Below are 54,785 nucleotides of genomic sequence, written 5' to 3'. Positions count from 1 at the left end.
CTATTTGCGGGAGACAATGCCTCACATGTTATCGGGGCATTTTCAAGGAAGAGTGCTCTCTTTGTTGTCTCATTTGGTTCGACCGAAACGCGTTTTGGAGATTGGTACCTTCACAGGTTATGCCACCTTATGCTTGGCCGAAGGTCTTGCCGAAGGAGGAGAAGTTCACACGATAGATATTAACGAGGAACAGCAGGAACGCGTACAGAGCTATTTTGATGCCTCGCCATATGGTAATGCAATAAACTATCATATTGGTGATGCAGCGGACATCATCGGACGGATTCCAGGTGAATTTGATCTTGTATTTATCGATGCCGATAAAAAAAGAAACTTGTATTACTTTCAGCAACTGATAGAAAGAACGGTTACAGGAGGGTTAATACTTATCGACAATGTGCTATGGAAGGGAAAGGTTTTATTAGATAACCCGGATAACCAAACAAAAGCGATACTGGAACTTAATCAAACACTGGCAAACGATGGTCGGATAGAAAAACTGATCTTGCCGATTAGAGACGGGCTTTTTGTGATACGCAAAAAGTAATTGTTGAACTAAAAGGAAGAATATGCATAAGAAAGCACAAGGGTGGTTTTTTGCCACACTGTTGATTTTTTTATTGAACGTTACGTCAACGTACGCACAAAAATTTTCACCAAGTAGTTATATTGCTGAGCATAAGGATATGGCACAGCAACTGATGATAGAAACAGGAGTACCCGCTTCTGTTATTTTAGGAGTCGCCTTTCATGAAAGTGCGTATGGAAACAGCAGACTCGCCAAGCATTTGAACAATCATTTCGGTATCAAAGGAAAAAACAATAGTAAGAAGATCCGTTCGGCTTATAAAGGTTACGGTTCATCGGATGATTCTTACGAGGATTTTGTCGGTTTATTGCAGCGACGTAAAGCAACAGCTAAGCTTTTTGATACGAAAAAGAAAGGCGATTATAAAGGTTGGATCGCTGGAATTGCCCGCTCCGGCTATTCGGAGTCAGGGACCTGGTCAAGAAAGGTAATTCAGATTATCGATCGTTACGACCTAGACAAATATGATAATGTCGCGAGCAAACAAGAGTTGGCGGAGCAGGTGGTGGCATCCAACGGCCCTGCGCCAACTGAAGACATACTTCTGCGTTCTATGGAATCTAAAGATTCCAGACTGAACTTAAACCAAACCAACTCGCACGTGGTACGAAAGGGCGATACTCTTTCTGCGCTCGCTAAACGCTATGGGACCACAGTGCAGAAGCTTAAAAACCAGAACAACCTTCGGTCTGCCAACCTATCGATCGGACAACGTTTAATGCTTTAAATGAGACGAAATACTGTATTTCTATTGCTCGGGGTGTTGTTATTGGGAGTAACGTCATGCGCATCACGAAAATCAACTGTGTTGCGGTCTGGAAAAGAGACAAGTTCCTCCCGATCAACGACAGCTTCTAGAGGAGCCACCTCGATTTCAGGACTGAGCTATATCGATCGTTATAAGGATATTGCTGTTGCTGAAATGAATCGATATGGCATCCCTGCCAGCATTAAACTAGCGCAAGCACTACTCGAATCCGGTAGTGGAAACAGTTATCTTGCCAAAAAAGCGAACAATCACTTCGGCATAAAATGCGGCGGAACATGGAACGGAAAGTCGGTTAACCGTCCTGATGATCGTGCTAACGATTGTTTTCGTGTATATACAAGCCCAGAACAGTCATTTGAAGATCATAGTCAATTTCTATTACGTAAGCGTTATGAAAAGCTCTTTAGATTGGATAAAGATGACTATAAAGGTTGGGCTCGAGGGCTTAAAGATGCGGGGTATGCTACCAATCCTCGCTATCCTCAACTTCTGATCGACTTGATTGAACGCTATGAGCTCTACAAATATGACCGTCTAGAATCGTCTTATGTGGCCAAGGAGGTTCGCGAAGAAAAGGTGGAAGAGATTATCCATATAAAAGAAGTTGATGAACCGCAAGAGGAGCCGGAAGAAATTAAGAGTGCCGTAGCGATGATTATCCATGAAGTAAAAAGTTCAGATACTTTATTTGGCATAGCAAAAGAGTATGGAGTTTCTGTCGAGCAAATCAAAACTCTTAATTCCTTGTCCTCTGAGAACCTTTCTCTCGGCCAAATGCTCGTGATCACGAAATAAAAGACTAAAAGGTGTTAAAATTTGGATAATTTAACGTCTTTGCTGTAGTTTTATAACCGTGAAGTTTTTACATCATTTATATCTATTCAGTTTATTATTTATTAGTCATCTGACGCTAAATGCGCAGACCGGTGGAATTCAAGGCATAGTCTTTGATAAAGGTACCGGCCAGCGCGTTGGTAGTGTATTTGTCAAGAACGTTAAATCAAAAGAAAACACCTATAATAATGCGCGAGGCGAGTTTGAAATAAATGTAGCGGCCGGCGATACGGTTATTGCCTCAAAAGACGGATTTCACGCCGACACGATAGTTTACAAGGATCAAAAGGTGCTCCTAGTTTATTTGAGACGAAGCTCGATACATATTGCGCAAATTGATGTCTTTGCACGAAAATCTCCGGAGCAGGTTTTAGCACAACGGAGGGAAGAGTTTAATAAGGCATATAAAATGGCGGACCCTGGATCAATATTTAGCGTTGGGCCAACAGGTGCCGGGATTAGCATTGGCTCGATCTTTAACATGCTAAGTAAGGAAGGAAAAAATGCGCGAAGGCTTACGAAGGTCATTCAACGCGAGTATGAGGACAATGTGGTGGACTCGAAGTTTACTCCTGATTTGGTTCAGCATACGACGGGGTTGACAGGCGATCAGCTTCGAATTTTCATGAACAATTTCCGACCGAGTTATGCCTTCGTGATGTTGGCGACTCCGTATGAGTTATCGTCATACATAAGAAGTAAATATGAAATATTTAAATTAAATCCTAACTTGCGCTATTTACCGAAATTGCCGGATTTAGATTTAGAAGTTAATAATTAAAAAACATGACGTTTAGTAGGCTAATTGTATTTTTTGCACTTTACGCAACGCTTAGCGTAGGAGTTGCTTATGCACAGATTGATCTTAAGGAATTGCGCGCAAGGCCCGACACGACAATAGTCGAGAAGCCTGAAGCCCCAGTAAAACAGCTAAATAATATCATTGTTCCTATCCCCAACCTAGATCTGGAGGTGGATTACTGGAAACATTGGACCAAATTTGGCATAAACGCGAATCAAGCTTCGTTCAGTAGTAACTGGAACGCGGGGGGAGTTAACTCTGTTGCTGCGGGTCTTTTAGGGTGGCATAAGTCAGAATACAATAAAAATAATTTTCAGTTTACCACTGAAATTGATCTGAAGTATGGAATTGTGAGAAACGAAGGACAGCTCGCGAAAAAAAATAACGACCGTATTTTCTGGGATAATAAACTTGCCTATAAATTATCCAAAACATGGGCGCTCTATTTCTCGTTTACTTATGAATCGCAATTCGACGTAGGTTATAAATATGAATTTAACGAAGAGCTCGGGCGCGAGTTAGTGGCGGACACCGTATCTGCTTTCATGGCCCCGGGATATTTTACGGAATCATTCGGTTTGGAGTATAAACCCGATGAAACATTTTCTGTTCGTTTTGGTACAGGTACTGCGCGGCAGACGCTCCTAATAAATCGAGAACGAATTGGTCCAGCTCCAGATTATGGCGTAGAACCAGGAAAAGAGTTTAAAAATGACCTGGCTTTTCAGCTAACGGCCAACCTAGATCGTAATTTATCTAAGAACCTGAATATTAAATCACGTTATAATCTGTTTGCCGATTATAACGATATTAGTGATCCTGATCACCGTCTGGATGTCACATTATCAGCGAAAGTGACTAGCCTTGTCAACGTATCGTTAGGAGGTATTGTCGTCTATAATTCTGATGAAGCCCCGGACATACAATATAGCCAGGCGCTCGCTTTAGGAGTTACCTATACATTACCAAGGTAGATCGTGTGCGTTTGAGAGATTTGGGGTTTATTTTGAGTTTTGTATTGCTTGTCGGATGTGCGACAAAGCAGAAGACATTGGTGGGTAATACAGCTCGTCCAGTGATTAAAATTGACACCACGAAGATCAACGTTGACTCCGTTCGGATCCCCTCTATTAGCGATACATTTGCGGAGAATACAACGCTTATAATACCAGATATTAATTCGCCGGAAGATAAAGTTCGGGCTATGATGCGTGAAGGCGTTAATAAAAATACGGATTGGTCAGAAGCGATACACTATGATGTCCGAAAACCGAATTACGTAATTATACATCATACTGCTCAGCGTAGCATCAATCAAACAATACGTACTTTTCAGCTTGAACACACCGAAGTGTCAGCCCACTACGTCATCGGTCGAGACGGAAGGGTTGTACAGATGCTTAATGACTATTTGCGATCTTGGCATGCCGGCCGGTCTAAATGGGGGACGATTACCGATATGAATTCTGTCTCTCTGGGTATTGAGCTCGATAATAACGGGCGCGAAGCTTTCCCTGAAGCGCAAATACAGTCTTTGATAACTCTACTTGACACGTTGAAAACCAGGTATAGGATACCTTTTACCAACATCATTGGTCATGCCGACGTAGCCCCAACGAGAAAGGACGACCCTAGTGTGTTTTTTCCGTGGAAGCGACTAGCTGAACGTGGTTTTGGAGTTTGGTATGACGAGCGTAATTTACAACCCGTCCCCAGCGATTTTAATTACGTTGACGCCCTACGTATCATCGGTTACGATGTCTCCAATTTGAACGCAACAATCAGGGCATTTAAAAGGAAATTTATTCCGCAGGATCCCAGCGAAACGCTCTCGGAGTATGATAAACGTGTTTTATATAATTTGTATCGCCGATATTTCTAAAAAGTTGTTGCCTTTCAGACAGAATGTTTCACGTAAAACATTGGAGGGGAAAAAAGCAATTCTTTTAATTTTCAATTGTGAACCCTTTGGTTCGGAAGATCTGTTGCAAGATAAGTCCTAACACGATTACACATACACACCCCACCAGATTTAGCCATAAATAGGCCATTATATCGGTAGACCAAATAATAAAGACTATTATTTCCGTTAGAATCGCTGCCCAAAAGACGGCCTTCCCCCCGATCTGTTTTACATAAAATGCAACTAGGAAAACCCCAAGGATTGTTCCATAGAATAACGATCCTAATATATTCACCGCCTCGAGTAGATTTCCGAGCTGACTGGCATATAGTGCCACACAGAGGGTTATTATACCCCAAAACAACGTGAATATACGTGATGCATTTAAATACCCCTGATCAGAGGCACCCCTATTTATAAACCGCTTATAAATATCGACAACAGTTGTAGAAGACAAGGAATTTATTGCGCTGGCCGTTGCTCCCATAGACGCTAAGAAAATTATTGCTATCAGTAGCCCTATAAATCCTTTAGGAAATGTGCTGGTAACAAAGGAAAGGAAAATGTAGTTATTGTCGTTTAATTCTGCGGACGGATCATTTTTGAGAAGAAGTTCTTCAACTTGCTTTCGTAGAGCTTTATCCTGTTTATTTTTAGCGTTTAATGCTTCTCTACTTTGGTCGATTAATACTTCATCGTCGGTTTTTAGGCCCCTGGTGAGCTGCTGGACAAGTAGTGTTTTTTCTTTGCTTAGCAGTTCGTGCTGACTCATAATTTGGCTGTACTCTGCTTTATACTCACTGTTTTCGATTTTTTTTACCTCTACTTGGTTGAAAAATAAAGGTGCCGTATTGAATTGATAATAAGCAAATACAAGGATCCCGATAAGGAGTATAAAAAACTGCATGGGTACTTTTAAAAGGCCATTCATCAATAGGCCCATACGAGAGTCTCGGATGGATGATCCAGTAAGATATCGCCCTACCTGGCTTTGGTCAGTACCGAAATAGGAAAGTTGCAAAAAGAATCCACCGATCAAGCCCGTCCACACCGTATATTCATTGTTAAGATCAAAACTCCAATCTATTGCATTGGTCTTACCAGATTTTCCTGCAATATGCAAGGCTTCTTTAAAGCCGATGTCTTCGGGTAAAAGATGTACGACCATGAATCCTGCCGCAAGAAGCGCGGTAAATATTATCGCCATCTGTAAGAGCTGCGTGTAGGAGACCGCTTTGGTCCCGCCCCATACTGTGTACAGGATAACAATTGAACCGATAATTAGCGTTGTATAGGTCACATCAAGACCTAAAATACTTGATAAAATAATAGACGGAGCGAAAATTGTGATACCAGTAGATATTCCGCGCTGAATAAGAAATAAGATAGCAGTCAGTGCTCTAGTGTGTACGTTAAAACGTTTTTCTAGAAATTCGTAAGCGGTATATACTTTTAATCGATGAAAAATAGGGACAAACGTTACGCAAAGAACGATCATCGCCAGAGGCAGTCCAAAGTAAAACTGTACGAAGCTCATTCCCGAGGAATAGGCTAAACCTGGGGCGGAAAGGAATGTAATGGCACTCGCTTGCGTGGCCATAACAGATAGGCCTACATTATACCATGGGAGCTGCCGATCACCGACAATATAGCCATCGATATTTTTGATACCTCGGCTCTTGTACATGCCATATGCGACAATGAGCAGAAGTGTAAAAAAGAGTACTACCCAATCAATAGTACTCATGAGAAATACTTAGTAAACCAGGACATAAGAAAAATACAGGCAGCGAGCCATATACATATCAGTATATAGAATCTACTCCAGCTTTTTTCTAAAGGCGGAAACTTCCTATCTGTCATGTGGTTTATGTGGAAGGAATGCGCTAATAAAGAAAATAGCGAAAATTAATCCGATAGCAGCACCGATGATAAAACCTAAAATTGTACCGGTGGTTACAATAGATATTAAGGCTCCAAATACAGTTCCAATCACAAGGATAAGACCTTTGTCGTTTAATTGTTCGTTGTTTTCTACTTGATTTTCCATTAGATATTTATGTCTTATTTTTATTTCGTTAACAAATTTACAAATAATCTATTAGCTCCGGGAACTCCGGCGGGTAATTGTCTGAAAAAAGATAACGAAGTATATACAAATTTTCCTTTTCCTAGTTTTAAAATAAGTAATGACCCATTGTGGGCGTCCTCTCCTGTATCAGACATTACTAAGGGCGTCGTATATGCAGGGTCGATGTCTTGCGCAAAGTATAAGCCTCTTTCTTGTACCCAACCATCGAAGTCTTTTGATGTTATTTGATTCGGATAGTTCCATACTCTGTCAGATGGGTTGAGGAATTTGACTTTCGCATCCTCTTCAGTTACCCGGGCACGGCTAATAGTAAATGGTTTTGGTCCGAAGTTATCCTTTTGTAATCGGCTATTTACATTGTATTGCATCAGAACGACGCCACCTTGTTCCACATATTCATATACAATTGGAAGCTTCGATGCAATATGAGGGTTGACATTCATAGCTCGGACCCCAAAAATTAGCGCTTGGTAATTTTTAAGTTGCTCGAGCGAGAGTTTCTTTACATCGATGATGTCTACATGGGTTCCTATGTTGCGGAGGGCGTCGGGAACCAGGTCGCCGGCACCAGCAATATAAGCAACGCGTTCCACCGGATTTATAAGTTCAATTGGACGTAATGTCGCAAAAGTGGGAGGAAACCACACCTGTGGTGCGATATGGTCATAACGGATCTGATGGAGATCCTTTATTTCGTCTCCTTGATAGCTTAGGCTAAGTGTAGCATTACCTATGTTTTCACTCGCAAGGCTCTCGACCTGTATTTTTTCGGATACGACGGGGTTTGTTCCGTCGAAGTTTAATGTTATTTCATTTGGAGTAGCTTTCCATTCCTTTGCTGATAATTTAACTGCAATCGTCGCCTGTTTGGCTGCAGAAGTGTTGTTTGTAAATTGGATGTCGACGGTCTTGGGGGTACCTTTTTTTACTAGGTGATTGCTTGTTAAAGAGGCCGTTATTTGCGGGACGACTTCCAGAAAAGAATAGACCTCCCCTCGAACAGGATCTACCTTTCTATATTGGATTGGCGTGTTGACCGTCAAAGAAATACCCTCAATTAAAAGGGTCACATCACTGCTGGGTAGGTCCGGATTCATTGGAAATCCGACCTTCGTAGGTTCAACCTCAAATTTTCCTTTTCCTACCGGTTTTTCGAGCCAGTAGGGTTGTGTAATATTATTTGCAGTGTAGCTTGCTTCAAGCTTTAGTGTCTCATTAAAAGGGATTTCCTTTTCTAACACTTTTTTGTTGATAGCCTTAAGGGTGACTGCTACCGATGGACTACGGACTATAATCTCTGTGTTGAAGGAGACACTTTCTCCTTGGGCGACTCGGTGCTGGTCAGCTATTGACTCAATTTTTATTCCGGCGCACGCAAGAAGTAACTTTTCCACTTCCTGGGTCTTGCGGACTTTCCAATAACCATCCTGTAGCTTTTGTAGTGCCTTCCATAGTTCTGCTAAGCGGGGTATCGATTTTTGCGGGCTATTTGCGGCATAGTTTTTTATCAATTGGTCGACAAGAAGCTGTAGGTTTTCTGAATTAGGAACCCTGCGCCACGATAAATCCACCGCGTCAAACAAATCGTCGGTAGCACGCTGCCCGTCAACATGTTCAAAAGACTCCACAGAGAGCCCGTTCGTAGCACCGGATCCGAATCCCTGACTTTTGTGTTGCGATCTACTGATTGCAGATATTTCCCCGTACGATTTTCCAATTAAAGGATTAAACGCTCCAATATCGATTTTTAGTTGCCCGTCGCTGCCCTGCATACGCATAAAGTTCGCGGTATTCCAGACTAGTCTAGTTGCCTTCCAGGGGGAAACTAGATTCAATTGATCGGGAAACATTTTTGGATCGGCCGCTGCCGAATAAGCAAGTTGCGCCAGTATGGCTGAAGCCTGATGATGCCCATGCCCCCCTCTTTCATCTGGTGGAAAACGCGTTATAATTATATCGGGCTGTAATTTTCGTATCAACCAAACGGCTTCGCGTAATACTTCTTGTTTTTGCCAGAAGCGGAAAGTTTCGTCGTGCGTTTTTGAAAAGCCAAAATCGTATGCTGAGGAAAAATACTGTTCACCACCATCTACCCCGCGAGCTTGTAAAAGCTCTTGCGTACGGATTAAACCAAGTTCTACGCCCTGCTCCGTGCCGATAAGATTTTGTCCTCCATCACCCCTAGTCAGGGAAAGGTAGGCGGTTCGGACTTTTCGCTCTGAAGCGAGATAAGCAATTAGTTTTGTATTCTCATCATCTGGATGCGCGGCAAAATAAAGAGCTGTGCCAAGTACATTCAGTCGTTCCATCTTGAGTAAGATTTCAGAGGAATTAAGTGGAATCGCTGATTGAGCGAATACAAAGTTGGCAACGAAAAAGGATGCGAGTAGGGAAAAAAAGTTTCTGCACATAGCCCTAAAAATAGGAATTATTTTTAATGACGCAGCGGTGGTTTTTGTGAATTGTTTTTTTTGACTGATTGAGGGATGATTTTTTCTGAGGAGTTAAAAAAATAAAAGGAATCAAATCGCCATTTGATTCCTTTTACCAACAATTAAAAATCTTTTGTCTAAAACTTCCAATCCACCCCGTGAATTTTGTAAAAACCAAATAGTAATAGTCGACAGTTTTAAAATAGTAACCTTTAGTGTTAGTAAAAGTAGGATTAAAATAAATAAGATTTCCGTGTCCATATACAAAACTTTTCCACACGAGTGAAGTTATGAACAACCGGAGAAAAATCTCATTTGCTAAAAGGAGCCGATTACTGGTCGATTGAACCCAATACGCGTTTCATAAAACTATTTAATGCATCTTTTTTAGACGCGCCACCTTTTATTAATTTGTCAACCTCAATGGCACCATACATGTTTGAGATCAATTCTCCGATGACGTCGAGTTCCTCGTCTTTGAGTGAAGGGACTTCCGTCAGAGCTTCTAATGTTTCGATTGATTCCAATACAAAGTCAGCATCATTTTGCTCGATAAACTCTAATAAATGCTTAATTACTGGTAACTTCATTTAATAAATTCGTTAATCCATCAATTTTGTTTGTTTGTACCTGATTTACCAATTTCCCGTTTTTAAATGCGGCGAAAGTCGGAAGGTTGTCCACATTTGCAAGTTTTCTTGATTCTGGAAATTTCTCTGCATCAACGATTACAAATGATACGTTTTCGTTCTCTGTAGCCATTTTTTTGAATTTAGGCTTCATGATACGGCAGTTCCCACACCAAGATGCAGAATATTGGACCAATACAGTTTCATTACTATTTACAAATTCTTGTAAAGAGTCATTTTCTAGTTCTTGTAGCATGATATAATATTTTAATAATGGAGAGGAAGGCTTTTCCTCTCCAATTGTGTTAAGTACAAATTATTAGTTTGCAGAAAGGTATGAAGCAACGCCTTCACGTGTAGCGCTCATTGCGTCTTTTCCTTCTTCCCAGTTTGCAGGACAAACTTCTCCGTGTTTTTGAACGTGAGCATAAGCATCGATCAAACGGATAAACTCTTTTACGTTACGGCCTAAAGGCATATCGTTTACTGATTCGTGGAACACTTTACCGTCTTCATCGATAAGATACGTCGCGCGGTAGCTCACTGCGGATCCTTCTACTAAAGTACCGTATTCAGGATGTTCTACTTCTTTCATTTCTAAAATACCTAATACGCTTGAAAGATTGCGGTTAGTATCGGCAATGATAGGGTATTCAACACCTTCTATTCCACCATTGTCTTTCGCTGTGTTTAACCAAGCAAAATGAACTTCCGCAGAATCGCATGATGCTCCCACAATGATTGTATTTCTTTTTGCTAATTCTTCAGAAGCTTCTTGGAAAGCGTGTAATTCTGTTGGACAAACAAATGTAAAGTCTTTCGGGTACCAAAATAATAATACTTTTTTGCCTTCAGATTTTGCTTTTTCAAAAATGTTAAGTGTGAAGTTGTCACCTAAATAATCGATTGCGTCAACCGCAATGTTAGGGAAATTTTTACCTGTAAAACTCATAATATTTAATCTTTCTTTTTGTGTTACAAAAGTAGTCTTTTAAACAGTTTAAAAGAATCGATATTAGCAATACTATATAGTTATAATCTATTTTATTCTCGGGATTGTTATAGTTTTTAATTATTGTAAAACGGACAAAAAAATAGGTATTTTTGCTGCAGATTAATATGGCCCCGTAGTTCAACGGATAGAATAGATGTTTCCTAAACATTTGATAGCAGTTCGATTCTGCTCGGGGCTACTAGACCGGACAAATGAGGTATATTTCGTTTGTCCGGTTTTTTTCGAACAATCCGTCTTTTTATATGAACGATTGGGGATTCCGCTCGTGTGTGTGATTCGATAAGTTTTTCCGTCATAATCCATTTTGTGGAAAATTTCGAACAAATAACGGCTGGCTGCGTGCTGATTTCATTTTCTTTTTACGGTTTCGGGATATCTACGACACTTTGCAATGCCTTATCTGTTTTTCTTATTTAAAAATCAAATATCGACAATAACACTGCGGTAAGGGAAAGATAAAAATTTCAATGTTATATATTTTGAGAATGGTAAAGCTGAATCAATATAGAGACGTCATTTTGTTTTAATTTTGTTTCTATGCTTTAGTCCAAATTTAATTAAAGCATTGACAACTTCTTCTGTTTCTTTTGCATGTGCTGTAAGTGCATAAGAAACGGTAATAGGTTTTGTGTTATTAACGGTTCGAGTAATCAGCAAATTATCTTCCAATTCTTTCAACTCTTTGGATAGAACTTTGGGGCTTATTCCCAGAGCCATCTCTTGCAAATCTTTAAACCTCATTGTGCCGTGGTTCTGTAAATTATGCAGGATGCAAAATTTCCATTTGCCCCTCAATAGTTCAATCCCATCTCTTAATGCCAATATATTTTTTTTATTAATGTCACCCTTCTTGTTGCTCATAACAAAGTTACTTTCCTATAGGTAATGAATAGTAAATATAAATCTAATATCCAATAGTTTTGTAGTCAGAAATTAAAAAAACAAAACAATATGAAAGTAACTGTAATCGCAAACATTTCGGCTAACGGAAGAATCTTAATAACCGATAACCCGCATCACCAGCTGCCGCCAGAGGCAATGGGATTCTACGTACAATTTGTAAGAAAGGTTGGAAACGTTGTGATAGGATTAAGAACGTTTGAAAATTTTTTAACATTTCCAACAGAAGTAAAAGAACTTTTTGACGGAATAGAAATCATCATATTATCTCATAATCCTTATACAGCTGATGGTTACAAGACTGTGGAAAGTCCAGAAGAAGCTGTTGAATATATGTCTAAAAAAGGGGTGGAGGAAATCGTAATTGGAGGCGGAGCTGGTACTTTCAATGCCTTTATCGACAAAGATTTGGTTACAGATGTTTATTTTAACGTCAATCCATTAATCACCGGCGCTGGAGCTGTTTTAGGAAACAATAGTGAATTGAACTCAAAGTTTAAACATAAAGAACACAAACATAAAGACGGTTTTGTTCAGCTTCATCTAACTAAATAAGATTGAATAACATCGGGTCAAAACGTGTGTTAGCAAGAGTTTGATGCCAATCTTCATTGAGCCGTTAGTGAGAATAGCGAGACAGGAAGCGAATTTAAAGACTTGTAAAAACAGTCGACAAAGTTTCCTTCGCTTTAGCACTTGAGATGGTTATCCCGTAAAGTAATAAACTAATTAAGGTGAAACCCTCATTTGGGTATGGGAGAGCTGCAAAAATGCAGCAGTTTACATATTTTCCAGCTCCTCCTTTGTGTAGCCGCCAGAGCAGTCCATACATGCGTCCGCGTAAGCGTTATATTCTTCGTACGCAGGTCCGATCTTTCCGAAGAAGGTAATGATGCGGTCTATCCGTATCCGAAGTCGACTATCCATTACAATGAATACTCCCAACACCTTTTCGTCGGTTATTTCTTTGATCTCTCCCTGAACTTCTTCGATTGTATTTTCGTGTCCAAAGTAAAAGACTTTTCCAACGGTTCTTTTGAGAATTTGCTCTTCAACGAGTTCACGGTACTCCCAGGCTACTGGAAGATAGGAATTGTTGTTACTTGTCGTGTTGTGTGCCATAGCCATCTAATAAATTCTGAACTTTACGTTGACCCATATAAAGTTACAAAAAATTGAGTGGGAAATATCTTTCACCTTTCCGTAAAGATTCCTAAATAAGTTTTTCTGAAAAAGACGCTCCAGAACACACGATACGATACGTTCGCCTGCAAGAAGCCAGGGGCGGTACTGGCAGTTACGTCCTAAACCCCTTGATAAAGAAAGGTGCAATGTTTTTGCTCAATGCGTTGTTTTATTTATGGTTTTAAGAAGACAAAAAGAAAAAAATAGTTAAAAAATTTGCGAAACCAAACGGTTGCGTGTATATTTGAAATCAAACGGTTGCATAATTAAAACTATAAACAAATGAGAAGGGATATTTTTCAAGCTATTGCGGATCCAACAAGACGGGCGATTCTCACGCTAATTGCGATGCATGCTATGACACCCAATAGTATAGCTGAACATTTCCATACCTCCCGTCAGTCGGTTTCCAAACATCTGCGAATTCTGACAGAGTGTGCGCTAGTGAAGCAAGAGCAAAAAGGTCGCGAGATTTACTATAAGCTCGAAATCGACAAAATGAAAGAAATCGACCAATGGCTAGAACAGTTTCGAAAAATCTGGGAAACACGTTTCGATCAACTAGACAACTTACTGGCAACAATAAAAGAACAGTAAAAATAGACAGCGGATTATTAGTTGGTTTAAGGGTCTAGTCGCGAAATGATAGATGTGATTTCAAGGTTTATTAAATGACACGAAATCGGATTATTTATTTTTAAAATAATAAAACACAGTTATGAACAGCAATTTATTATTCGAGTTTATTGTAGATGAAAAACAGAAAACCATCATCATAAAGCGCGAGTTTAACGCGAACCACGATTTGGTTTGGAAAGGGTGGACAACGGCGCTGTTGTTAGATCAGTGGTGCGCCCCAAACCCATACAAAATAGAAACTAAAACGATGGATTTCAAAGAGGGTGGTTTTTGGCTTTATTCCTTAATAGGTCCTCAGGGGCAAAAACATTGGAGCAGGTACGATTATATAAAAATTGAAACTCATAAAAGCTTTACGGAACTGCGGGCATTCAGTGACAAAGATGGAACCCTTGATCCGTCCTTTCCCCGGACGGAATGTACTGTTGATTTCAGGCATACAGACAGCAAAACACTTGTAACGATAACCGAGAAATATGGAAGCCCGGCGATGTTTGACAGAATGGCGACAGACAGTCACAAGAAAGGTTTTTCGTCACACCTTAAAAATTTGGACAGATTATTACTCACTTTAAAAAAATAATAAGATGAAAAACAAACTAGTATTTGACTTCATTGTCAACAAGGAACACAAGACAATTCATATCTCTCGTGAATTTAATGCCCACCTTGGGCTGGTATGGCAAGCATGGACTGATCCAGAACTACTAGACCGATGGTGGGGCCCCCAGCCTTGGCGAGCTGAAACAAAGACCATGGACTTTCGCGAGGGAGGGTTCTGGCTCTATGCAATGGTAGGACCTGAGGGAGAGAAGCATTGGAGTAAAACAAATTTCGTTTCGATCATGAAGGAAAAATATTTTTCCTCTAAAGGAGGCTTTAGTGACGAAAATGGTGTTTTAAATCCAGCGTTCCCTCAAAATTTGTGGGAGAACACTTTTATAGCGGACGACAATAAAGTTCGTGTTGAGATGCTCCTGACTTATGATTCGATTGATGGTCTTGAAAAGGAGATGGATATGGGCTTTAAAGAAGGTATGACTCTCGATTTTGAACAATTAGATGAGCTACTGTCAACTTTGGAAAAATAACGGATATGGCAGCAACATTCTTAAAAGAGGTCTCTGCTTATAACAATTCTCAAGCGGGGCAAGACATGTCCATTTGCAATGTGCTGGCAACGGAAATCGCTAAACATCTTCCCGATGGGAAGGTGAAAATTTGGCATGGAAGTCCCGTTTGGTTTTTAGAAGGAAATCCGATAGTCGGCTATAGCAAACAGAAGAAAGGGATACGGCTCATGTTCTGGAGCGGAGCTGATTTTGGAGAAGAAAAATTAAATATTAAGGGCCAGAAATTTAAAGATTCTTCTATTTTTTATAATGCTATAGAAGAAATTAACGTTGAAGATTTGCAGCGCTGGATCGAGAAATCGAGAGACATCCAATGGGATTACAAAAACATTGTCAAACGGAAGGGTGTATTGGAACGGTTGTAATAATGAATGGTTTTTTATGCCAAGCACCGAGAAACCGACAGCCGGTTTCTTGAAACGCCGCTTCTAGACATGCCCCCTGCTTCGGATATCGTTTACCGCCTATTGGGAGGTGAGCGGAAAGTATAGCATCGTGGATTGTCATATCTGTATTTCTGCGGTTAAGCATTCGTTGAACCTTTTAATTGTTGGGGTAAGTTGTTAAAACCCGATTAAGAAAGGCTTCGATCTTTCTAACCATTGGGGTATACCATGGCTCGAAAAACCAGAAAGGGTGTGGGCTATCTGCGAACTCATGGACCTCGCTGTATACCCCGTATCGATCAAATTTTTTAATCATGTCGTCCCTTCCTGCATGAAAGCGGGGATTTGAGCTGTTTAAAAATAAGATTGGGGCGCTATTTGGAGAAACGTGGCTTAGTGCGGAAGCTTCATTCCAGTTCGAGGGACTTTCGGTGTAATTTCCTAAAAGCCAGGCTGAAGCGGATTTCCCTTCCGCAGATTCGGGGTGGTGAAAAGCAAGTATGCCATCAATGTTAACGACCGCTTGAACAGTGCTTACACTTGGTTCTCCCACACGCTGTTGGGCGAAGGTGGTTTTTCTATTGGTGGTGCCTAGAAGTGCCGCAAGTTGTCCTCCGGCAGAAGTGCCTAGCGCGACAATTTTACTTGTGTCTAGATTAGCTTGCGTTCCGGACTGCTTTAGCCAAGAAATAGCATCCTTGATATCCAGCACCGCAGCGGGATAAGGGGCTTCTGGCGTTAACCGGTAACTTACGGCGTAACAAATGTATCCCCTGTCCGCAAGATCTTTTCCCAGGGTATGCATCTGTGATTTTTCTCCGGAGCTCCAGCCTCCCCCGTGAATTAGAATAATTCCCGGATATTTTTTATTCGCCGAGTTTTTAGGAGAAAGGATGTCAAGAGTCAATGCTCTATCTCCAATTCTTTTGTAGGAAACACCATATTGTTCGTGAATACGACGGGAAACAGGTGCTTCTGCAATTCTAATGTAGGGCCGATATTGTATTTCTTTTCGGTAGGTTGTTTGAATCGTAAAGCTCGTATCGCGCGGATAGGACGGCTGTGAAAATACACTTAGAGGAATAAAAAGATAAGTTGCGGCGCTCAAAATTGTTTTCAACATGGCCATGTTCGTTTAGTGTTCTGGCGTCCAGCCCCTTAGTACTTTTTGTAGCGTATATTCGCTTAAGTCTTCTTTACGGAGCTTCGTGGCCCACATAACGCGGTCATTCGTATTGCCGTTGTCCGTTAATATACTGCCATACTCCGCATAAAGAGCAGTTCGCTCTTTGTTGGGGAAGTTCTTATCGCCAGGCCAAGCATGCCAGCCCGCAGCGGTGATATGTTTCCCCATTTTGGTATCTATAAACACAGTTTTGGCATGTGGTCGCCACGGCCTTCCAAGATACACTCGGTCGACCTGATCGTCTTTAGCCAGCAGCGAGCAATCTCTGAAAACAAAACCATAGGGTTCTTCTTCCTGCGTAGAAGCAGCCGTTATATAGGAATTTGCTAAACTCTGAATCTCACAGTCGAAAAAATAGGCTGTAGCGGCGCCGAATATAAAATCTGTTGTTCCGTTAATAAAACATTTTTCCAAATATACCCTGGATCCCCCCCGTGCTAGATAAAGGGTATCTTGGTTCCCAAGGATTCGGCATCGACGAATAGCGATGCGGTCTCCCTCCGTATGTAAAGCCACTCCTTGGCCGACCCTGCCAGAGGAATTTTGTACAGTTAGATCTTCAAGGGTACAATCGGACGCAGCGACCAACAATGTGTATGATGTATAGGTGCTGTAATTGGGGTCGCCCGTCACGTCAATGCCACGGAAGGGCTTCCCTGTATGGTCATTATTTGTGATGACGGTTCGCTCGGCACCATCGCCTCTCAGCGTAATATTCCGCTTGAAGGACGGAATGACAACTTTTTCATTATAGGTACCGGCCTTAATGTGGATAACAACGCGACGTTCTGCATGGTCACGAACCTTGTTTATCGCCTCTTGAATACTGGTGCAGTCGCCACTGCCATCTAAGGCAACGGTAAGTTCATATCGATTATCTGTGGTTTGCGCAATAGCGTGATGCGTTGAGTTTATCAGAAAATAAAGCGCTAGGGTTAAACATGTTAAAAACTTCATTTTTGACTAATTTAATGGTTCAACGTGAAACCAATCAACTTTAGCGTATCCACTGTCATTGATCGTCATATCGCGGCTGGCATAGAGCCCTACGGTTGCTCCGATCCATTTGCCAGCTCTAGCAGTAAACGCTTCTCCTACCCTTTTGTATTTCTTATCGTCTGTGCTGTAGAACCAGTTGCAAATTCCTCCCGGACGAACTTCTACACGTAAGTAGACATACCCCTCGCCAGGCAGGGACGCAATTAAGTTCGCGGATTCCGTTCCTCCGGTTAGCCCATTTTTACACGAACCGTAATAAAGGGCCTGTTTTCCTTTTTCACTCTTGATATATAACTGGCTGTAATCCTCTCCAATAATAGCAAAGCCGGCTCGTTCTTCATCAATTTTGTCGCTGCCAACCAGCTGAATTTTTGTGGTCGCTCGAAACGATTCGGCAGGAAATTTTTGCGTCAAGATATTTGGGACGTCAAGAAGGTTTGTTCCTTGGGCACTCGGAGTCTGTTTCGTGTAAAGAATTAAATTTCCTTGGCTAGACGGCATCAACCACGTGCCATCAGGATTGGCCTGCCATTGCCACTGTAGTCCTAACTGCACCGAATCAAATTCATCGGATTCCGCAGGGTTTTGTGGCGGATAGGTCTTACCTACATTTGGCTTTTTGTAGCTCAGGACGGGTTCTCCGGTACCTTTTTTACCGCGCTCAAGGCCGATCACAGGCCAATCGCTTTCCCATTTCATCGGTTGGAGATGCACGATGCGGCCGTAAGCCTCTTTATCTTGGAAATGGATAAACCAGTCCTCCCCTGTTTGTGTATCTACCCACGCTCCCTGGTGTGGCCCGTTCGTGGGGCTGCTACCTTGCTCCATTACTACTCTACGTTCATAAGGGCCATAAATATTTTTTGACCTTAACACTAGCTGCCAGCCCGTGGACACACCGCCGGCGGGTGCGAAAAGGTAATAGTAGCCGTTGCGCTTGTGCAGCTTAGGACCTTCAATTGTTGGATCAAGCTCGTGGCCGTCATAGACAATTTGCCCTCGGTCTAAGACTTTGGTTCCTTGCGGGTTTAGTTGAGCAATCGCTAAGACACTTTTGAGTCCCGCGCGACTTCCCGCGTAGGCGAAGGCTAAGTAATTATTGCCGTCGTCATCCCAGAACGGACATGGGTCGATTAGCCCCTTTCCCTGAAAAACCAATACAGGCTCCGACCACTTCCCTTTCGGGTCTGTGGTTTTTGTCATATAAATGCCGTAATCCGGGTCTGGATAGTATACGTAGAAACTCCCTTTATGGAAGCGTATAGCAGGTGCCCATACGCCATTACCGTGTTGTACTGCTGTGAAAACCTCAAGAGGAACCTGCCTAGGGAGTACGTGGTTGATAATCTCCCAGTTTACCAGATCTTTAGAATGCAGAAGTGGAAGACCCGGTGCGTGGTTAAAACTTGAAGCAACCATATAGTAGTCTTCACCCACACGAATAGCGTCTGGGTCTGAATAATCGGCGTGTAGAATAGGGTTTTTATAGGTGCCATTCCCTTGATCCGCTGACCAGACGGATGAAACATGCGCTTTTTGAGCCTGTAGATACTCACAAAATAATGCATAAAAAAGGATCGACAGCAGTAGATATTTTTTATTCATGGTGGCCTTTTAGATTTATTGTTGGTATACACAAGGTTACGTATTTTCGTAGATTTACCAAATAGTTAACCGCGCAATCGTTGCCGGCAACGATTGCGCGGAAAGATATGTATTCGTCAAAAAAAATACTGAAATTACACGTGTTTATGGCGTTGTGTCCATAAAGACAGGCGTAAACCTTATGATCATGCATCGAAAGATATCTATTCCTTTGTTTCTGCTATTAGTGGGATTTCTATTTTCCAGTTTTTTGGTTCTAAGAGATAAGCCGACCGTTTGGATGATTGGTGATTCCACCATGGCGATTAAGCAGCCCGATAAGTTTCCCGAAACGGGATGGGGCGTGGCATTCGCCGAAGCCTTTAATGGGCATATCGACATTGACAACCGAGCGCGCAACGGTAAAAGCACGAAGTCATTTATCCATGGTGGTTTATGGACACCAGTTGCCGATAGCATGAAACCAGGCGACTATCTGTTTATACAGTTTGGACATAATGATGAAAAAATCCATAAACCGTCGACTGGAGCGGGTATTGACGAATTCAAAAAGAATCTTGCTTTTTTTGTTCACACTGTACGTGAAGCCAAAGGTACCCCCGTGCTCTTAAGTCCAATTGCCAGGCGTAAGTTTCAAAACGGAACGCTTGTAGACACCCATGGGGCGTACCCTAAAGCGGTAAAGCAAGTGGCCGATAGTCTTGGGGTCACTTTTATCGACCTCACGGCGCTGACCTCCCAAATGCTTATAGAGGCGGGAGAAGAGTCATCTAAAGATTTCTTTTTACAGCTAACGCCAGGCGAGCACGAAAATTATCCTCAAGGTGTTATCGATAACACTCATTTGAATAGATTTGGGGCTAAAGCCGTCAGCGACCTAGTAATAACAGAACTGAAACGAATGAACGATCCGCTAGTGACGTTTCTAAAATAATAAAAACAACAGAATACGATGAGACAGTTAGTATGCCTAAAGCCGGGGAAGTTTGAATATATTGAAGTCGCCATCCCCGAGCCTTCAGCGGGGGAATCGCTGCTGAAAGTCAGAAAAATTGGGATTTGTGGAACAGATATCCATGCTTTCTCAGGAAATCAACCATTTTTTAGCTACCCTAGAATACTAGGCCACGAGGTTGCCGCCGAGTATATAAAGGGAGATGCGAAGGGTTTTTCTGTCGGCGACAAGGTAACCGTTATCCCTTATTTTACTAAAGGAGAAGACATCGCCTCACGAATGGGTAAGCCGAACTGTAGTAGTGATATGCGGGTGCTGGGCGTACATATAGACGGGGCTATGGCTGAGTATGTCGTCGTCCCCTCTTCGTCGGTGCGTAAGCTAGAAGGGCTTGATTTTGATGACCTAGTACTCGTGGAACCCTTATCGATTGGTGCCCACGGATTGCAGCGCGGTCAACTAACTGCAGGCGAAGACGTGTTGGTTATCGGTGCGGGACCCATTGGACTAGGGATTATCGCTTTGGCGAGTAAAGCAGGAGCTCGTGTTATCGCTTTAGATATGGACAAAAAAAGGCTAGCAATGGCCGCCTCGTTGGGCGCAGAGGCGGTAGTTAATGCTTTAGATGAAGATGTTCATCAACAAATAGCTGACCTTACTGGTGGCGATATGGTGCCCCTTGTTTTTGATGCTAGTGGCAGCAGAGTCGCCATCAATAATGCATTTTCTTTTATGGCGCACGGAGGCCGTTACGTATTGGTCGGACTACAGAAGCAGGAGATCACCTTTTCTCACCCCGAGTTTCATAAGCGAGAAGGGACTTTGATGAGCAGCCGAAATGCGCTTAGCTCGGATTTCGATTATGTCATGCAGCGCTTGTCGAGCGGGGACATTAAGTCAGCCCAGTTTATAACAAATAGAGTTCCTTTTGGTGAGGCGGCGAGCTTATTCTTGGACCCATCTCGTCCGCTGCTTTCCGGCATAAAAACGGTTATCGAGTTTGATAACGTTTAATGCGACGACCCATTTGGGTTAAAAATCTTGTTTCGCAATTGAGCGCAAACGTTATCGATAACGTTTGCGCTTTTAATTTTGACCTCCAGTACGCCTAAAGCGAAATTTAATGCCTAAATTTCCATTCAACCAGTTGATCAAAAGAAGATTGTAACTTTGTTATTATAAACCAGGGTTATTCACGAGCCGATAGATTTTCGCTATCGGTACGATAATACAACTACAATCATCAATATATAAAATGACGGGGTTGAAAGTGTTGAGAATGGAATTTGTTCACAGAACTATAGGAACTGCAGTCCGGTAACGATTGCATAGTTTTTCCTTGTCTTTGCTAGACAAAGGGTGTAGACTTGTGCTGCGAACTAACCAATTCCAGATATATGATGATTAAAAAGATGAAAACATTCGGAATGCAGCTTAGGGTATTATTTATCCTTATTTCGACAATGGGCATCACTCACCTGCAGGCACAGCAGCCACAAAGACCAACAATTAAACAGGTGAGTTTCCCCAGCGATACGCTGCAGATAACTTCTTTTGGAGCAAAAGGTGACGGTCAATTCATGAATACTGATGCTATTAATGATGCTATTGCTGCTGCTAGTAATAAAGGAGGGGCAGTGGTAAACGTACCAGCAGGATTATGGCTAACGGGACCGCTAGAAATGAAGAGTAACGTGAACCTGCATATCCAAAGGGATGCCGTACTATTGTTCTCGGATGACTTTGACCAGTATAAATTGGTAGAATCTAACTGGGAGGGCGAGCCTTCGTGGCGTAATCAAAACCCTATTTCTGGAAAAGATCTCGTAAATATAGCCATTACTGGCGCAGGAATTATCGATGGTAGTGGCGGTGCCTGGCGCATGGTCAAAAAGAGTAAATTGACCGAGTCGCAGTGGAAAAAGCTGGTTGCCTCAGGTGGCGTAGTGGATGCGAAAACGAATATCTGGTACCCTTCGGCGAGCTCAATGCGTGGTCAGCATGAAAATAAAAAAGGGACTATGTTGCCCGGACTTACAAAGGAAGATTTTATTGATGTAAAGGATTTTCTACGACCAAACCTACTGGTATTTACCTCCTGCAAAGGAGTGCTTATCGAGGGGGTAACAATTCAAAATTCTCCGGCGTGGAATCTACACCCATTGATGTGCGAAGATTTGACCCTTCGTCATGTTACTGTGCGGAATCCATGGTACGCCCAAAATGGTGACGGCGTGGATATTGAATCCTGTAAAAATGTGCTTGTTGAAGACTGTACCTTTGATGTCGGTGATGACGGTATATGCATAAAGTCAGGACGTGATAAAGCGGGTAGAGATCGAGCTATGCCTACCGAAAATGTAATTATCCGCCGTAGTGTAGTTTATCATGCACATGGTGGTTTTGTTGTAGGAAGCGAGATGAGTGGCGGAGCACGTAATATTTGGGTAGATGATTGTTCTTTTATTGGTACCGATATTGGTCTTCGCTTTAAGACAAAGCGCGGCCGAGGAGGACTGGTAGAGAATATATTTATCAGCAACATCAACATGGTTGATATTCCTGGAGAAGCAATTTTATTTGATATGTACTATGAGGCGGTCGATCCTGTGCCTATCGAAGGTGAGGAGCCCGCAGTAGTTAAAAAAGTGACGTATCCAGTGAGTGAAGAAACGCCTCGTTTTGCGAACTTCGATATCCGCAATGTTAGCGTTAGTGGCGCAGCAAAAGGGATATTCGTGCGCGGATTGCCGGAAATGCACATTAAAAATATTAACATGGAGAATATCAATATTGTTTCGGATAAAGGAATTGAAATTTCCGAGGCGACGGGTATAAGTCTGAAAAATGTGCAGCTGAAGGTTAGCCACAGTGCTCCACTTATCTCGATTGACAATAGTAAGAATGTTCATATTAATCAGTTGCGCCCTAGTGGTACAACGGAATTGTTGGTTAGCCTAACGGGTGAAAATAGTGAGGATGTGTCTCTTACAGAGGTTGACCTTAGCGCGGTAAAGAATAAGAGCGACATAGGTGCTGGAGTATCGAAAAGCGCATTAAAAGTCAATTAAATTTGTTAAGAAGAATAGATCATGAAAAGAAATATAATATTTACACTTTGTCTGCTTCTGCTAGGTAGTTTCGGATTTGCGCAGAACAAAGCAATTTCCGAGCGCATGGCGATTTCGGCTATGGAGAAGCAATTTAAAGGAACGCAATTTACAGACAAAACGAAAGGCCCGAAATGGACGTATGATATGGGCGTTGTGCTGGAGGGAATGGTAGAAGTCTGGAAGAATACAGGAAAACCTGAATATTTTAACTATATCCAGGCTTGGATGGATCAATTTGTGACTCCCGAAGGGGAACTTAAAAATTATGACCCTACAGAGTATAACATTGATCATGTGAAAAATGGAACATCGCTTCTTTTTCTTTATAAGGTAACTGGAAACCAAAAATATTTGAAGGCAGCAGACAAACTTTATGGTCAGCTGCAGTCCCATCCGAGAACCAACGAAGGAGGATTTTGGCACAAGAAAATTTATCCCTATCAGATGTGGCTCGATGGTTTGTATATGGGGCAACCCTTCTACACCGAATACGCATCGATACGTAATATCCCCAGTATATATGACGATGTGGTGAATCAGTTTGTGTACATGGAAAACCATGCGCGCGATGAAAAAACGGGTTTATTATACCATGGATGGGACGAGTCTCGTAAAGAACGATGGTCGGACCCTCAGACAGGTCTTTCTAAGCATTTTTGGGGACGCGGTATGGGCTGGTTCTCGATGGGACTGGTAGATGTGCTCGAATATTTTCCAACAGATCATCCTCGTCGCGGCGAGTTATTAGCAATTTTAGAGCGAACCTTAACAGCTGCCGCTAAATACCAAGACCCAAAGACTTCAGTATGGTACGATATCCTAGATTTAGGTACGCGTAAGGGAAACTATGTGGAAGCGTCCGCTTCGAGTATGTTTGTTTATGCTATGGCAAAAGCCGTGCGCCGGGGATATGTCTCCGATAAATTTGTCAAGAATATCGACAAGGGATACAAAGGTTTATTAAAAGAGTTCGTAACCGAAGATGGAGCTGATAAAGTTGATTTAAATCGCGTTGTCGAGGTTTCAGGCTTAGGAGGATCGAAGTACCGCGATGGCAGTTTTAATTATTATATGTCAGAGCCGATTCGGAAGAACGACCCTAAGGGAGTGGGAGCTTTCATACGCGCGGCGTCTGAAGTTGAATTTTTGCAAGGAATAAGAGGTAAGCACGCATATACAGTAACACTGGACAACTATTATAATAATGAACTTAAAGAATCCGCAGGTGGCGAGTTACTCCCCTACCACTACCTGTGGGACGGATGGGACAATAACGGTTTTGGTCTATTTGGCCGCCTTTTCGCTCAGCAAGGAGCGAAACTCCACACGCTTAAGGAGGCGCCTACTAGTGCCAACCTCGCTAAGAGTGACGTTTATATAATTGTGGACCCAGACACGGAAAAGGAAACAGAGAGACCCAACTATATGAATGAACAAGACGCTGGCCAAATCGAGCAGTGGGTGCAACAGGGCGGAGTACTTGTGATGTTGCTTAATGACGCCGGAAATTGCGAGATTGAAAAATTCAATACCCTAGCGCAGAAATTCGGTATAACCTTCAACCAAGACAGCCGTAATCGTGTCCAAGGGAATAATTACCAAACAGGGGGAATAAATATACCTGCAGGCAACAGTATTTTTAAGGACACCGAGAAAATATATATTAAAGAAATTTCGACCATAAAGGTCTCCTCTGGTGCGAAAACTGCTTTGGAAGATAATGGTGATGTTATCATTGCTACGGCCAAATATGGAAAGGGAACGGTGTTCGCCGTTGGAGATCCTTGGGTATATAATGAATATATAGACGGACGCAAGCTGCCTTCAGAGTACCAAAATTTTACGGCTACAACCGAATTAATAAGTTGGTTTTTAAAAAATGCCAAGTAGCGCATAGCAATGAGCAAGAATCATCTAAATAGATAAGAAAAATATAATACGGAATAATAACATGTTGCTTTCAAAAGAAAATGTAGAAAAAATTAATGTTCCTGGGATTGCACTACCGGCGGAAGAGTCGTTCGAGCTTCCTGAACGTGTGTTGCAGTTTGGCACAGGAGTACTGCTGCGAGGCCTTCCTGACTATTACATCGATAAAGCCAACAAGGAAGGAGTTTTTAACGGGCGAGTGCTGGTGGTTAAATCCACATCTTCTCAAGGTGCGGACGCTTTTGATAAACAAAACTGTGTTTATACCCTATGCATAAAAGGTATTCAGGACGGTAAACAGGTTATAAGCTACAATGTAAATAACGCCATATCACGCGTATTGGCGGCGTCTAACGACTGGCAGGAGATTTTACAATCGGCGCATAATCCGGAGCTCACGGTTGTGCTATCCAATACAACAGAGGTAGGTATCGTACTTAGTAATGATAGTGTTAATGACGAGCCTCCGGTTTCGTTTCCTGGCAAACTTTTAGCATTTTTATACGAGCGGTATAAATACTTCAAAGGCGATGGCGACAAAGGTTTGGTTATCCTTCCAACGGAGCTTATCACCGACAATGCGACCAAGTTAAAAAGCATCCTGTTGAATCTAGCAAAACAGAATCTTCTTGGCCCTGAGTTTGAAGGATGGCTGCTGCAAGCGAACGATTTTTGCAATACATTAGTGGACAGGATCGTTCCGGGGAAATTGCCCCTGGAACAACAACAACAAACAGAAGCGGAATTAGGCTACAACGACGAGCTCATGATCATGGCCGAGCCCTTCAGTCTATGGGCAATTGAAACAGGCTCGGCTAGGGTGCGTGAGCGTTTGAGTTTCGCGAGCGTCGATAAAGGCATCGTTTTGGTCCCTTCTATAGAAAAGTTTAAAGAGATAAAACTTCGTCTTTTGAATGGTACGCATACATTTAGCTGTGCAGCAGCACTCGGTAGCGGCTTTCAGGTGGTGAAGGAGTCGATGAGCAGCGACACTTTTAGTGTTTTTGTCAAAAATCTAATGTACAAGGAAATAGGTCCATCAATTCTAGATGCCTATATCGAACCTTCCGATGTAACGCAATTTGCAAGTAGCGTTATCGACCGTTTTAGCAATCCATTTCTCGACCATCGATGGGAGAATATTGCAATGAACTATACCTCGAAAATGAATATGCGCAATGTGCCACTACTAAAAAAATGGTACAATAAAAACATGGCATCACCAGCCTACATGGCTTTCGGTTTTGCCGCGTATATTAAATTCATGGATAGCAGTCTCGAAGAAGGCAAGTATATCGCGACATTTGGTGGGCAGCGTGTGGTTTTGCAGGACGAGTTCGCTTCCGTGTTACACGAATATTGGCGAGATAGCGTTACTGTAGTAGCGAAGGTGTTGCGTGAAGACAGCCTGTGGGGAATGGATCTGACGACCTATCCGGGATTTGAGGAATCCGTGACGCAATATCTGCAAGAGATTAACGCCGATGGCGTACTAAAGACAATAGAAAAGTTAAATATAGAATGGCAAGTAGAATATTAAAGATCCATCCCAAGGACAACGTGTTAGTAGCGTTGCAGGATCTATCTAAAGGAGAGCGGATCGAGTTTGAGGGGAGTGTGTATGAATTGCAGGATGCTATCGCCGCCAAGCATAAGTTTTTTATGCAGGACATGCAGGTTGGTAGTGAGATTTATATGTACGGTGTTCTTGTTGGTAAAGCACAGCATGATATACCTCGTGGAGGATTGATGACCACAGAGAATACCAAACATGCGGCCGACCCGTACACCTTCCGCCCGTATAATTACCATTGGGAGAAACCTGACGTGAGCCGCTTTGAGGGAAGAACATTCGCCGGTTATCAGCGCAGTGACGGGAGCGTCGGGACAGCGAACTACTGGCTTTTCATTCCTACAGTTTTTTGTGAAAACCGTAATCTCGACGTGATCAAAGAGGCGTTGTATAACGAGCTTGGTTACTCCGTAACGGGAAGATATCGCGACTTCACCCACGAACTTCTTGCGGCATATGCAGAGGGTGTCGATATCGAGAAATTAGATATCGAGAGCATCTCGGCGGTTAACCACAAGAAAAGCCGTGTATTTGAAAACGTAGACGGTATCAAGTTTTTAAATCACCAAGGAGGCTGTGGCGGTATTCGTCAAGACGCTGCGGTGCTCGGTAAATTGCTCGCCGCCTATGCTGACCATCCCAATGTTGCGGGTGTGACAGTACTTTCGTTAGGGTGTCAAAACTTGCAACTTAGTGATCTTATAAGTGATATTAAATCGCGGAACCCAAAGTTTGATAAGCCTCTTTTTGTCTTCGAACAGCAGCAATCGAAAAGCGAAGAGTCGCTTATAAAAGAAGCCATACAGAGAACTTTTGCCGGTCTGGTAGAGATTAATAAATTCAAAAGAGTACCTGCTCCGCTCTCTAAACTTACTTTGGGCGTAAAATGCGGAGGTAGTGATGGCTTTAGCGGTATTTCGGCAAACCCAGCAGTAGGATACACCTCCGATCTGCTTGTCGCTCTAGGGGGAAAAGTGCTTCTGGCGGAGTTTCCTGAGCTTTGCGGCGCAGAGCAGAACCTCATTGACAGGACGTTGGACCCTGAGGCCGCGAAGAAATTTATTCGATTAATGGGCGCCTATAGCAAGGCGGCAGAAGATGTCGGCTCTGGGTTTCACATGAATCCTTCACCGGGAAACATACGCGACGGTTTAATAACGGACGCTATAAAGAGCACCGGAGCAGCAAAAAAGGGGGGTACTTCTCCCGTGGTAGACGTGCTTGATTATACCGAGCAAGCGACGAAACCGGGACTAAATTTGGTATGCACTCCTGGTAACGATGTGGAGGCTACAACAGGTAAAGCGGCATCCGGGGCGACACTGATACTTTTCACCACAGGGCTTGGAACGCCAACAGGAAATCCGATATGCCCAGTAATTAAAGTGGCTACGAACAACGAGCTTACCCGCCGGATGGGTGATATTATTGATATTAATACCGGGCCAGTGATCGATGGAGAGAAGACCATTGAGCAAATGGGGGAAGAAATCCTCGAGTATTGTATTAAAGCCGCTAGTGGGGAGGTGATACCTAAAGCGGTACAGCTTAATCAGGACGATTTTATTCCTTGGAAACGAGGTGTTAGTTTATAATTTTATACAGACGTAAGACATGAAGAATTTTCTAGACGATAATTTTCTATTAAATAGTAAAACGGCACAGGATCTGTACAATCAGTATGCAAAGAATCAGCCGATCATTGACTATCATAACCATTTAATTCCAGAGCAAATCGCTAACAACAGTCGATTTGAGAATATCACCCAAGTGTGGCTCAATGGTGATCATTATAAATGGAGAGCAATGCGCGCGAATGGTGTAGATGAAAAATACATAACGGGAGACGCCACTGACAAGGAGAAATTTTTGAAATGGGCAGAAACGGTCCCTTATACGATGCGCAATCCGCTTTACCACTGGACGCACTTGGAGCTGCAGCGTTACTTTGGTATCACCGAGCTTCTTTCGCCTGAAACAGCAGAAAAGATATATGATCAGACAGCAGAGCTTCTTGCAACACCAGAGTATTCGGTGCGCGGACTTCTTAAAAGAATGAATGTCGAGGTTGTCTGTACGACCGATGATCCCATAGATTCCCTTGAATATCATCAGCAGTTCGCTCGAGAAGACGAAAGCTTCAAAATGCTCCCTGCATTCCGTCCTGATAAAGCGATGAATGCAGATGACATACCGGCGCTTAATGCCTATATTTCCAAGCTGGAGAAGGTAGCAGGCAGCAATATTGAAACCTATGAGGGGTACCTCGCGGCTCTAAAAGCACGTCATGATTTTTTTGCAGAAAATGGATGTTCAGTCTCGGATCATGGGCTAGAGCAAATATATGCGGAGGACTATACGCAGGACGAAATCGCGCAGGTATTCCAAAAGATCCGGAGCGGCGACCAGATTACCTATACAGAGAACCTAAAATTTAAATCGGCAATGCTCATCGCCTTTGCGCGTTGGGATCACGAAAAAGGTTGGGTGCAACAGTTCCACCTTGGCGCACTGCGTAACAACAACGAACGCATGCTTCGTATAAACGGCCCCGACACGGGATATGATTCTATTGGGGATTTCAGCCAAGCGCGCAGTTTATCCAAATTTTTAAATAAATTAGATAGTACGGACCAGCTAGCGAAGACGATCCTTTACAATTTGAACCCTGCAGATAATGAACTTATTGCTACCATGATCGGAAACTTCAATGACGGCAAAATAAAAGGAAAAATACAATTTGGATCAGCATGGTGGTTTTTGGATCAGAAAGACGGTATGACTAAACAAATAAATGCGCTGTCGAATATGGGATTAATTAGTGGTTTAGTAGGGATGCTTACAGATTCACGAAGTTTTCTATCATTCCCACGTCATGAGTATTTTCGCCGCTTACTCTGTGATATCTTCGGGGAGGATGTGCAAAAAGGTGAATTGCCAAACGATCTGGAATGGATTGGAAAAATTATTAGCGATATAAGTTATCATAACGCTAAAAATTACTTCAACTTTTAACAGTGATGGGTGGTGCAAAAATTTTGAATTTCGGTGAGATTCTTTTGCGGATCTCGCCAGATACAAGTTCCAATTGGGTTGAAAGTGGTGTTCTCCCTTTCTATGTGGGTGGCGCAGAGCTCAATGTTGCCACAGCCCTTTCAAAATGGGGTCTGCCTAGTGCGTATAGTTCGGCTATGCCCGATAACGCTATATGTCATGATATAGCTTCGAATTTGCAAGATAAAGGGATTGATGTTTCGCGTATGCACTGGTCCGGGGATCGACTTGGAATTTACTACTTGCCAAAAGGTAAAGATGTAAAAAATGCAGGAGTGGTATACGATCGCGCAGGATCATCCTTTGCAACGTTATCGGCTGAAGACATCAATTGGGACGTCTTGCTTGATGGCATAGAATGGTTTCATTTCTCCGCGATATGTCCTGCAATAAATCAGAACGTCGCGGATATGTGCTTGGAAGCTCTTAAACAAGCTAAGGCGCGCAACATTCGTATTTCATTGGATCTCAATTATAGAGCTAAGCTTTGGAAATATGGTAAAACGCCGATAGAGGTTATGCCTGTCCTTGCTGCATACTGTGATCTGATCATGGGTAATATTTGGGCTGCGAATTTGATGTTAGGGACAGACTTGGATGAGCAGTTTCTAGAGGTTAAAGATGAATATCCAAAGCAAGCTCTCTTGGAACAGGCCAAACGTACAAGCATCGAGCTACAGCAGCGTTTTGAAAACTGCAAATATGTGGCAAATACTTTTCGTTTTGACTATGCTCAAACAGGGATAAAATATTTTACTACCCTTAAGGCACAGGACAGTCTTTTGGTTTCAAATGAGTACCTTTCAAAATCTATAGTAGATAAAGTCGGTAGTGGAGATTGCTTTATGGCAGGATTGATCTACGGATTTTATCAAGGGAGAGATCCTAATTATACGCTCGAATTTGCGACCGCAGCGGCCTATGATAAACTATTTATTGCCAGCGATGCAACGTCCAGTTCGGTGTCGGAAATAGAAAAAAGAATACAACATGACTAAAAGAAACGAAGTATTAGAAGCTATACAGCATCAAGGGATGCTCCCTCTTTTTTACCACGCTCAGGCGCAGGAAAGCGTTGCTATTGTGCAGAACTTGTACGCAAGTGGGATCCGCGTGTTTGAATTCACTAATCGCGGTGAAGAGGCTCTAGACGTGTTTAAAGCTCTTATTGCGGCACGTAATAAAAATATGCCGGGCCTCTATTTGGGTATAGGTACTATCAAAACCGAGCAGCAAGCGCGTGATTTTATTAATGTCGGAGCTGATTTCATCGTCGCTCCGACGGTTAATACCCAGGTCGGAGAACTCGCCCATCAGGCCGGCCTTTTATGGGTGCCTGGTTGTATGACCCCTACAGAAATTGCTCTTGCCCAGCAAGCGGGAGCGGGACTTATCAAGCTCTTTCCGGCCAATATTCTAGGCCCTGGATTTCTGACGGCCATTCGTGAGCTTTTTAAGGGGCAGCTGTTCATGCCCACAGGAGGTGTTGATTTAGAGATCGAGAATCTTTCTGCTTGGTTCAAAGCGGGGGTATTTGCCGTAGGAATGGGAAGCAAACTGATTAACCCTAAAGATACGAATGGACTGACAGAGAGAACAAAGGAGGCACTAGATCTGGTCCAACAGGCAAGGAGCTAGTTCTTGCCTCAACCTACCTAACTCATGATAACTATTATTTGAACCTTATAAACTATACCAATGACTAATGTTAAAAAGGGCAATTACAGATGGTCGATCTGTATGCTTCTGTTTTTTGCGACCACAATAAACTATATGGACCGACAGGTTCTCTCGCTAACATGGAAAGATTTCATAAGTCCAGAATTCCACTGGACCAATAGTGATTATGGTCTTATAACCGCATTGTTTTCTATTTTCTACGCGGTAAGTATGCTTTTTGCTGGTCGCTTAGTTGACTGGTTGGATACAAAAAAAGGATTTTTATGGGCCATAGGCGTATGGTCTATCGGAGCGGTTCTACACGCTTTTTGTGGTATTGCAACCTCAGGGATTGTTGCTGGAGAATGGTTTGTCGGCTTCCATGGAGCGAAAGAAGCTATCGCAACAGTGAACGATGTCAGCCGCGTGATTAATGTGAGTGTTGTCCTTTTCATCTTCGCCAGGTTTGTGCTAGCTGTAGGAGAGGCAGGGAATTTTCCGGCCGCAATAAAAGCTACTGCTGAATATTTTCCCAAGAAAGATCGTGCTCTTTCAACAAGTATTTTTAATGCTGGCGCTACAGTGGGAGCGTTAGCGGCGCCGTTAACAATTCCTGTGATAGCTGAGACGTGGGGATGGGAAATGTCGTTTATTATCATCGGTGCGTTAGGCTTCGTATGGATGGGATTTTGGAATTTTATGTATAGAAAGCCACACGAACATCCAAAAGTCAATAAAGCGGAGCTCGAATATATTATGCAGGACAATGACCACGAGCCTGAGCCAGCCGCTGGTCAAAAGGCGAAAAAAGTGTCCCTCCGCGGTGCATTTAAATACAAACAGACTTGGGCTTTCGCTTTTGGTAAGTTTATGACAGACGGTGTTTGGTGGTTCTTTCTTTTCTGGATGCCAGCCTATTTGTCGTCTGTCTACGATATAAAATCTTCCGATACCGAAGGGCAGCTTGCGATTTTTGTACTCTATCTAATCACCCTACTCTCAATTATTGGAGGATGGTTACCAACATACTTCGTGGAGAAAAAAGGATTAGACCCCTACCAAGGTCGTATGCGATCCATGTTGATCTTCGCTTTTATTCCGCTCATTGTTTTAGTGGCTCAGCCATTAGGGCACATCAGCTACTGGGTTCCAGTACTGTTAATCGGTTTCGCAGCGGCAGCCCACCAAGCATGGTCTGCAAACATCTTCTCGACTGTGGGGGACATGTTTCCGCGAAGAATGATTGCTACGGTAACCGGAATTGGTGGGCTTGCAGGCGGTGTCGGCTCTACTTTTATCAATTACGGATCAGGATTGCTTTTTGACCATGCAGGGCAAACGCAAATGAAGTTTATGGGATTTCAAGGGGAAGAGGCCGGTTATTTTATCGTATTCTCTTTCTGTGCGGTAGCATATCTAATAGCGTGGTTTGTGATGAAGTCTCTAGTACCACGGATGGAGATGATTAAAGACTAACAGAATGACTAATTTTTATCACCCTATATTTTAAAACAAAAATGGAAGTAGATTTAGAGCGGATATTCTACCGGGAAGAAGACATCCCGGAGGAATATGCCCTGCTGGAGCAGATTGACCAGCGTGAGTTCCTTTCCAACGGCGAGATGTTGCCGTGGTCAGGCCAGGTTAGCGAAGTGTTCTCACCAGTATGTGTGAAGACAAAAGACGGACTACAGCGAAAGCGCATTGGAAGCTACCCGGTCTGTACCGAAAAAGAATCGATGGAAGCGCTAGATGCCGCTGTGAATGCCTACGACAATGGTCGTGGCGTCTGGCCGACAATGAGTGTGGCTGACAGAATAGCTTGCGTGGAAGAGTTCACACAGAAGATGATTGAGAAGAAAGACATCGTTGTCAAGCTTATCATGTGGGAAATAGGAAAATCGTTTTCTGATTCTATAAAGGAGTTTGATCGTACTGTCGAATATATCTATGCAACTATTGATGCGCTTAAGGATATTGACCGTGATTCTTCGCGTTTTCAGATAGAGCAAGGGATCATTGCGCAGATTCGCCGTTCACCTCTAGGTGTGGTACTCTGTATGGGCCCATTCAACTATCCGTTGAATGAAACTTTTACCACGCTAATTCCTGCGCTAATAATGGGGAACACACTTCTTTTCAAACCGCCTAAACACGGTACATTATTGCATTACCCCCTTCTCGAAGCCTTCCGTAGCAGCTTTCCAAAAGGAGTAGTCAATACTATTTATGGAAGGGGAAATAAAATTGTTCCGCAACTGATGCAGTCTGGAAAGATCAACGTTCTTACTTTGATCGGGTCAAGCCGAGTTGCAGACTCATTAAAGAAATTACATCCAAAAGTTAATAGACTGCGCGCAATTTTAGGGCTAGATGCCAAAAATGCGGCGATCATCTCTAAGGATGCAGACATAGATCTAGCTGTCTCCGAGACGGTTCTGGGTTCGCTTTCTTTTAATGGGCAGCGTTGTACGGCTTTAAAGATTGTCTACGTCCACCGCAGTATCGCGCAAGAGTTCTTAAAGCGTTTAAGCGCTGAAGTAGCTAAGTTGAAATACGGAATGCCTTGGGAAAAGGGGGTTGCGCTTACGCCTGTACCGGAACCCAATAAACCAGCCTATTTAACGGAGTGCCTCGAAGATGCGAAGAAATATGGTGCAAAAGTTGTCAATGAAAATGGTGGCAAAACATTAGAATCCTTCTTCTATCCGGCCATCGTTTATCCGGTGAATTCTCAAATGAAACTCTATCGGGAAGAACAATTTGGTCCTGTAATTCCGGTCGTACCGTTTGATGATTTAGAGGAACCTATTGAATATTTAATAGAGTCCTCACATGGACAGCAGGTGAGTATTTTCAGTAACAATGCCGCTGTAATATCGTCGCTTATCGATCCGCTGGTAAATCAAGTGAGCCGCGTGAATGTAAATAGTCAATGTCAACGGGGACCCGATACATTTCCTTTCACAGGGCGTAAAGACAGTGCTGAAGGCACCCTCTCGGTAGTTGATGCACTGCGTTCATTCTCTATTCGGTCGTTAGTGGCAACAAAAAATAGTGAAAGCAACAAGAAATTACTGAACGAGATCGTTGGTGATCACAGTTCAAATTTCTTAAGCACAAAATACATCTTTTAGTTACATAGTTAGGTGCAGGGGTCGGTTGCTGGCCGCCCCTGTTCTTTTCTTAATATAAGCCTTCCTTCGCTTTCTTGTGTTTTTTTAGGTATAATTATCTATTTTTACCTAATATGGCTTTCGAAAACTATACCATTAAAGATATTGCAAAGGCACTGAACCTATCGACTTCGACAGTTTCTCGGGCCCTACGCGATAGCTATGAAATTAGCGCTGAGACCAAGAAATTGGTAATGGACTATGCGCAAAAGATCAATTATCGTGCTAATCCTATAGCTAGAAGTCTTAAGGAACGCAAAAGCAATAGTATAGGTATCATTGTAACCGAGATCGCCAATAACTTCTTCTCACAGGTTATTGATGGTATAGAATCTGTCGCATATAGCAAAGATTATCAGGTAGTGATTTCTCAGACTCATGAATCGGCCGAGCGCGAAAAACTTAATGTAGAGCACCTTTTCTCCCGTTCGACGGATGGTCTATTGATGGCTATGTCTGCAGAAACCGCAGACGTATCCTATTTGAAAAAGCTCATGGATCGGGGATTCCCTATCGTGTTTTTTGACCGCGTACCCAACGGAATATCTTCCCATAAGGTCATTGCCGATAATAGGCAAGGTGGATTCGAAGCGGTTAATTATCTAGCCTCACAAGGGAACAAAAAAATCGCTCATTTGACAGGTATACATAGTCTATCTATAACTTCGGAACGTTTAGAGGGGTTCAAGAAAGGGCTTCAGGCCAATAATTTACCCTTTTATCCAGAGCTGGTAAAATATTGTGCATACGGGGGGCTACATCAAGATGAGATTGAAAGAGCAGTGTCTGAACTTTCTGAGCAGAGTTACGATGCTATTTTTATCTCGGGGGATAAATTAACCACCGGTTACTTGCAGGCAATAAAGGAACGCCTGGATATAGATGTTCAAAAAATTACAGTAGCTGGTTTCACCAATTCCAAGGTGTTCAATATCTTCTCTCCCTCAATTACGGCGATAAAGCAGCCCGCATTCGAAATGGGTAAGCGGGCCGCCGAACTACTTATAGCACAAATTGAATCTAAATATCCTGTAGAAGACTTCCAAACAGTTGTTCTCCCTACCATGCTTATTAAAAACAAAGGGACTGTTTGATCGTTATTGACACATACCTTTTTTGCTATTTGTTGGACGAATTTGTGAGCCCGATGAATGATAATATCAAGTAATTTAAGCCAGATTATTCGTTATTGAATGCTTTCAGTCGTGTTGTTAGAACTAACATTAATAGTCCGAAGAACGCGAATACTCCGAATGAGTAACGAAGGCTGAATAGCTCCGCGATATAACCAATCAATGGAGGTCCCATGAGAAACCCTAAATAACTTACGCTAGATACCATCGCAAGCGCTACACCGGACGATATTGTTTTATGTTTGCCGGCGACTGAATATACAGAAGGGATATTACAGGCCACACCTATCCCCACGAGCATAAAAGCCAAAGTGCAGAGGATTAAACTCGGAAAGAGTACTGCGGTCATCATTCCTACAAACATGAGAACACCACTTATTTGAAGCGTCCTTTTGCGACCAATCCGACCGATAACTGCGTCGCCAGCAAATCTACCGAGTGCCATCATGACCATGAATGAAGCGTATCCTATCGTGGTAAGAGTTGCGGGCGCTTTAACGATATCATGGAAATATACTCCACTCCAATCGAACATTGCACCCTCGGTGGCCATGCTACAAAATCCGATTACCCCCAGCGATACCAATAACTTATCTGGTTTAAAAGAAAAAGATTTCTTTTCTGTACTGGAGGAATTGTCTCCCACTAAATAGTTTTTATTGATGAATATATTGGCAAAAATAAGGACGGAAACAATAAGGAAGTGCAACGATGTAGAGATATCTAAATTCAACGTTAAAAGGCCGATCAATGCCCCTGTGAAGCCCGCGATACTCCAAGATCCGTGAAAGGAGGACATAATAGATTTCTTATATACACCTTCCGCTAGAACACCTTGAGTATTTACTGATATATTACAAATATTTCCAATAATACCGAATAAAAGCAGGCAAAGGCCCAGCTGCCACGCATTGTTTGCAAAAGCGATAGAACATAGTACCATTATATATGCGGCGACACCAAAGGGTAGAATTCGGTCGCTGCCATATTTACTAACAAGCTTTCCTGAAATTGGCATCGTAATAAGCTGACCGACAGGGAGCATCAATAGGATTGTTCCAAGTTGAGCATCAGAAAGTTGAAGGGATTCTTTGATGATCGGAATTCGACTGGCCCAACTTGCGAAAGCGAGCCCTTGCCCGAAGTAAAAGAGAGAAACGGCAATTCGAATGCGCGTTTTGTTGTCGTAATTTGCTCCGAGAAGAGCGGTGTCTGGAGTTTCCATTTCTGCCGGTGTTTGAAAGCAAAATTACACCAAATTTTGAATAAAAAATCGTAAACTTGTAAAACATCGTTAATCAGCTAAGCTTACTCCTAATATGAAAAATATCTTGTGCTCGATACTCCTATTTCTTTGTGGATTTCCCGCCGTCTTTGCACAAAATGATAGCATATATATGTTTTCCTACTTCGTAGGGAATGGAGAAGACGGGTTACATCTATTGTATAGCAAGGATGGATTCAAGTGGGAATCAATTAAAAGGAGCCCCTCTTTTCTCACCCCGGCACTGAGCCCCGATAAATTGATGCGCGATCCTTGTATTATCCGCGGGAAGGATAATAAATTTCATATGGTCTGGACGGTCAGCTGGACGCAAAAAGGAATCGGCTACGCCAGCTCAAGCAATCTAGTAGACTGGTCTGATCAGCTCTATATTCCCGTTATGGAGCACGAAGCCGACGCACGTAATACTTGGGCTCCAGAAATCACTTATGACCCAGTAAACGAAGAGTACATGATATATTGGGCAACGACGATAGAAGGATTATATCCAGAAACGCAGGTTCAAGAAGATAATCGCTACAATCACCGAATGTATTATGTTACTACAAAAGATTTTAGCACTTTTTCTGATACAAAGCTTCTATATGAGCCAGGGTTCAATTGCATTGATGCTACGATTAAGCCCAACGGTAATAAGTGGGTCATGTTTATTAAAGACGAAACGCGGGTTCCTGCTCAGAAAAATATTAAGATCGCCTATGCCGATAAGCTTACAGGGCCTTATTCTCAAGCAGGAGAACCAATAACCGGTGATTATTGGGCAGAAGGACCTACAGTTTGGAAAATAGACGACTATTGGACCGTCTATTTTGATAGATATACTGATAATCGATTTGGCGTTATACGTTCCAAAGATCTTCACACTTGGGAGGATGTATCCAGCAAATTAGCATTTCCCGATGGTCTTCGACATGGTACTATTTTTCGAGTTTCTAATGAGGAATTGGCAAATGTGTTAAAACAGGAAATCCGTTAAGGGGTTTGAATATCAATCAATACGATTAAGTGACGAAAAAAAGTCGAAAAAACTGTTGATAATTGTTTTGATTGACCTTACATTTGTCACAATGACTTCGTAGCTCAGTTGGTAGAGCAACAGACTCTTAATCTGTGGGTCCTGAGTTCGAGCCTCAGCGGGGTCACTTTCTAAAAAAGCCGTTTACACTTGCGTAAAACGGCTTTTACATTCCTTAGGGTTGTTTAGGAACTTCGCTGTTTTGCATGATTTTTTTATATCTCACGTAAAACCGGTCCAAATACGGCACACAGAGATTTTGCGTGTTAATGAAAATGATTACGGCAACCGTAAGCGCAAAGGTTTATGAACACCAAAAAAAGACAGATGGAACCTACAATGTTAAAATTTTGGTATATCACAAAGGAGAAAAAAATTATAGAAACACCTCACTTCCTTTCCTTAAAGTAATATAAAACGATTATATGAGAACTACTCTAGATATAAGGGTCTGTTCGATCGAAATCCCAACAGGGTTTTGAGTTTATCTAAAAAAGGAGCATCATTAGAATTTTTGGATAAACGATTAATAGTAATTAGTGAATATCTAAAACAGATTGAATGTTTTTTTTCGATTTATGTTATCATGTCTTCTATAGTTTTATCCAGTTGGTTACTAGATCTTTCCGGTGAGGTATATCACATTAGCGAGGAAAGCGAAAGATTTATATAACAGCATAAAAATAATCGTTCTATCGTTTGAGCGTGTAAGAGTTGGCTTAATTTAGGTAGGAAGTCATTTTTATTCAACGCCTACTAGCGAGCCATTTGTATTTAATCTCAATGAGGATGTGTTAAATCTATTATTTATTCGGAATATGAATACAAGTCCGATTAAATGAGCCTTGCCTCGAAAAAAAATCTTGGTGTAACCTTTTGGATCATCGCTTACCCTAACCTAGTATAGACGATAATTATAATATTATGAAAAATACACCAGATCAAACTCAAAAACAGATATTTACGCTACTAAAGTATACTTTTGTCGTTGTGCCTATTGTGGCAGGTGCAGATAAGTTTACTAATGTGCTGACCGACTGGCAGCAATATCTCAGTCCAGAAATGGTTGAACTCCTACCGTTATCTAGGCAGGCCTTTATGATGATTGTAGGGATCATTGAAATAGTAGCAGGAATTGTAGTGTTTAAAAATTCCTATATTGGTGGATATATCGTTGCCGTTTGGCTTGCCTCGATTGCGTTGGCATTATTTGTTAATTTCCACTACGTCGATGTCGCTGTTCGCGATATGGTTATGTCAATTTCAGCTTTCTCAATGGCGAGATTGTCCAAAACAATAAAATAGTAATGCAACACGACGACCAATTAACTGAAACAGAAATCATCAACCGTATTTTGGCGGGCGAAAAAGTGCTATACGAGCTTATTGTAAGGCGATTCAATTTTTGCCTATATAAGGTGGGTCGATCCTATCGCTTCAACCATGAGGACACTCAAGACCTGATGCAGGACACCTACGTCGATGCTTTCAAGGGCTTATCCCAATTTGAGCAACGGTCAAATTTTAAAACTTGGATCATCCGTATTATGCTTAATAACTGTTATCGCAAAAAGAAAAAATACAGTTATAAAAATGAACAGCCCCAGGAAAGTATTAATGAAAATTTACGTCCCATGTTTAATAATTCCGACAATGATGCTAATAAGCCGATTCATAGTCACGAACTAGGTTTCGTTATTGAAAAATCCGTAGAAAGGCTACCTGAAAATTACCGCATAGTTTTCTCGTTACGAGAAATAAATGGTCTTAATGTGTCCGAAACAGCGGAGATTCTCAACATCAGCGAAGGCAACGTTAAAGTACGGCTCAATAGAGCCAAATCTACGTTACGAAAGGAGCTGGAAAAAGCATATTCAGCATCTGATCTGTACGAATTCAATTTGATTTATTGCGATGCAATGGTCGATCGCGTGATGAAAAAAATAATTGGACACCGAACTAATTACGCTTTATAACGATGGCAGATGATTTCAATAATACATTAATGGATTCTGTTACAGATACGCCTTTGCACGATGGCGCATTTGATCTTACCGAACAGGAAAAAATTGAAAAAATAGCGGGACTTTTTGGTGAAATCATGTCGACACTAGGACTAGACTTGACCGATGACAGCCTGAGGAACACTCCGCTCCGCGTTGCAAAAATGTATGTCAACGAGGCTTTCAGTGGGTTGGATATAAGGAACAAACCAACAATCAGCCTTTTTGACAACCGGTACTGCTACGACGAGATGCTTGTGGAAAAAAATATTACTCTTTATTCATACTGTGAGCACCACTTTGTCCCGATAATAGGCAAAGTACATGTAGCCTATATCCCTCATAGTGCCGTAATTGGTCTATCGAAGATCAATAGATTAGTACAGTATTATGCTAAAAGACCACAAGTACAGGAACGATTAACAGTACAGATCGCTAATGAGCTGAAGGATGCATTGGGGCATGAGGATGTCGCCGTGTGGATAGAGGCGGATCATCTTTGTGTGGCATCCCGAGGAATTAAAGATACAAACAGCAGTACCATAACGCAAAGCTATTCGGGAGCGTTTAAACATAGATATGTCCAGCAGAAATTTCTGACGCAGATTAATAGTCGCTAAAATAAATCCTTTTTGGGCTGATTATCTCTGACGGATATAGCTACCGTTTTTTTATGCTCTCTAGAAGTTTGCTCATTTGTATTACCCTTGGAGACTCGGAAGGCGCCAAGTTTACGCTTTCCGAAAAATCCTTTTCCAAGTTAAACAGCTGTTCCTCTTGCTGTCGAAATTCCGGAATGTACTTCCAACCATTTTGGATGAGTGCTAAATTTCCATATCCTTCTAGGACAAGTGTTTCTCTTCCGTTTGAGGACTTTCCTAAAAGCGCTTGTAATATATTTTTGCTATCGTAAGCTTCACCGTCAGGTATTTTTTGACCTAGTAGAGCCGCGAAACTTGCAATAAGATCAATCTGGCAGATCATTGCTTCCGATTCGCCGGGGTCGATTTTACCTGGCCAAGTTATAATAAATGGGACCCTAGTGCCTCCTTCGTAGATATCTGTCTTCCATCCTCGGAGCCCCCCAGCTGGGGTATGTGTGCCGTTAAGTTCTTTAGCTTGATCTGCGTAGCCGTCGTCTAGCACTGGGCCGTTATCGCTACTTAGAATGATCATCGTGTTTTTATCTAAACCGAGTTCTGTTAGTTGCTTCATTAGCTCGCCCACAATCCAGTCGAGCTCTAAAATTGCGTCGCCACGATATCCTAAAGTACTTTTACCTTTAAAAATAGTGGACGGGACACGAGGCACATGGATCTGATGAGGTGCGAAAAATAGGAAAAATGGTTCTTTTTCATTTTGCATGATAAAATGCTGCGCTTTGGACAGGAATGCCGAGCCCAGCTCTTCATCGGTCCAACGGCTTAGTTTTCCTCCGGCCATATACCCGATACGGCCAATACCATTGACTATAGTTTGGTTATGGCCGACCGACGATCGTAGTTTAAGCAATTCGGGATTTTCCTTTCCTGTAGGCTCAAGCCCGACTTTTTTCCTGTAGCTTACCTGCAAAGGATCATTTTTGTCCAACCCCAATACACGGCCGTTCTCCATGAATACCGTCGGAACACGGTCTGCCGTCGCGGGAAAGATAAATGAATAATCAAATCCTACTTCGTTAGGGCCAGGGCGAATCTCTTTGTTCCAATTTTTTTCTATTTCGTCCCCAAGCCCTAAATGCCATTTACCCACAACAGCTGTTTGGTATCCTGCATTCTTAAATATTTTAGGCAGTGAAATGCTATCGGGAGGAATAATAAGAGCGGCGTCTCCAGGTAAGATTCCATGTCCTTTTTCACGCCACGGGTATATTCCTGTCATAAGCGCAAAGCGGGACGGGGTACATGTTGCAGATGTTGAATACCCTCGTTTAAATTTTATGCCGTTAACAGCCAGTTTGTCAATATTTGGTGTACTGATCGCTTTTGCACCATAGCAGCTTAGATCACCATACCCTAGATCATCGACGTAAATCATGACAACATTTGGCCTTTTTTGTGATGGCTGCGCATAGAGCTCCGTGAACAGAGCGACGAAGATGAAATGAAGTATAGCTACAAAATAGAATTGGTGTTTCATTACAAAAAGATAGGACTTATACATTGGAAACTCTTTCCGTTCTTAAAGGTATATAAATAGAATTTACCTGCAAATAGCTCATTGCTGATCAATCGTTTGCTTAAATTTTCTGTTGCAGAAATTCGCTATTATTTTTTGGTTATGGGTCGGAAAGCGTTAAGGATTTAAATATCTCAACCTGGCCAACGTTTTTCGGAAACGCAGTCTCGGGTAAAGCCATCATCCAAAAAAGTTACGAAAAAAGTTACGAAAAAAGAAGGCAGGTTAGCGTAACTAAACCATAATTGATACTTATCTACCCGATACGACAAAGAGTTTTTCCAATAGTTATTTTTAACCTGTTTATTTGTAGTGTTTTACGTATAATCGGTTTCAAGATATAGCTCTTCTTATGATTAATTTTCTCAATATTGTATTTGTCGAACTATACTTTGTTTAGTAATATTGTCTGCTAGATGACCATATATGATCCGCCAGAGATTGATGAGAAAGTACTGTTACAGGAGCTGCAACAGGGAAGCATAATCGCCTTCGAGGCATTTTATACAAGATATTATGCGCTGCTTTACTTACATGCCGCGCAAAAGGTGCGCGATCGGGAAGTTGCAAAAGATATCGTTCACGATCTATTCACTACTATCTGGCAAAAGCGCGAACATCTAAATATCCAGGGAAAAATATCATCCTACCTATACGCCGCTATCCGCTACAGGATAATCGACTACCTTGCTAAGGAACAATCTAAAACGACGTTTTTGGAATCCCAATCTTTCGAACCGAGCTACAGACCTGCGGACACGGATCATCTGTTACGGGAAAAACTGCTCCAAGAGCAGATAGAGCATGTTTTAATGAAACTTTCACCCCGCGTGCGCGAAGTTTTCGAACTTAGCCGCAAACAATACCTTAGCCATAAAGAGATTGCCGCACAACTAAATCTTTCCGAGCATAGCGTTCGCGGTTACATTAAGGATGCTCTGCGCCTATTACGTATTAAACTTAGCGGTCTACTCTGGGTTATTTTTTTTCTTATTTGTAAGTTTTTATAGCCCCCCTGTCGTCGTGTTGTCCGTCTTATAGTTAAACAAACAAACAGACATAACATGACGAAACTAAATCATTACAAGGCACGAAGCCTCTTGCAGAAATATATTGATGGCAAGTGCTCTGAACAGGAAATAGCGCTGATAGAAGAATGGTACCTCTCACTTAACAAAGGCGTAAGTGATTTTCCGGATAAGGAGACTATTGCCGATTTTGTAGAGCTACAGAAAAAGCTGGAAAAGATTCCTGCTCAAAAAGCTAGATTTAAAGGCTATATTCCTGCGGCTGCTGCCGCTGTATTAACTGTTGTGACGCTTGCTGTATTATGGACTGTTAATACGAAAGAAGAAAATGAAATAGTACAGAACCCAGTTATAACCACAGATATTCTTCCGGGTACGGATAGAGCTCTTCTATCGATTGATGGACAGCCTACCATTGAACTCAACAATCAGAGAGAGGGATTGATCTCAAAGGGGACTGTTTTACGATATGCCGATGGCACAACTGTTGCCGAAGTGGAAAAAGAGAAAACTGTTACGCTTTCCACGCCTATTGCGGGACAGTTTAAGGTTACCCTACCTGACGGTACAAAAGCTTGGCTAAATGCAGTTTCCTCTATAAGTTATCCTACAGTTTTCCACGGCGCGAAGCGAATCATTCGGGTTACGGGAGAAGTTTATCTCGAGGTAGCAGAGGACGCACAGAAGCCTTTTGTTGTGGAAAGTGATAACCAACAGATCGAGGTATTAGGGACAAGTTTTAACATTGACGCGTATCGTGATAACGGTGAAACATTTATCACGTTAGCATCAGGCAGTCTCCGCGTGAAGAACACGATATCTGCTAACGAGGCCATACTTCGTCCCGGACAGCAGGCGATAATTGGAGATAGTGAGTTTATACAAGTAAGAAAGGCTAGTGTCGAAGATATCTCTTCTTGGAAAGATGGCTTATATATACTCAACGAAGAGCGCCTCAGTCAATACGCACGCAAGATAGAGCGATGGTATGATGTTCAAATGGATATGGGAACACATGGAGAACGTCGTCTGTCGGCTATTGTTCCTAGAGATGCGAAGTTATCGGAAGTCCTACAGGCAATTGAACTTAAGACGGAAATAAAGTTCATAAGAAAAGGAAGGAGGATAGTTGCTATGAATTAAAATGTACTCCCGAATTTGGCACGACGACTTGCTTTCGAGAGTTGTGACCCGTTAATTAACCAAAACTTATAAACCCACCAATACTCGTCAAGATCTATGCCGACCAATCTTGGAAGCCAGACCGTCGATATCGTGACCGTATTGTTTATGAACTAGAAAATGAAAAGAAAACATATGAGATACCATAACAAGTATCTGAACGCTAACCAGGGATATTTGGGAATAAAACTGACCATTGCCCTATTTTTTACATCTATAATGATTTCAATGGGTAACGTGCTGGCTCAGCGTATTAACCTGGAAAGGGATCGCGCCCAATTGAAGAATTTGTTGATAGAAATCAGTAAACAATCGGGTTACACATTCATTTATGATGATGCCGACTTGAAAAACATTATGCCGATCTCTATCAACGTTCGCAACAAAAGTGTGCCTGAAGCGCTAGAGGAACTACTATCTTCTCGACCATTAAACTACGAAATAAAAGGCCGATCCATAGCCATTACTCGACGGAACTCGTCTCAATTGCCACTTAAAAAAGTGCAAACTGGAATAAATCAATCTCGCACGGTTCATGGTAGCGTGAGCGATATAAACGGACAACCGCTTTCCGGAATCAGCGTTTTAATAAAAGGAAGCACGAAAGGAACAAGCACCGATATAAAGGGAGAATTCTCGCTGGAAATACCAAACGAAAATTCGATAATCGTATTTAGCTCAGTTGGATATAAACCATTAGAATCTTCTGTAAAAGGGAAAACAGAGGTAAACGTGATCCTTCAGGCACTTAGTAGCGATCTGGACGAAGTGGTCGTGGTTGGTTACGGTACGCAGAAGAAGGTCAACCTAACTGGAGCCGTATCCACTGTAAGCGCAAAGCGTCTTGCCGATCGTCCTATTAGTAACCTAGGGCAAGGCTTGCAAGGACTTGTACCAAATCTTAATATATCTTCGGCGAACGGCAAAGCAGGAACAGGTTCGTCTTTTAATATTAGGGGTACAGGTTCCATAAACGGGGGTACCGCAGCGCCTCTGGTTTTAGTCGACGGCGTGCAACGCGATCCTAACTCGATAGATCCCTCCGATGTAGAGAGCGTTACGGTACTGAAAGATGCGGCAGCGGCAGCTATATATGGAGGCAGGGCAGCCTATGGCGTAATACTAATCCAAACAAAGAATCCGAAGAGTCAGACTCCCCAGATCAATTACTCAGGGGAATTTACAGTATCTCGACCGACGAAGATGGCAGAATATATTAATTCCATCGATTATATACGCATGCATCGTGAAGCTAATCGAAATGGGCAAGACGGGGGAATTACGGCAAGTGAGGGCTTTACTGAAGAAGATTCGATACGCGCTGCGGCGTACTTTTTCGATCCGGTCAATAACTTACCAGTATACATAGATCCCGCTAACCCTGCTAAGTATCGTTATGTCGGCAATACCGACTGGATTAAGGAGCAATACCCCGGGTGGGAGCCTATGCAGCGGCATAACTTATCTTTACAAGGGGGACGTGGGGCGACTTCAGTTATAGCCTCGCTGGGTTACTTGCAGCAAAAGGGTCTATTTAAAGAAGCCGGGCAGAAATACCAACGTTTAAATCCATCAATGAAAGTAAACTCGGATGTTACTGAGTGGCTGACCTTAACCGGAAATTTTGCGATGACGCACATAAGCGACAGAGAAGCTGCTGGCGTAGTGACAGGAGGCACGTCATCAGGGTGGATTTCTGGGGATTTACGACCTATTATGCCAATCAGGCATCCGGATGGCAATTTTTCGGGACAAGGGAGTTTTACCAACCCGTTTGCGGTCGCTGCGAACAATGGAAAGCGGAAGCGTTATTCCAACGATATTTGGCTAACTGGAGGGGTAAAGATAAAGCCATTAAAGAATCTCTCCATCGATGCAGATTATACCTGGAATGCTTACAACAATTTTGGGCAGAGTCATCAGATTCCCTTTAAAGAATACGGCGTAGACGGTATCCTACTGGGTACTTTTCCTTGGACAAGCCCGGCATCGGTGTCGGAAACTATAGATAATCATAATTATTTTGCTCTAAACGCTTTTGCGACCTATGAAAACACCTTTGCAGCAAAGCATTATTTTAAAGCAATGCTAGGTGTGAACCGGGAAAGCAGTAAATATAAGCGGTTAGGGGTATTCGCAAACAATCTAGTGGATCCAACGAAACCTGCTATCAATTTGAACAACGACCCGAGGCCGCTTATATCTGGGGCAGAAAACGAATGGGCATTACTAGGGACGGTTTTTAGGCTTAACTATATATTTAACAATAAGTACTTGGTAGAAGTAAATGGCCGTTATGATGGTTCATCCCGTTTTTACCCAGAAAAAAGGACTGTATTTACACCTTCTGTGTCCGTAGGTTGGAGATTATCTGAGGAAAAGTTTATGGAAGGGATTAAAAATGTTGTCAATGATTTGAAAATTAGGGGATCATACGGGGAGTTACCAAATCAAGGATTTAATAAAGATGCGTTATACTCGGTATCGAATTTTTATCCATATCTGGCTACCTTGCCGGTTACCAATAGTACTGGTTATATTTTCGGTAATCAGACAGGCGTCAGTGTTGGTGCGCCGGGGTTAGTTAGTAATGACTTCACTTGGGAGAAATCGGCTACAACAAACTTTGGATTAGACTTTGCCTTGCTTAATAATCGGCTGACAGGCAGTTTTGACGTATATGAAAGACGGACAAGGGATATGCTTATAACTGGCGCACCCCTTCCTGCTGTACTGGGCACTGCGGCACCAAATCAAAATGCTGGTACCTTGATTACCAAAGGATGGGAACTCAGCTTAGGTTGGAATGATCGTATAGGGGAAGATCTTTCTTATGATATCCTTTTGTCCCTGTCGGATAATCATGCGAAACTTACAAAATATCCGATGAATACAACTAAGTTATTCAACGACTGGTACCAAGGAAAATTGGACGGTGAGATATGGGGATTCCAGACGCAAAGTTTATTCCAGAGCCAGGAAGAGGTCGACGCAGCACCAGACCAGTCAAAGGTCTGGGGTGGTAGCTGGCGTCCTGGCGATGTCCGCTATGTTGATCTTAATGGCGACGGGACAATTGATTTTGGGAATAATACAGTTAGTAATCCGGGGGATAGAAAGATCATCGGGAACACTACACCACGGTATTCTTTCGGGATGAACTTTGGACTAAATTACAAGGGATTCGATTTTACCATGTTTTTGCAGGGGGTCGGAAAAAGAGACACATGGATTAGCAATAGTGCGTTTTGGGGCTTCACCAGTGAGTGGAACGTACCATTTGTTTATGCAAAGGATTATTGGACACCTGACAACCGCGATGCCTATTTTCCTCGTTTACGGTTTGGGAACGGAGGTAACTCACAAATGCAAACGGGGTATTTACAGAACGCTGCCTATTTGAGGGTTAAGCAATTGACATTGGGTTATTCGTTGCCAGAAGTATGGACGGAAAAGGTTAAACTAGGTCGCGTGCGGGCATATATATCAGGCCAGAATCTTCTGACTTTTACCAAATTATTTGACGCTTTTGATCCGGAAATTTTCAATTTTCAAGATGCACCACAGGCTAGATCCGTTGCCTTTGGATTACAGCTTGGCTTTTAACTGAAGACTTAATGATTTACAACATGAAAAATTTAAAAACAATTGTAACAATTGGCTCGATGATATTCTTGGCTGCCTGCAATAAAGACAGTTACTTGGACAGGTTACCGCTTTCGTCTATTTCAGAACCTACTTTTTTCAAGAATGAGACGGATTTAGCGCTCTATGCAAATGAGTTCTACACTTCTTTACCTGCGCAAAACTTCATTCAGGATAATCAATCAGACGACAAAGTCCCCAATGGAATAAACGCTTTTTTGGCTGGGCAATACGTGATTCCTGGCAATGATTCGGAGAATTATAACTGGACAAATATCCGGAAGGTCAATTATTTTTTACAGCGGTATAACAACGCGGACGTCGCCGCGGAGATAAAAAATCAATATGCCGGAGAGGTACGGTTCTTTCGTGCTATGTTTTATTGGACATTGTCTAAGCGGTATGGTGACGTAGCTTGGTACAGCAAAGACCTTACAGAACAAAGCGAAGAGCTTTATGCCCCCCGGACCCCACGTAATATAGTTATGGACTCTATATTGGCAGATTTGAATTTTGCTGTCGAAAACATTCCCGAGGACGTTTCAACCGGAAGGTTACATAAGTACGCTGCGGCAGCGTTAAAAGCGCGAATTTGTTTATGGGAAGGGACAAGAAGGAAATATTTTGATGTTGAAGGCAGTGAAGAGTACTTGCGTGAAGCCCTTAGCGCAGCCCAATTGATCATGAATGCAGGCAAGTATTCGCTTTATTCCACGGGGGAGCCGGCGATAGACTATTATAATCTATTTATACAACAGGAGCTTAATGGAAATCCTGAATCCATACTGGGTCGGAGGTATCTACAAAGTATTTTAATGAATAACATAAGCCGTACATTGGGTGAATCCGGGACTGGGTATAGCAAAGATTTTGTTCAGAATTACCTGTGTAGTGATGGCTTACCTACAGCCCTTAGCCCTCGTTACAAAGGAGAAGATACTCCCGAAAATGAATTCGCCGAACGCGACCCAAGGGCGAAACAGACCATCGCAACAAAAGGATTCATTTTACTGCAAAATAGCGACGGTTCTAGGGATATTATTGATCTCCCGCGAATCGGAACGTCGAGTGCGAATACGGGATATCAGTTAATAAAAGGGCGTAGCTCCGATCCAAATATGTGGCAGGCAAATCAGTCTACATTAGACTTTTTTATTTTTCGGTATGCAGAAATATTGTTGATATATGCTGAGGCGAAAGCGGAACTTGGTGAGGCTGTTCAAAGTGATATCGATAACAGTATCAATTTGTTAAGGAAAAGGGCTGGTATGCCTAATCTGGTTGTATCGACTCTTAGAAGAGATCCTAATTCTTCGTTCCCGAACGTACCAGTACTCATTGATGAGATTCGGAGAGAACGAAGAGTGGAGCTGGCCGATGAGGGATTTAGGTTTGATGATCTGTTGCGCTGGAAAGCCGGAGAGCGGATCGAACGTCCGGAAACCATTCTAGGCATGAAGCTGACACCAGCACTACGAGCTAGATATCCGGAGGCACAGGTCAACGGGATAGTTGTTAATAGCGATTCATATATTCGTGTTTATACCGGTCTACAAAAAAGAACATGGGACGACAAAATGTACCTGTATCCGATCCCGTTGGAAGAGGTTGCTTTAAACCCGAAATTGGGCCAGAATCCAGGATGGAAATAGATATAAGACTTTTAACATATTGTTGAAGTGAAAATTGTTTTGGATAATCTTCTGCGGCTAGGCATGATACGCTATGCCGGTCGCGGGAGGTCGTCTACCGCTTGTTTAGGTAATATGAAGTAAGAGTGCAAACGATGCTATATTCCGTTTCATGCGGGCAATGGGTTTGAGCTATTTGATTATAGACGCCGTTTGTTATAAATAAAACCAAAAATAATATTGATGAATCTTTTTATTGTAACTGTCCTGTGCATGCTATTTTCGTTTTCAGGAACAGCACAAGTTGTAAGTAAACTCACAACGTTGGACCTATCCAAAGCGTGGCAGGAATATGGGAAACCTCAATCTGGAAGGACTGTGGCAGGGGAAATCGCGTATGTTCGCTCCCTACCTTTTAATGAAGTTTTAGGCGTTCACGCAAAAAGCGTTATCAAATTGCGACTTTCGGGCAACCCCACAAGGTTCACGGCCAAGGTGGGTATTGCAGACGCGAATGTAAACCTAGGAAATGACGAATTGGAAATAATTCCGATGGTCGACGGTACAAAAATAGCCTTTAAATCCCAACAGGGGCATAAGCAATTTGTAGGTATTATCGGCAAGGATGGTAAAATTGATAAAGGATCTGCTCGTTTTTTGATCAAGGTCGATGGAAAAGAAGTTTTTAACAGTGGCATCGTGCGGCAAGGAGAAAATCCACGATTAGTGGATATTTCACTCAAAGGCATAAAGTTCCTTGAGTTAATAGTAGAACCCACAACAGATGGCGCCAGCGGAGACAACAGTTTGTGGATAGCTCCGGTGGTTTTTGGTGGGCATGCGGAGGTAGTAGACGTTGGGGAACAGTCGGACGGCAGGGCAATGTCTGCGGATGTTTTGAAGAGGCTTAAGAGCAAGATAGCGGAGCTACCAATAATGAGCGATTTGCGGTCCTCACGTACCAAATTCGACTGGCTGATTGATCCCGAGAGGTCGGCATCTCAAATTTACGCTTCGGATGACGGCAAAGATATCATCCTCGCCAATAGTATGGTTGCTCGTAAGTTCCGAATATTTCCTAATCTATCGACAGTTGAGTTGACGAACCGTATGTTGGGCGAGGAGATGATTCGAGCAGCGAGTAGCGAAGGGAGTATTGTTATTGACGGGAAAAAATGGCAAATCGGAGGACTAACTGGGCAGCAGGAACGGGGATACCTAATGTCAGAATGGTTAGATGGAATGTCTACTCTCGCTGAATCGTTTTTGATAGAGGATTTCGAGGTACGGCCCATGACGGAGCGGATTGAGTGGAGCCGTCGAAGATGGGCACTCAACAAAAATTCCGCCTCTGGTAAAGAATTAGTATTTACGCTACGAGGGGACAGAGAGCTGAAAGATGTGTATGTTAAATTGATATTCGGGATTTACGACCATATTCCCGTAATCAGCAAGCGGATGGAGGTCATAAACAAAGGATCACGTCCATTCACCGTCGACGCTTTTCAATTGGAGTATTTGGCGTTTGCCGAACGTGAATCTCCAGTCGGGGGCGACCCGACCTCTTTTTTGTTGCCAAATATCCACATAGAAAGCGATTTTGCAGCGGGAGGAGGATTTACAGAAAAAGAAACGGATATCACAGAAAAATGGGTTATGGATACTGCCTACACCTCGCAGCGGAACTATCTGCTCCAGACGCCCTGCATACTGGAGGTATCGCCAGAAAATGGACCAAGTTATACGGTAGAACCGGAACAGGTGTTTAAATCATTTGGAGTGTACGAGATGCCTTTTGATAGCGATGACAGAGAGAGGAAAGGTCTGTTCACACGGCGAATGTACCGTGCGATTGCACCGTGGACAACAGAGAATCCGATTTTTATGCATCTCACGTCTACAGATCCAGATGTCGTGCGTCGGGCAATTGACCAGTGTGATTCTACAGGCTACGAAATGATCATTCTTAGTTTCGGCTCAGGACTGAATGCAGAGGATACGTCAGCGGCCAATATTGCTAAATATAAAGCGTATGTGGATTACGCCAGAAGTAAGGGAATAGATATGGGCTGCTACTCTTTGTTGGCCAGCAGGTGGATAAGCGAAGATATTGATATCATTAACCCCGAGACGGGTAAGCGTGGGGGGATGACATTCGGCAGTTCGCCCTGCTTGGCAAGTGCTTGGGGATATAGTTATTTTGAAAAGATTAAATATTTCTTCCAAAAGACCGGAATGATGTGTTTTGAACACGATGGTTCTTATCCTGGCGATTTTTGTGCTTCTACCTCACACGCTCACCACAAGGGGCTGGCGGACTCCCAGCAGGCACAGTTTCAGAAGATCACTGAATTATACCATTGGATGTCGGAGAACGGAATTTATATGAACGTCCCGGACTTTTATTTTTTAAACGGATCTAATAAAGTTGGTATTGGATACAGGGAAGTTAACTGGTCCTTGCCACGTGATCGCCAGATAATCCATGCGCGTCAACTCAACTATGATGGAACTTGGGACCGAATACCTTCATCACTGTGGAGCTTCGTGCCTCTTGTCGAATATCAAGGGGGAGGAAAACAAGCAACCCTCGAGCCACTGAGCGAGCATATCTATGAGTATGAAATGCACATGATGCAGAACTACGGAGCGGGCATACAAGCTTGTTATCGAGGCCCAAGGCTCTACGACAGTCCTGAAACAAAAGAGTTGGTAATTAATGTTATTCAATGGTATAAACGTTATCGAAATATTCTTAATAGTGACATCATTCATTTGCGAAAACCTGATGCAAAGGACTGGGACGGAATTATGCATGTCAATCCGCGTGAAAAGGAGAAGGCCTTAGCGATGTTCTTCAATCCCACAGCCCAAGATGTGGAACGCGAGATTCAACTGCCGCTTTACTACACGGGCCTTACAAAAACGGCAAATATCAGGGAGCAGGAAGGGGCATCCTCAACATACGAATTGGACAGAAATTTTAAAGTGACTCTGACTGTTAAGATTCCAGCCGGAGGTTACACATGGCTGGTGGTCGAATAAAGGGAAGCAATTTATTGTTCCCTAGTTACGTAACCGTTTTTAAAATTTGATCGGAACACATTCGTGAGGTATAGATTAGTTTCTACAACAGTAATAGTTTCCATAACAAGAATAAGTGCTGCTCTCTTGTAGTAGCAAGGAATAATTTTATATTTTAGATGATGAAAAGATCGGACCATTACAAAACAAAATTAATATTCTTCTGCCTGCTTTGCTTCTCTCTCTGCGCGAGTGCACAAAAGCTCCGCATAGCTTGCGTGGGTAACAGCATTACATTTGGTTCGGGAGTCGTAAATAGAGAAAAAAATAGTTATCCGGCACAGTTGCAACATATGCTTGGAGAAGATTATGAGGTGATAAATTTTGGGGTAAGCGGAACAACATTGCTCAAAAACGGCAACAAACCGTACTGGAAAACCAAGGCATACGAGGATGTATTGGGCAGCAATCCCGATATCGTTTTCATTAAATTGGGTACAAATGATAGCAAAGGGGAGAACCGTCCCTTCTACGACGAATTTAAAAAGAACTATATTGAACTTATAGAATCCTTCCAAAGGTTGCCTACCAAACCGAGAATCGTACTGTTGTTACCCTTACCGTCTTTTCTGAATGACAGCACGAGCATATACGATCCGGTGATTGTCAAAGACATCATTCCTCGCATAAAAGAAGTTGCCTATCGAACAAATAGCGAGATTATCGATCTTCATAGTCTCTTCATTGACGAGGCCGGGTTGCTACCGGATCTGGTGCATCCTTCGTCGCTGGGAGCAAGCGTAATTGCAAAAAGATTATACGAAGTTGTGCTGCTTAAGGGAAAAAGAGGTTTTGATGTGTTTTCAAAAATAAGAGAAGAAAAAAAGCTTTCTTCCTTTCATGGTTTTGAATGTGCAGACTTTGTTTTCAATAGCCGCAAATGCAAAATAGTAAAGCCAAAAAAGGTAGCGGAAGGCGCTCCTTGGATCTGGCGAGCCCGTTTTTGGGGCCACGAGCCACAGGCCGATCTAGCGCTGTTGGAAAGGGGTTTTCATTTGATGTATTGTGACGTGAGTGAGTTATATGGCAACAAAGAATCGATCGATTTATGGAACGGGTTTTATAGCTATATGCGAAAACTTGGTTTTGCAGAAAAGGTAACTTTGGAGGCAATGAGTCGCGGCGGCATATATGCATACAACTGGGCTCTGGATAATCCCGACAAGGTCGCTAGCGTGTATGCAGATGCTCCTGTGCTCGATTTGAAGAGTTGGCCAGGGGGAAAGGGAAAGAGCAAGGGAAGTGAATACGATTGGGACCTATTTAAAAAGAACTATAACCTCACCGAAAATCAGGCAAATCAATTTTCGGGTAGCCCGTTGGATAAAGCCATAACAATCGCAAAACTGGGATTTCCTATTTTACATGTCGTGGGCGACGCTGATAATGTGGTGCCAATTGATGAAAACACACTGCCTTTCGAGAAATATGTTAGAGAAAACGGAGGTAATATTACTGTCATCCATAAACCAAAAGTAAATCATCACCCACATAGCTTAGCTAACCCAACGCCCATTGTAGACTTTATCTTAAGGGCCGCAGGATACAAGACAAACTTCGCCGCCCTACCAATTCCGGGGAGTGAATATCGTTCTGGAGCAGGATGGACAGGGGGCACTGACTGGTGGCAGCAGCAATCCGACATTGATTCGTTGCTTACCGTAAGGAAGAAACTGGATATACTTTTCGTAGGTAATTCTATCACTCAGGGCATTGCCGGCCATCGGCCGAATGTTACCCATAAGCCAGGGAAGGCGGCCTTTGAAAAAGCTTTTTCGGACTACAGATGGGAATGCGCCGGAATATCCGGAGACCGTACACAGAATGTGCTTTGGCGCTTAAAAAATGGCCATTATACGGTGGCCGATCCTTTGGTAATTGTGGTAACAATAGGTGTTAATAATTTTGACAGGGATACACCCGAAGAAATCGCAACAGGAATAGGACGCATAGCTCAGTGGATTAGAGATTCGATGCCCCATACCAAACTTGTTTTACTAGGGCCATTGCCGGCGGGGATGACAGAAAATAGCGCTTACAGATT

The 54,785-nt window shown here is 42.6% G+C and carries 47 protein-coding genes and 2 tRNA genes; 35 read left to right on the top strand and 14 right to left on the bottom strand.

Going from position 1 to position 54,785, the window contains the following annotated elements:
- The 6 genes from HP439_RS02365 to HP439_RS02340 all read left to right on the top strand — a co-directional run.
- Window positions 1-547 (top strand): O-methyltransferase (locus tag HP439_RS02365; RefSeq protein ID WP_172388743.1); only part of this gene is annotated, 547 nt, incomplete at its 5' end.
- A 22-nt stretch (window positions 548-569) separates the two neighbouring features.
- Entirely contained in the window at window positions 570-1,316 is a 747-nt protein-coding gene (locus HP439_RS02360) for a glucosaminidase domain and LysM peptidoglycan-binding domain-containing protein (RefSeq protein ID WP_172388742.1), read from the top strand.
- Window positions 1,317-2,153 carry a glucosaminidase domain-containing protein gene (locus HP439_RS02355; protein ID WP_172388741.1) on the top strand — a complete coding sequence of 279 codons (837 nt, stop codon included), beginning with the start codon at window positions 1,317-1,319 and terminating at the stop codon, window positions 2,151-2,153.
- Between the two features lie 58 nt (window positions 2,154-2,211).
- Window positions 2,212-2,973, top strand: coding sequence for a hypothetical protein (locus tag HP439_RS02350; protein WP_172388740.1), 762 nt, complete (start codon window positions 2,212-2,214; stop codon window positions 2,971-2,973).
- A 5-nt stretch (window positions 2,974-2,978) separates the two neighbouring features.
- Entirely contained in the window at window positions 2,979-3,968 is a 990-nt protein-coding gene (locus tag HP439_RS02345) for a DUF3078 domain-containing protein (RefSeq protein ID WP_172388739.1), read from the top strand.
- A gap of 11 nt (window positions 3,969-3,979) precedes the next feature.
- Window positions 3,980-4,876: an N-acetylmuramoyl-L-alanine amidase gene (locus HP439_RS02340; protein WP_246229182.1), complete on the top strand. Its 897-nt coding sequence runs from the start codon at window positions 3,980-3,982 to the stop codon at window positions 4,874-4,876.
- Window positions 4,877-4,940: 64 nt separating this feature from the next.
- Here the strand turns inward: HP439_RS02340 and HP439_RS02335 are convergent, their stop codons facing one another.
- The 6 genes from HP439_RS02335 to HP439_RS02310 all read right to left on the bottom strand — a co-directional run bounded on the left by HP439_RS02335 (window position 4,941) and on the right by HP439_RS02310 (window position 11,002).
- Window positions 4,941-6,644: a sodium:solute symporter family protein gene (locus HP439_RS02335; protein WP_172388738.1), complete on the bottom strand. Its 1,704-nt coding sequence runs from the start codon at window positions 6,642-6,644 to the stop codon at window positions 4,941-4,943.
- A gap of 105 nt (window positions 6,645-6,749) precedes the next feature.
- Entirely contained in the window at window positions 6,750-6,947 is a 198-nt protein-coding gene (locus tag HP439_RS02330) for a hypothetical protein (RefSeq protein WP_172388737.1), read from the bottom strand.
- Window positions 6,948-6,967: 20 nt separating this feature from the next.
- A complete protein-coding gene (locus HP439_RS02325; RefSeq protein ID WP_246229179.1) occupies window positions 6,968-9,298 on the bottom strand; it encodes a PIG-L family deacetylase in 2,331 nt (776 codons plus the stop codon).
- Between the two features lie 455 nt (window positions 9,299-9,753).
- Window positions 9,754-10,011 carry a DUF6952 family protein gene (locus HP439_RS02320; RefSeq protein WP_172388735.1) on the bottom strand — a complete coding sequence of 86 codons (258 nt, stop codon included), beginning with the start codon at window positions 10,009-10,011 and terminating at the stop codon, window positions 9,754-9,756.
- A complete protein-coding gene (locus tag HP439_RS02315; RefSeq protein ID WP_172388734.1) occupies window positions 9,992-10,306 on the bottom strand; it encodes a thioredoxin family protein in 315 nt (104 codons plus the stop codon). The genes HP439_RS02320 and HP439_RS02315 overlap by 20 nt, the downstream gene beginning before the upstream one ends.
- 63 nt (window positions 10,307-10,369) lie before the next feature.
- A complete protein-coding gene (locus tag HP439_RS02310) occupies window positions 10,370-11,002 on the bottom strand; it encodes a peroxiredoxin (RefSeq protein WP_172388733.1) in 633 nt (210 codons plus the stop codon).
- A 169-nt stretch (window positions 11,003-11,171) separates the two neighbouring features.
- Between HP439_RS02310 and HP439_RS02305 the strand changes: the two genes are divergently transcribed.
- A tRNA-Arg gene (locus tag HP439_RS02305) sits at window positions 11,172-11,243 on the top strand.
- A 335-nt stretch (window positions 11,244-11,578) separates the two neighbouring features.
- Here the strand turns inward: HP439_RS02305 and HP439_RS02300 are convergent.
- Window positions 11,579-11,926, bottom strand: coding sequence for a winged helix-turn-helix transcriptional regulator (locus HP439_RS02300; protein WP_172388732.1), 348 nt, complete (start codon window positions 11,924-11,926; stop codon window positions 11,579-11,581).
- A 90-nt stretch (window positions 11,927-12,016) separates the two neighbouring features.
- On the opposite strand from HP439_RS02300, the gene HP439_RS02295 reads away from it, so the two are divergent.
- A complete protein-coding gene (locus HP439_RS02295; protein ID WP_172388731.1) occupies window positions 12,017-12,520 on the top strand; it encodes a dihydrofolate reductase family protein in 504 nt (167 codons plus the stop codon).
- Window positions 12,521-12,745: 225 nt separating this feature from the next.
- Here HP439_RS02295 and HP439_RS02290 read toward each other — a convergent pair whose 3' ends face one another.
- Window positions 12,746-13,087: a hypothetical protein gene (locus HP439_RS02290; protein ID WP_172388730.1), complete on the bottom strand. Its 342-nt coding sequence runs from the start codon at window positions 13,085-13,087 to the stop codon at window positions 12,746-12,748.
- Window positions 13,088-13,432: 345 nt separating this feature from the next.
- On the opposite strand from HP439_RS02290, the gene HP439_RS02285 reads away from it, so the two are divergent.
- The 4 genes from HP439_RS02285 to HP439_RS02270 all read left to right on the top strand — a co-directional run bounded on the left by HP439_RS02285 (window position 13,433) and on the right by HP439_RS02270 (window position 15,287).
- Window positions 13,433-13,747, top strand: coding sequence for an ArsR/SmtB family transcription factor (locus tag HP439_RS02285; protein WP_172388729.1), 315 nt, complete (start codon window positions 13,433-13,435; stop codon window positions 13,745-13,747).
- 121 nt (window positions 13,748-13,868) lie between these two features.
- On the top strand, window positions 13,869-14,372 hold the full coding sequence (locus HP439_RS02280; protein ID WP_172388728.1) for an SRPBCC family protein: 504 nt from the start codon (window positions 13,869-13,871) through the stop codon (window positions 14,370-14,372).
- Between the two features lie 4 nt (window positions 14,373-14,376).
- Window positions 14,377-14,880: an SRPBCC family protein gene (locus HP439_RS02275; RefSeq protein WP_172388727.1), complete on the top strand. Its 504-nt coding sequence runs from the start codon at window positions 14,377-14,379 to the stop codon at window positions 14,878-14,880.
- 5 nt (window positions 14,881-14,885) lie between these two features.
- On the top strand, window positions 14,886-15,287 hold the full coding sequence (locus HP439_RS02270) for a DUF1801 domain-containing protein (RefSeq protein ID WP_172388726.1): 402 nt from the start codon (window positions 14,886-14,888) through the stop codon (window positions 15,285-15,287).
- Here the strand turns inward: HP439_RS02270 and HP439_RS02265 are convergent.
- Genes HP439_RS02265 through HP439_RS02250 form a run of 4 tightly spaced genes read right to left on the bottom strand, consistent with a single transcriptional unit; the run spans window position 15,256 to window position 19,098 of the window.
- Window positions 15,256-15,453, bottom strand: a complete 198-nt coding sequence (locus HP439_RS02265) for a hypothetical protein (RefSeq protein WP_172388725.1) — start codon at window positions 15,451-15,453, stop codon at window positions 15,256-15,258. The genes HP439_RS02270 and HP439_RS02265 overlap by 32 nt on opposite strands.
- A gap of 12 nt (window positions 15,454-15,465) precedes the next feature.
- Window positions 15,466-16,431 (bottom strand): alpha/beta hydrolase, encoded by a 966-nt coding sequence (locus HP439_RS02260; RefSeq protein ID WP_172388724.1) that lies wholly within the window; start codon window positions 16,429-16,431, stop codon window positions 15,466-15,468.
- Window positions 16,432-16,443: 12 nt separating this feature from the next.
- Window positions 16,444-17,451, bottom strand: coding sequence for a pectinesterase family protein (locus tag HP439_RS02255; protein ID WP_172388723.1), 1,008 nt, complete (start codon window positions 17,449-17,451; stop codon window positions 16,444-16,446).
- Between the two features lie 6 nt (window positions 17,452-17,457).
- The gene (locus HP439_RS02250) at window positions 17,458-19,098 is read right to left on the bottom strand and encodes a glycoside hydrolase family 43 protein (RefSeq protein WP_172388722.1); all 1,641 of its coding nucleotides are present in this window, start codon (window positions 19,096-19,098) and stop codon (window positions 17,458-17,460) included.
- Between the two features lie 187 nt (window positions 19,099-19,285).
- Here HP439_RS02250 and HP439_RS02245 point away from each other — a divergent pair, with 187 nt between their 5' ends.
- The 12 genes from HP439_RS02245 to HP439_RS02190 all read left to right on the top strand — a co-directional run bounded on the left by HP439_RS02245 (window position 19,286) and on the right by HP439_RS02190 (window position 35,651).
- A complete protein-coding gene (locus tag HP439_RS02245) occupies window positions 19,286-20,032 on the top strand; it encodes a rhamnogalacturonan acetylesterase (RefSeq protein ID WP_172388721.1) in 747 nt (248 codons plus the stop codon).
- An 18-nt stretch (window positions 20,033-20,050) separates the two neighbouring features.
- Window positions 20,051-21,067, top strand: a complete 1,017-nt coding sequence (locus tag HP439_RS02240) for a zinc-binding alcohol dehydrogenase family protein (protein WP_172388720.1) — start codon at window positions 20,051-20,053, stop codon at window positions 21,065-21,067.
- Window positions 21,068-21,465: 398 nt separating this feature from the next.
- On the top strand, window positions 21,466-23,124 hold the full coding sequence (locus tag HP439_RS02235) for a glycoside hydrolase family 28 protein (RefSeq protein ID WP_172388719.1): 1,659 nt from the start codon (window positions 21,466-21,468) through the stop codon (window positions 23,122-23,124).
- Window positions 23,125-23,145: 21 nt separating this feature from the next.
- Window positions 23,146-25,056, top strand: a complete 1,911-nt coding sequence (locus HP439_RS02230; RefSeq protein ID WP_172388718.1) for a glycoside hydrolase family 88/105 protein — start codon at window positions 23,146-23,148, stop codon at window positions 25,054-25,056.
- 61 nt (window positions 25,057-25,117) lie between these two features.
- A complete protein-coding gene (locus HP439_RS02225; RefSeq protein ID WP_172388717.1) occupies window positions 25,118-26,635 on the top strand; it encodes a tagaturonate reductase in 1,518 nt (505 codons plus the stop codon).
- Window positions 26,617-28,263 (top strand): UxaA family hydrolase, encoded by a 1,647-nt coding sequence (locus HP439_RS02220; protein ID WP_172388716.1) that lies wholly within the window; start codon window positions 26,617-26,619, stop codon window positions 28,261-28,263. The genes HP439_RS02225 and HP439_RS02220 overlap by 19 nt, the downstream gene beginning before the upstream one ends.
- A 19-nt stretch (window positions 28,264-28,282) precedes the next feature.
- Window positions 28,283-29,683 carry a glucuronate isomerase gene (uxaC, locus tag HP439_RS02215; RefSeq protein WP_172388715.1) on the top strand — a complete coding sequence of 467 codons (1,401 nt, stop codon included), beginning with the start codon at window positions 28,283-28,285 and terminating at the stop codon, window positions 29,681-29,683.
- A gap of 5 nt (window positions 29,684-29,688) precedes the next feature.
- Window positions 29,689-30,720 carry a sugar kinase gene (locus tag HP439_RS02210; protein ID WP_172388714.1) on the top strand — a complete coding sequence of 344 codons (1,032 nt, stop codon included), beginning with the start codon at window positions 29,689-29,691 and terminating at the stop codon, window positions 30,718-30,720.
- Window positions 30,713-31,360, top strand: coding sequence for a bifunctional 4-hydroxy-2-oxoglutarate aldolase/2-dehydro-3-deoxy-phosphogluconate aldolase (locus tag HP439_RS02205; RefSeq protein WP_172388713.1), 648 nt, complete (start codon window positions 30,713-30,715; stop codon window positions 31,358-31,360). The genes HP439_RS02210 and HP439_RS02205 overlap by 8 nt, the downstream gene beginning before the upstream one ends.
- A gap of 60 nt (window positions 31,361-31,420) precedes the next feature.
- Window positions 31,421-32,857 carry an MFS transporter gene (locus HP439_RS02200; protein ID WP_172388712.1) on the top strand — a complete coding sequence of 479 codons (1,437 nt, stop codon included), beginning with the start codon at window positions 31,421-31,423 and terminating at the stop codon, window positions 32,855-32,857.
- A 41-nt stretch (window positions 32,858-32,898) separates the two neighbouring features.
- Window positions 32,899-34,518 (top strand): NADP-dependent glyceraldehyde-3-phosphate dehydrogenase, encoded by a 1,620-nt coding sequence (locus tag HP439_RS02195; protein WP_172388711.1) that lies wholly within the window; start codon window positions 32,899-32,901, stop codon window positions 34,516-34,518.
- A 113-nt stretch (window positions 34,519-34,631) separates the two neighbouring features.
- A complete protein-coding gene (locus HP439_RS02190; protein WP_172388710.1) occupies window positions 34,632-35,651 on the top strand; it encodes a LacI family DNA-binding transcriptional regulator in 1,020 nt (339 codons plus the stop codon).
- A gap of 85 nt (window positions 35,652-35,736) precedes the next feature.
- On the opposite strand, the gene HP439_RS02185 is transcribed toward HP439_RS02190, so the two are convergent.
- The gene (locus HP439_RS02185) at window positions 35,737-36,915 is read right to left on the bottom strand and encodes an MFS transporter (RefSeq protein WP_172388709.1); all 1,179 of its coding nucleotides are present in this window, start codon (window positions 36,913-36,915) and stop codon (window positions 35,737-35,739) included.
- 94 nt (window positions 36,916-37,009) lie between these two features.
- Here HP439_RS02185 and HP439_RS02180 point away from each other — a divergent pair, with 94 nt between their 5' ends.
- From HP439_RS02180 to folE, 5 genes are all read left to right on the top strand, one after another.
- On the top strand, window positions 37,010-37,951 hold the full coding sequence (locus HP439_RS02180) for a glycoside hydrolase family 43 protein (protein ID WP_172388708.1): 942 nt from the start codon (window positions 37,010-37,012) through the stop codon (window positions 37,949-37,951).
- A gap of 93 nt (window positions 37,952-38,044) precedes the next feature.
- Window positions 38,045-38,117, top strand: a tRNA-Lys gene (locus tag HP439_RS02175).
- 797 nt (window positions 38,118-38,914) lie between these two features.
- Complete coding sequence (locus tag HP439_RS02170; RefSeq protein ID WP_172388707.1) at window positions 38,915-39,295, top strand: hypothetical protein; 381 nt, start codon at window positions 38,915-38,917, stop codon at window positions 39,293-39,295.
- A gap of 2 nt (window positions 39,296-39,297) precedes the next feature.
- Window positions 39,298-39,966, top strand: coding sequence for a sigma-70 family RNA polymerase sigma factor (locus HP439_RS02165; RefSeq protein WP_172388706.1), 669 nt, complete (start codon window positions 39,298-39,300; stop codon window positions 39,964-39,966).
- A gap of 2 nt (window positions 39,967-39,968) precedes the next feature.
- Window positions 39,969-40,613, top strand: a complete 645-nt coding sequence (gene folE, locus HP439_RS02160; RefSeq protein WP_172388705.1) for a GTP cyclohydrolase I FolE — start codon at window positions 39,969-39,971, stop codon at window positions 40,611-40,613.
- 40 nt (window positions 40,614-40,653) lie between these two features.
- On the opposite strand, the gene HP439_RS02155 is transcribed toward folE, so the two are convergent.
- Window positions 40,654-42,132 (bottom strand): sulfatase family protein, encoded by a 1,479-nt coding sequence (locus HP439_RS02155; protein WP_172388704.1) that lies wholly within the window; start codon window positions 42,130-42,132, stop codon window positions 40,654-40,656.
- 455 nt (window positions 42,133-42,587) lie between these two features.
- On the opposite strand from HP439_RS02155, the gene HP439_RS02150 reads away from it, so the two are divergent.
- From HP439_RS02150 to HP439_RS02125, 6 genes are all read left to right on the top strand, one after another.
- The gene (locus HP439_RS02150) at window positions 42,588-43,181 is read left to right on the top strand and encodes an RNA polymerase sigma-70 factor (protein WP_172388703.1); all 594 of its coding nucleotides are present in this window, start codon (window positions 42,588-42,590) and stop codon (window positions 43,179-43,181) included.
- A 54-nt stretch (window positions 43,182-43,235) separates the two neighbouring features.
- On the top strand, window positions 43,236-44,342 hold the full coding sequence (locus tag HP439_RS02145) for a FecR family protein (protein WP_172388702.1): 1,107 nt from the start codon (window positions 43,236-43,238) through the stop codon (window positions 44,340-44,342).
- A gap of 174 nt (window positions 44,343-44,516) precedes the next feature.
- The gene (locus tag HP439_RS02140) at window positions 44,517-47,987 is read left to right on the top strand and encodes a TonB-dependent receptor (protein WP_216657744.1); all 3,471 of its coding nucleotides are present in this window, start codon (window positions 44,517-44,519) and stop codon (window positions 47,985-47,987) included.
- A 23-nt stretch (window positions 47,988-48,010) separates the two neighbouring features.
- On the top strand, window positions 48,011-49,678 hold the full coding sequence (locus tag HP439_RS02135) for a RagB/SusD family nutrient uptake outer membrane protein (RefSeq protein WP_172388701.1): 1,668 nt from the start codon (window positions 48,011-48,013) through the stop codon (window positions 49,676-49,678).
- Window positions 49,679-49,900: 222 nt separating this feature from the next.
- The gene (locus tag HP439_RS02130) at window positions 49,901-52,702 is read left to right on the top strand and encodes an NPCBM/NEW2 domain-containing protein (protein WP_172388700.1); all 2,802 of its coding nucleotides are present in this window, start codon (window positions 49,901-49,903) and stop codon (window positions 52,700-52,702) included.
- A 158-nt stretch (window positions 52,703-52,860) separates the two neighbouring features.
- Window positions 52,861-54,785 (top strand): GDSL-type esterase/lipase family protein (locus HP439_RS02125; protein WP_172388699.1); only part of this gene is annotated, 1,925 nt, incomplete at its 3' end.

This window comes from Sphingobacterium shayense (genome assembly GCF_013179575.1).
In the GTDB taxonomy this organism is placed as follows: domain Bacteria; phylum Bacteroidota; class Bacteroidia; order Sphingobacteriales; family Sphingobacteriaceae; genus Sphingobacterium; species Sphingobacterium shayense.
The sequence above is the reverse complement of the archived record's forward strand: the minus strand, read 5'-3'. Positions and strand labels throughout refer to the sequence as shown.

What these genes read in the sequence shown, in the direction of transcription:
- HP439_RS02360 (WP_172388742.1), top strand. Translation starts at nt 570, where the DNA reads ATGCATAAGAAAGCACAAGGGTGGTTTTTTGCCACACTGTTGATTTTT.
- HP439_RS02355 (WP_172388741.1), top strand. Translation starts at nt 1,317, where the DNA reads ATGAGACGAAATACTGTATTTCTATTGCTCGGGGTGTTGTTATTGGGA.
- HP439_RS02345 (WP_172388739.1), top strand. Translation starts at nt 2,979, where the DNA reads ATGACGTTTAGTAGGCTAATTGTATTTTTTGCACTTTACGCAACGCTT.
- HP439_RS02335 (WP_172388738.1), bottom strand. Translation starts at nt 6,644, where the DNA reads ATGAGTACTATTGATTGGGTAGTACTCTTTTTTACACTTCTGCTCATT.
- HP439_RS02330 (WP_172388737.1), bottom strand. Translation starts at nt 6,947, where the DNA reads ATGGAAAATCAAGTAGAAAACAACGAACAATTAAACGACAAAGGTCTT.
- HP439_RS02325 (WP_246229179.1), bottom strand. Translation starts at nt 9,298, where the DNA reads ATGGAACGACTGAATGTACTTGGCACAGCTCTTTATTTTGCCGCGCAT.
- HP439_RS02320 (WP_172388735.1), bottom strand. Translation starts at nt 10,011, where the DNA reads ATGAAGTTACCAGTAATTAAGCATTTATTAGAGTTTATCGAGCAAAAT.
- HP439_RS02315 (WP_172388734.1), bottom strand. Translation starts at nt 10,306, where the DNA reads ATGCTACAAGAACTAGAAAATGACTCTTTACAAGAATTTGTAAATAGT.
- HP439_RS02310 (WP_172388733.1), bottom strand. Translation starts at nt 11,002, where the DNA reads ATGAGTTTTACAGGTAAAAATTTCCCTAACATTGCGGTTGACGCAATC.
- HP439_RS02300 (WP_172388732.1), bottom strand. Translation starts at nt 11,926, where the DNA reads ATGAGCAACAAGAAGGGTGACATTAATAAAAAAAATATATTGGCATTA.
- HP439_RS02295 (WP_172388731.1), top strand. Translation starts at nt 12,017, where the DNA reads ATGAAAGTAACTGTAATCGCAAACATTTCGGCTAACGGAAGAATCTTA.
- HP439_RS02290 (WP_172388730.1), bottom strand. Translation starts at nt 13,087, where the DNA reads ATGGCACACAACACGACAAGTAACAACAATTCCTATCTTCCAGTAGCC.
- HP439_RS02285 (WP_172388729.1), top strand. Translation starts at nt 13,433, where the DNA reads ATGAGAAGGGATATTTTTCAAGCTATTGCGGATCCAACAAGACGGGCG.
- HP439_RS02280 (WP_172388728.1), top strand. Translation starts at nt 13,869, where the DNA reads ATGAACAGCAATTTATTATTCGAGTTTATTGTAGATGAAAAACAGAAA.
- HP439_RS02275 (WP_172388727.1), top strand. Translation starts at nt 14,377, where the DNA reads ATGAAAAACAAACTAGTATTTGACTTCATTGTCAACAAGGAACACAAG.
- HP439_RS02270 (WP_172388726.1), top strand. Translation starts at nt 14,886, where the DNA reads ATGGCAGCAACATTCTTAAAAGAGGTCTCTGCTTATAACAATTCTCAA.
- HP439_RS02265 (WP_172388725.1), bottom strand. Translation starts at nt 15,453, where the DNA reads ATGCTTAACCGCAGAAATACAGATATGACAATCCACGATGCTATACTT.
- HP439_RS02260 (WP_172388724.1), bottom strand. Translation starts at nt 16,431, where the DNA reads ATGTTGAAAACAATTTTGAGCGCCGCAACTTATCTTTTTATTCCTCTA.
- HP439_RS02255 (WP_172388723.1), bottom strand. Translation starts at nt 17,451, where the DNA reads ATGAAGTTTTTAACATGTTTAACCCTAGCGCTTTATTTTCTGATAAAC.
- HP439_RS02250 (WP_172388722.1), bottom strand. Translation starts at nt 19,098, where the DNA reads ATGAATAAAAAATATCTACTGCTGTCGATCCTTTTTTATGCATTATTT.
- HP439_RS02245 (WP_172388721.1), top strand. Translation starts at nt 19,286, where the DNA reads ATGCATCGAAAGATATCTATTCCTTTGTTTCTGCTATTAGTGGGATTT.
- HP439_RS02240 (WP_172388720.1), top strand. Translation starts at nt 20,051, where the DNA reads ATGAGACAGTTAGTATGCCTAAAGCCGGGGAAGTTTGAATATATTGAA.
- HP439_RS02235 (WP_172388719.1), top strand. Translation starts at nt 21,466, where the DNA reads ATGAAAACATTCGGAATGCAGCTTAGGGTATTATTTATCCTTATTTCG.
- HP439_RS02230 (WP_172388718.1), top strand. Translation starts at nt 23,146, where the DNA reads ATGAAAAGAAATATAATATTTACACTTTGTCTGCTTCTGCTAGGTAGT.
- HP439_RS02225 (WP_172388717.1), top strand. Translation starts at nt 25,118, where the DNA reads ATGTTGCTTTCAAAAGAAAATGTAGAAAAAATTAATGTTCCTGGGATT.
- HP439_RS02220 (WP_172388716.1), top strand. Translation starts at nt 26,617, where the DNA reads ATGGCAAGTAGAATATTAAAGATCCATCCCAAGGACAACGTGTTAGTA.
- uxaC (WP_172388715.1), top strand. Translation starts at nt 28,283, where the DNA reads ATGAAGAATTTTCTAGACGATAATTTTCTATTAAATAGTAAAACGGCA.
- HP439_RS02210 (WP_172388714.1), top strand. Translation starts at nt 29,689, where the DNA reads ATGGGTGGTGCAAAAATTTTGAATTTCGGTGAGATTCTTTTGCGGATC.
- HP439_RS02205 (WP_172388713.1), top strand. Translation starts at nt 30,713, where the DNA reads ATGACTAAAAGAAACGAAGTATTAGAAGCTATACAGCATCAAGGGATG.
- HP439_RS02200 (WP_172388712.1), top strand. Translation starts at nt 31,421, where the DNA reads ATGACTAATGTTAAAAAGGGCAATTACAGATGGTCGATCTGTATGCTT.
- HP439_RS02195 (WP_172388711.1), top strand. Translation starts at nt 32,899, where the DNA reads ATGGAAGTAGATTTAGAGCGGATATTCTACCGGGAAGAAGACATCCCG.
- HP439_RS02190 (WP_172388710.1), top strand. Translation starts at nt 34,632, where the DNA reads ATGGCTTTCGAAAACTATACCATTAAAGATATTGCAAAGGCACTGAAC.
- HP439_RS02185 (WP_172388709.1), bottom strand. Translation starts at nt 36,915, where the DNA reads ATGGAAACTCCAGACACCGCTCTTCTCGGAGCAAATTACGACAACAAA.
- HP439_RS02180 (WP_172388708.1), top strand. Translation starts at nt 37,010, where the DNA reads ATGAAAAATATCTTGTGCTCGATACTCCTATTTCTTTGTGGATTTCCC.
- HP439_RS02170 (WP_172388707.1), top strand. Translation starts at nt 38,915, where the DNA reads ATGAAAAATACACCAGATCAAACTCAAAAACAGATATTTACGCTACTA.
- HP439_RS02165 (WP_172388706.1), top strand. Translation starts at nt 39,298, where the DNA reads ATGCAACACGACGACCAATTAACTGAAACAGAAATCATCAACCGTATT.
- folE (WP_172388705.1), top strand. Translation starts at nt 39,969, where the DNA reads ATGGCAGATGATTTCAATAATACATTAATGGATTCTGTTACAGATACG.
- HP439_RS02155 (WP_172388704.1), bottom strand. Translation starts at nt 42,132, where the DNA reads ATGAAACACCAATTCTATTTTGTAGCTATACTTCATTTCATCTTCGTC.
- HP439_RS02150 (WP_172388703.1), top strand. Translation starts at nt 42,588, where the DNA reads ATGACCATATATGATCCGCCAGAGATTGATGAGAAAGTACTGTTACAG.
- HP439_RS02145 (WP_172388702.1), top strand. Translation starts at nt 43,236, where the DNA reads ATGACGAAACTAAATCATTACAAGGCACGAAGCCTCTTGCAGAAATAT.
- HP439_RS02140 (WP_216657744.1), top strand. Translation starts at nt 44,517, where the DNA reads ATGAGATACCATAACAAGTATCTGAACGCTAACCAGGGATATTTGGGA.
- HP439_RS02135 (WP_172388701.1), top strand. Translation starts at nt 48,011, where the DNA reads ATGAAAAATTTAAAAACAATTGTAACAATTGGCTCGATGATATTCTTG.
- HP439_RS02130 (WP_172388700.1), top strand. Translation starts at nt 49,901, where the DNA reads ATGAATCTTTTTATTGTAACTGTCCTGTGCATGCTATTTTCGTTTTCA.